Here is a 57671-nt window from a genome sequence, read left to right on the forward strand (position 1 = left end):
GGTCAGTCTGACGAAGACATCACCTTTGCCCAGATCGCCCAGAACAGGCAAGTCACGATCTCCTCATTCTACATGGATGACACCGAAATATCCAACAGCGAGTACAGGCAGTTTGTCAACTGGGTGCGCGATTCCATCATGATCTATAACTACCTGCAAGACGACAGTTACTTCGTTCAGGTCGAGGGCACCAATGAGCGGTATATCGACTGGTCCAAGGTAAATAACGGCAAACGCTCGCTGTGGAACTCGAAAGACCAGGCGGTACGCGAGCGCACACGGCAGATGTACTACCAGGGAGAAGACCGGATCTTCGGCAAGGATGAGCTTGATGTCCGCCTGCTGCGCTACCATTACGAGTGGTATGACCTGCGCGCGGCCACCGCTGCCAAGAGCGACCCTACCAAGACGCGGTCAGACTTTATCCGGCGCGACACCATTTTAGCCTATCCGGATACCACCGTGTGGCTCAATGACTTCAGCTATGCCCAAAACGAACCCATGGTAGAGGGGTATTTCTCGCATCCGTCTTTTGATGAATATCCCGTGGTGGGTGTGACGTGGCGGCAGGCGCAAGCATTTAATACCTGGCGTTCGCGGCTTTTTGAAAACCACCAGAAGAGCCGTAAGGGCGGAGGCCGTGAAATCCGGCAGCCCTATATGCTGCCCTCCGAAGCGGAATGGGAGTATGCTGCCCGCGGCGGACGGATCGGCTCACAATACCCTTGGGGAGGCCCCTCTGCCCGCAATGCCAAGGGTTGCCTGATGGCCAACTTCAAGCCCGGACGAGGAAATTATATTGACGACGGCGCGGCCTACACCGCCCCCGTCTATTCGTACTTCCCCAACGATTTCGGCCTGTACAACATGGCGGGCAATGTCTCCGAGTGGACATCGTCTTCCTTCAACGAATCGGCATCGTCATTTGTACATGACATGAACCCGACCTATCGGTATGATGCGAAACCCGGCGATCCGCAATCCCTGCAACGCAAGGTAGTGCGGGGCGGTTCATGGAAAGATATCGGATATTTCCTCCAAAATTCTGCACGTGCCTACGAATACCAGGATACGTCCAAATCGTATATCGGGTTTAGAAGCGTATCCGCCTTCCCGGGCGTCGATCCTATGAACAACTAACAAGAACATCATAATCAACATTGAACATTCATCTTATTTAACACAATGGCAGCTAAACGTAAATTTAAGGTAGGGATTAACAACATCGTCTCATGGGGCGCAACCGTGGTCATTATCGGGCTGATGGCTAAACTGCAGCACTGGCCCGCCGGCGATTGGTTAATTATAGCGGGGCTTGGAACGGAAGCCATTTTGTTTTTCCTCCTCGGCTTTCAATCGGAGGAGCAAGATGTAGACTGGACACGTGTGTACCCCGAATTGGCGGAGGATTATCAGGGCGAACTGCCCCAGGCATCGGCACGGCCGGTGGCCAACGTGGGCACCACCGCTGCGCTCGACAAGATGCTGCAAGACGCCCAGATCAGCCCTAACCTGATCGGGACGCTGGGCGATGGACTGCGTTCGTTCGGTGACAAGGTAGCGGCCATATCCAATGTGTCAGACGCTTCACTGGCCACTTCGCAATTTACAGACAAGTTGAAAAATGCCACAGTGGGCTTCGACAGGCTGAATGTCGCCTTCGAAAAAGCTTCGGCTGACCTGGCCAACATTGGCAACGCCAGCACCGATGCCAAGACCTACCAGGAGCAGGTCGGCAAACTGGCCAACAACCTGCAGCAGCTCAACACAGTATACGAACTGGAGCTCAAGGAATCCGGCGAGAAGCTGAGAAGCATTACCCAGCATTATGACAGTATTGCGAAAACCCTGCAAAATTTTGGCGAATCTGCCTCCGATACCCAACAGCTTAAAGAACATGTAAGCCACCTGAATAAGAGCCTGGCTTCGCTCAATGCTATTTACGGCAATATGCTGGCGGCGATGAACCAACCCCGCGTGTAATTTATTGATGAACTAGAAATCCCAACCTTAAGCAAGTAAATTACACAATGGCAGGAGGAAAACAGACACCAAGGCAACGAATGATGGGTATCCTATACCTGGTTTTGTTGGGATTGGTCGCATTGAACGTCAGTGACTCAGTGCTTGACGCTTTTAAAAATCTCGCAACCAGTTTAGGCACATCCACCCAGAATACCCAGGAAGGAATAGACAACATGTTCAACGCTTTCCGTGCTACCAAATTAAAAGATGAGCCCGAACGGGCTAAACCGATATTGAGCAGGGCCGAACAGGCAAGCCAGCTGGCCAGCAACCTTTCTACGCATATTGATTCGCTCAAGACGCTGCTCGAACAGGAAGGCGGCGGTCAGAATGAAGCCACCGGCGATATCCGCAAGCGCGACAACCTCAGCATCAGTCCGCGTATCATGATCAAGCAACAGGAAAAACGGGCCCAACGGCTACGCGACCTGATCAACGAAACCCGCCAGCAATTAATGCAGCTATCCAACAATGAGGTATCCTTTTCGCTCGATGCACAGGATCCCCCAGCACGGGGCGGCATCAAGAAGACTTGGGAGCAAGCCAACTTCGGTGATGGGATACCGCTCACTGCTGCCATTACGGCATTGGAGAAAATAAAAGCCGATGTCAAAAACGCCGAAGCCACCGTGGTGAAACATATCTTCGGCGAGATGGACATGGCCGTGGTAAACCTCGATCGGTTTGCTGCCGTAGCCGTGGCACCCTCTTCTTATGTTATCCAGGGGCAGCCTTACACGGCGCAGGTATTCCTCACGGCATATGACTCCAAGGCAAACCCCGAGGTATCCGTCGGCGGCAGTGTCTTACCCGTGACCGATGGGCAGGCCACCTATTCTGTCAACACGGCGAAAGAAGGGGTCTTCAATTGGACGGGCACCATACGGGTCAAACAGACCGATGGCACCGTCAAGGAATACCAAACCGCTCCGCAGAGCTACCAAGTAGCACGGCCCTCGGCTGTGGTCTCACCAGACGCGATGAACGTACTGTATATTGGCGTAGACAACCCCATCTCGGTGTCTGCTCCAGGTATTCCCAAGGAAAGCCTGGCCGTGAGCGGCCAGGGCGTCTCCGTCTCGGGCTCTGCCGGCAAATACGTAGCCCGCGTCACGCAGCCCGGCACGGCCAGCATCAGCGTATCCGCCAAGATCGGCGACAAAACGCAGTCCCTCGGTTCGACCAACTTCCGCGTAAAACGTATCCCCAAACCCCAAGCCAAGGTGGCCGGGCGGTCGGGTGGAGCTGTTGCTGCCGCGCAGATCAAGGGGCAGAACCGGATCTTCGCCGGGCTGGATGACTTTGAGTTTGACGCCAAGTTCAACATTTCACGGTTTTCGATGTTGATCCAGAAACCGCGGGTAGACCCGATGGGTCCATACCAAGGCACTAACGGCACCTTTTCGGGTCCCATGCAAAATGCAATGGGTTCGGTGGCTCCCGGATCCTTCGTGTTCTTTTATAACATCATTGCCGTCGGGCCGGATGGCATACAGCAAGAATTAGATCCCATATCATTCAGGGTCAATTGATTTTTTTAATAACACGCGCAAATGCCAAGCATTTTATCTAAGTTTGTACAAGGAGGTCAGCTATGAAAGTGTATGGTTTCTTCGTTTCAATGGTTGTTGGGCTTACTGCGTCTGCCCAGCAGGGCAACCTTTCCAATAGCACCAGCCCTACCCAGGCCGAAGAGCCGCCGGTAGACGGTTACTATGTCAAGTCGGACATCCTGGACCGCGAGGTTATCCCTTATTCTACGATACGGCCTACGGATGTCGCCTATATCAAACGCGTTTGGCGGGAGTTCGATGTGCGCGAAAAGATGAACACCCTATATGCCTCTCCCAAGTCGCGGCTCATCGATGTCATCATGGATGCCGTATTAGCAGGGGAACTCACCGCCTATGACCCTACGCCGACGGAGGAAGACCCTACGGGTGATAGCTTCAAGACTCGGCTGGCACCCGACCAGGTGCTGGGTCGATTCGGCGCGGACAGCACATTGGTGGAAGAGTATGACGAAAACGGCAATGTGGTGGCCTCCCATTTCGAAGCGGCGGCGTTCAACCCCGACGATGTCGTACGCTACCGTATCAAGGAAGACTGGATATTCGACAAGCAGCGCTCGGTATTCGAGCCCCGTATCATCGGCATTGCCCCGTTGGTCACGCCTAAGCTTGATGAAATCACGGGCGGCACAGGCGATTTCGGCGGGGAGGTAGCGCCCGAAGACATCCCGGCAGATGTCACCGGCCTAGATACCGGCAATGGGGCTCCCGACATCAGTGCAGACGCCTATCCGGCGTTTTGGATTTACTTTCCCGAAGCGCGGCACATCTTCGTCAATAAAGAAGTCACCTCCCGGCACAACGATGCCACAGGCCTGAGCTACGATGATGTGTTTATCAAACGCCTTTTTTCAAGCTATATCGTCAAACAGTCCAATCCGGAAGACCTGCGGATACGTGATTATGTCGACAACGGTTTGGAGCGTCTGTATGAGGCAGAGCGCATCAAAAAGAGTTTGGTTGATTTCGAAGAGGATCTCTGGTCGTACTGACAGCGACAATTCAACGCAAAAAAGGCACTTTTATTTTTTGGCACGTAAATAGTGATGCCCTCTTTATAATGCAAATGTAAAATTGATGTAAAGAAGGGTAGTGGATTTGAAGAATTCATAAGTTTGCAGTTAACGTTAACAATTAATTTACAAACAGATATTAAGTCGTGCAACTCAAAAAAGTAGAAAAGATCTCCGGGATTAGTTCGGCTGACTTCATTAAAAACCACCTTAACAAAGGTATACCCGTCATCATGGATGACTTTGTCAGCAAAGACAGTCCGGCATGGACCAAGTGGAATTATGACTATTTCAAGGAAATAGCCGGAGATACGGTGATTTCGTTGCATGGGAGGGAAGATGCGTCCAATGATCGAGCCGCTAGCGCTCCCGTTGCCAAGATGAAATTCAGTGAATACCTCGACATGATCGAGCGCGAACCGACAGATTTGCGCATTTTCCTGTTCAACCTCATGAAACTGAAGCCCGAGCTCAATCATGATTTGGTTTACAACGACGTGACCGGCGGAAAAGTACTGCAGTGGCTGCCTTATCTCTTTTTCGGAGGCGAGGGGTCCAGCACCCGCAACCACTTTGACATCGACATGTCACACGTGTTTATCACGCAATATAAGGGTGTCAAGCGCATCTGGCTGTTTCCGCTGGAACAATCGGATCTGCTGTACAAGTTGCCTTACAATTTCCACAGCATTGCCAACATCAAAAACCCGGACTACAACAAGTTTCCGGCGCTGAAGTACCTCGACGGATACGAGGCCGAGATCCATCCCGGCGAAACGCTGTTTATGCCTTCCGGGCACTGGCATTACATCCAGTATGTCACCGAAGGCTATTCCATCAGCGTGCGGGCGCTGCCCTCCAGGGTATACGATAAGTGGCGTGGATTCCGCAATTTGGTCATCACGCGTAACTTTGACAACACGATGCGGAAGATTTTCAAGGACCGGTGGTTCAACTACAAAATCACCGCCGCCAACAAACGTGCCGAGCGGGCGTTGAAACGAGTGCGATAGTACCTATCAAGCCCATCAAAATTTTCAACCACCCGGGGAAGTCTCCAGGGTGGTTGTTTTTTTCCGCAGACAACCGTAACTTCGTATCGTGATGTACTTTTTCAGGAAAAAAGATCCCAACAGGCCCAGCAGCTTCAATCTGCGGGTCATGCATGTGATAAACGCAACGGCCATCATCATGTTCCTGGCGGCTATTCTGTACAAAGTGATATCGCTCCTTTTTTTCGAATGAAAACGAACTGACGCATCCGTACGTACCTTTTCACCATCATTGCAATGTCCACGACCAACGAAATCATCAACACCACGCAAGCACCCGCCCCCATCGGCCCCTACAATCAAGCCATCAAAGCGGGCAACACCCTCTATGTATCCGGCCAAATCGCCCTGTCGCCTGAAACCGGACAACTCGTCCAAGGCACCGTGGCAGACGAAGCCCATCAGGTACTCCGCAACGTGAGAGCCGTATTGGACGCCGCGGGCTACCGCTTCACAGACGTAGTCAAGACGACCATCTTCCTCCGGGACATGGATGACTTCGCCGCCGTCAACGCCGTCTACGCGGAGTACTTCACCGAGCAGGCCCCTGCACGGGAGACCGTGGCTGTGGCCGGTTTGCCGAAAAACGTCAACGTCGAAATTTCCGTCATCGCCTATCAAGCATAAATGCACGGTCGTTTAAAATATTTCTCCGCTGCCTTCTTCGCCGCTGCCCTGTGGGGCTTTATGTCCATTCCCCTCCGCGCGATCAAGGCCTGGCCGGCAGAAGACATCCTGTATTACCGCATCTTCGCTTCGGTGATCCTGATCTGGTTATTTATTTTCATCTTCCGCCGGCGTCAGCTGCGGGCCGATGTGCAGCATATCGTGCAGCTGCCGCACCGCGAGCAGAAACGGCTGGGAGGACTCACGCTGATCGCTTCCTTGCTCATCATGGGCAATTGGTTTTCGTTTATCTACGCCGTCAACCACGTCAGCATCCAGTCCGCCGCCTTCGCCTACCTCGTCTGTCCGCTGCTGACCACCTTGGCCGGATTTCTCATCCTCAAGGAAGACCTATCGACCATCAAGAAGATCAGCATTGGTATCGCATTGGTCAGCGTCATCATGCTGGCGCGCGGCTCCCTGCTAGACGTATGCTGGTCGGTGGGCATTGCCTCCTTCTATGCCCTGTACCTCGTGACGCAGCGCGTCATCCAAGCCATTGATAAGCTCACCGTGCTGGCCGTGCAACTGCTGATATGCAGCCTGATGATCCTGCCCTTCCTCTTATGGCAGCAGCATCCCTTGCCCGTAGCCCCCCAATTCTGGCTGAACATTGTCATCATCGCGGTCATTTTCACGATCATCCCACTATACATGAGTATGTATGCCCTCAACGGCATATCATCATCCACCGTGGGCATCCTCATTTACATCAACCCCATCATCGCCTTTATGGTAGCCGTGGTGCATTTCCACGAACGCATCACTGCCCATCAGCTCGTGGCCTACGCCGTGCTGCTAGTAGCCGTTTTCCTATTCAATTGGGGCACATTCCGAAAAGTTATGCATAAATTCGCGTAAACCGTTGAACGAAACAGTTGTGGCCCCATTCAGCACCATAACCCCGATCGAATACCTCAAAGGTGTGGGTCCGAGCCGTGCCGAGGTGCTCAAAAGCGAGCTGGGCATCCACACGTTCGGCGACCTGCTGCGGCATTACCCATTCCGCTACATCGACCGCACGCAATACCACAAAATCCAACAGCTGCACCCCGATATGCCCGCGGCGCAGGTGATCGGGCGCCTCGTCCACCTCGAGGAGGCGGGCGAGCGCAAGGGCAAGCGCCTCATCGGCCATTTCAAAGACGACACCGGCATGATGGAGCTGGTATGGTTCCAAAGCATCACCTGGTTGAAGAAATCCCTGCAAGTGGGTGCCGCCTACATCATCTACGGCAAGCCCAACCTGTTCAACAATCAGCTGTCGATGACGCACCCCGAGATGGAGATATACCATCCCGGCGCCAAGCAGACCGGCAACCTCAGCCTGCAGCCCGTATACAGCGCTACCGAGAAGCTCAAGAAATACACCCTTGACACCCGCGGCCTGCAGCGCCTGCAAGCCGCCGCATTGGAAAGCATTGCTCCGCAGCTCGAGGAGACCCTGCCCGATTACCTGCTGCACACGCACCGGCTCATGCCGCTGCCCCAGGCCTTGGCGACCATCCATTTCCCGCGTGACCAGCAGGCACTTGCGCAAGCGCTCCGGCGGCTCAAGTTTGATGAGCTCTTTTTCATCCAGCTGAAGCTCCTGAAAAATAAATTGCTCAACACCCACAAATTCCGCGGCCACCGGTTCAATGTGGTGGGCGAGCGGTTCAACCGCTTTTACCACGAGCACCTCCCCTTTGCGCTTACCGGCGCCCAAAAACGGGTCATCAAGGAAATCCGCAAGGATACCGCTTCAGGAGCCCAGCTCAACCGCCTCGTGCAGGGTGATGTGGGCAGCGGCAAGACCGTCGTGGCGCTGATGAGCATGCTGCTGGCCGCAGACAACGGCTTCCAGAGCTGTCTGATGGCGCCCACGGAAATCCTCGCCCAGCAGCATTACCAAAGCATCCGGAAATTACTGGGCGGCGAGATCGCCACTGTGCAGCTGCTCACCGGCTCGACGCCCAAGAAGGACCGGCGTATCATCCATGCCCAACTGGAAGACGGCACGCTGCACATCCTCGTGGGCACCCATGCCCTCATTGAAGATGCTGTACGCTTCAAAAACCTGGGCTTCGTGGTCATCGACGAGCAGCACCGTTTCGGCGTGGAGCAGCGCGCCCGGCTATGGCGCAAAAACAGCATCCCCCCGCACATGCTGGTGATGACCGCCACGCCTATCCCCCGTACGCTGGCGATGACCCTCTATGGCGACCTCGATATCTCCGTCATCGATGAGCTGCCCGCAGGCCGCAAGCCCATCAAGACCCTACACCTCTATGAAAGCAGCCGCCTGCGCATGTTCGGCTTCATGAAAGAAGAGATTGCCAAGGGCCGACAGGTGTACATCGTCTATCCGCTCATCAAGGAAAGCGAAAAGATGGACCTGCTACACCTCGAAGCGGGACTGGAGACGCTGATGAAGGAGTTTCCGCTGCCCCAATACCACATCAGCATCGTACATGGCCAAATGCCCGTAAAAGACAAGGAGTTTGAGATGCAGCGGTTTGTCAAAGGAGCGACCCAGATCATGGTGGCCACCACGGTCATCGAAGTCGGTGTGGACGTACCCAACGCTTCGGTAATGGTCATCGAAAACGCCGAACGCTTCGGTCTGTCACAACTCCATCAGCTGCGCGGGCGCGTGGGGCGCGGAGCCGAACAATCCTACTGCATCCTCATGTCGGCCGCCAAGCTCGGCAAGGATAGCAAGCTGCGCCTGGAAACCATGGTGCGCATCCACGATGGCTTCGAGATCGCCGAGGTAGACCTGCAATTGCGCGGTCCCGGCGACATTGCCGGCACCCAGCAAAGCGGTGTACTGGACCTCAAGCTGGCCGACCTCACCACCGACCAGGCCCTGCTCACCGAGGCGCGTAACAGCGTCATCGGCATCTTCGACGATGACCCCTCGCTCGCCCGGCCCGAAAATGCTGTGCTGCGCGAATACCTCACCCGCAGTGAACCCGGCATCGCCTGGGAAAAGATATCGTAGTCCCATGATGAGCCACCCGCTAGACAACCCCGCATGGCACGCCCTGCACTCCGGCAACCGATCGCTTGCGCACGGCAACGGCAGCATCGCCTACTTCTGGCCCGATGTCTCCCCCTTCGCCGCCATGCAGGAAAACACAGTAGACAACCTCCACGTCCTGTACGAATCGGTTCCTTTTGACAGTCGCCTAGCTGTGCTCTCCCCCGCCGAAATCATGTTTCCGCCGCAGTGGAATGTGGTCGTGCGCATGAACATCTTGCAGATGGTCTGCACCCGGCCGGTCCAGCTGTCGGCAATATCAACAGGCGCAATCCCGCTGGAAGACGCCCATGTGCCCGATATGCTGGCGCTGACGAAGCTGACCAAACCCGGACCTTTTGCGCAGCACACCATCCGGTTTGGGCATTACGAAGGCATCTATGACGGAGGGCAGCTGGCTGCCATGGCCGGACAGCGCCTCCACCCCAAACCCTATGCCGAGATCAGTGCCGTATGTACCCATCCCGACCACACGGGCAGGGGCCTGGCCACCCAACTCCTGATGAGGCAGGTCCACCGTATCCAATCCGCAGGGGAGATTCCGTTCCTCCACGTCAAATCGGACAATACCCGGGCCATCCGCATCTACTCGGAGCTGGGCTTCGAAAAAAGAGCAACCATCCTCATCTACTTCATCAAGAAAAACACCGTTTCTCGATCCCGCTTCGTCTAGGGAAACCCGCCTTTCGTCTAATCGCCTTTCCTTTCGTCGACAATTAATGCCCGTTTGTCTATTATCGCCTTTTATGCGTGCAACGTTTTTCGGTGCCTGTCGTCTTATTTACAGAACGTCGAAAAAAAAACAAAATTCAATAGTCATGAAATCATTCGTAATGAGCGCCATTTTGTGCGCAGCAACAGTAGGCAGCAGCGTAGCGAGTACGTACACCGCCAACCACACCACGGAACACCGCACTGAGCGGACCATCGATCAGAAGACCGTCGCCGCCTTTAAAGAACTGATCGGCTTCCATCGGCGCAATGTCACCGTCCTTTGGAACCAGTATGGACTAGCCGAGGCACGCATCCGGGAAACCCGCGGTAACCATGCCGAGCTCGACCGAGACAAGGCATTCTTCATCGGTGTCTATCAGCAAGACATCGACAAGGGCATCCGCGTAGAGCAAAGCAAGAAGGCCATCGCCGAAATTGAGGCCATGTACGTCGAAAAGCATGCCCAGCGGGATGCTTACGAACAGAAAGAAATCGCCAAATTGCAGGCCATGCTGCAAGCAGAACTCCAAAAGGAGAAGAAAAAATTTGACAAGGCCAAGAAAAAGTATGCTGCCCTCGTCAACGATGAGACCCTGCCCCTCCTGCGCGAAGCAGAAGCCCAATTTTCAAAAGCCATAGCCCGCGCCAATAGCCTTGACACCCTGAATGCGGCCGTCGCGGCACGATAAGCAAGCCCTCCGCGGAGTATATATAGATCAGGCAGCCCCCTTTATGCAGGGAGGCTGCCTTTGTTTTGGGAGAATTCCCGATCAATTCCCGATCCGCTGCTGCTCGTCTTCGGCGCTTTGTTCGATTTTCTTATTGCTGAATTTCTTGCCCGAGGTGAAGGTATAGCTGAAGGATAGGCCAACCGTGCGCGTAGGCCTTTTCTGATAAAAGTAGATCGTGGTGCCGTTATCCTCCGTGACGTTTTTTTCTCGAGCGGTATTCAGCACGTCGGTGATCGACAGCCGCAGGCGGCCCCGATCTTGGAGCAGCCGCTTGGTATACCCGATATCCACGGCAAACTGGTTGGCCATCCGGGAGTTTGCAGTGATATAGGGCGACCGGTAATAGGCAAAGATGTCCGCATCGCCGATCTTCTTGATGTTGAAGACCTGAAACGTGGTAGCGTTGAAAGACGCCCGGCGGTAATCGACATCTTGTAGACGATAGCGCGTGGTAAACGCATGCAGGTTGTTGGTCATAGACCACCAGCTTTTCACCTTGATGGGGGCAAACAAGCTCGCCCCATAGGTGTAGCTATTGTCAAAATTGCGGATCTGGTATTCGATTATCTTGTCCACCGACTCCGCATACTGAACCATCATGTTGCTTGTCGTCGCGAAATACACATCAAACGATAGGCCACTGCCCCACGTGATGCCCGTTTCCACCTTATTCGTGTATTCCGGCAGGAGGTCCGGATTGCCGATCTGCGCCAGGTAATCATAAAATTGCAGGCGATACGGATTGAGCGCGGCAAACGATGGCCTGCTCAGCCTACGGGTATAATTGAGCAGCAAGGACGTCTTCTTGGCGCTATCCAGCTCATGCATGATGAACACTGAAGGAAACAGGTTGAGGTATGATCGCCGAAATGCGATGTCAGCCGTCACCGAATTGCCATCCATGATCGTTTGCTCGGCCCGCAGTCCCAACTGCGCGCTGGTACGCTTATATTTATGTTCCAGTGATGTATAGCCCATCACCAGCTGCTCGTTGTAAAGAAAGCGGTTGCTGCGCCCCGGATCCAGCACCCAGTCATCGGCGATGAAGTTTTCGTGGAGGACCTCATTGTCGCGATTAGTCGATGTATACTTGACCCCCACCTTCAGCTGCATCCGGTTGCTGAACAGCTGCGTGAAATCCGTTTGAGCGCTGTATAGCCGTGTCGTACTCGGCGTCGCATTGCGAAAGGTGGCATCCTGCTGCGGGTCGTCATACTGCGACCTGAACAAGTTGGTATTCGGATTTTCACTGTACATATAATCCGCTATGAATTTCAGTCCCGATCCCAAGCTATCCGTTTTCAACGAATAATTCAGCGTGGAGCTGCCAAACAGCGGCGTCCTCGTCCACTCCGAATTGGCTAGGCCGCCCACCACCTCCTGCTCATCCGTCAATGCAATGTCGGTATCGAAATATTGGAGCATCCAACCCTTATTAATGTTAGTCTGAAGGCCGATGGATTGATTTGCACGGAAGTCATACACCGCCCCTAAGCGTAGCATGGCCCGGTCGTTGTTGTTGTACCGCGCGGTGAAACTATTGTATACGCTCTGATCCGGATAATGAATATCATTCGTGGCGATATATTCACTCTGGTCCTTGCCATAGCTCGCCGACCCGAAAGCGTAAAAATCCTTGATTTTATAATTCACGGTGGTCGCTATCCCATAGAGCGGGCGCTCCACCTGCTGCCGATACTGGGTATTCACCGAGCCCATAAACCCTTCGTTGCGCCCTTTTTTCAGGATGATATGCACAATTCCACCGGAGCTTTCCGCCTCAAACTCAGCCGGAGGATTCGGTAGGATCTCAATTTTCGAAATATCTTCCGACCGCAGCGCCCGCAAGTACTCCGCCAGGTCGGTAGCCGACATGCGCTGCACCACATCGTTCACCATCACCAATACCGATTGGCCGCGCAGGCTGATCGCACCGTTGGGATCCACCCACAGGCCGGGTGATTTCTGCAGGATTTCCAGGCCGTTGCTTCCATTTTCAAGTACACTACCCTCGACATTGACAATAAAGCGGTCGGCCCGCCGCTCAACAGCCGGTTTCTGCGCATTCACCTGCACCTCGTTGAGCGTATAGTGTTCGCGTACCAAACGCAGGTCGGCCACCGACGCCGTATCCGGATAGATAAACCGCATTTCGGCAGGTTTATACCCGATGGCCGAGAGCCGCAGGGCATACGTCTGACCCGTTTTGAAAGCATGGTGGAGCCGGAATTGTCCCTGTTTATCTGTATTCGTACCCGTCAGAAACCGGTTGTCGGCGAACAAACGCACCGATACATAAGGTGCTCCCCCGCTATCGGCATCGAAGACACGACCCGTCAGTGCCGGTAGCATCATATCCTTCGGTTCATCCATGCCCTGCATGCTCCGGGCGCCCACCACTAACAAGTTACCCGATAGTTCGCGATAAAACAAGCCATGTGGTGGCAATATCTTATCGAGCAGGACCGTAATCGTGTATTCACCCGCCGGAAGTGAAACCGCCAGGTCTTCTTTCACCACATCATCGCTGAAGACCACCCGGTACGTCGACCGCTTGGTGATCTGGTCCAATACGGACACTACCGACTGCTTCCCCGATCTGATGCTAATGGTGCCCTCCTGTGCCGCACACCAGGGGCAGCACCAGCCGAAGAGGAGTAAACTGATGAAAATCTTCAATGTCATGGCCTATTCGATGATTACCAGCTTATCTCCTTCCATCCGGTACTGAAATGGGTACGACAGCCGAAGCGCCTCCAACACCTGTTTCAGGTCTACATCATCGAACGTGCCGCTAAAGCGTTTATCTTTCAATGCCTCCTTCCGTATCTCAATCTTTACTGCGTATTTTTCCTCCATTTGCACCACGAGGTCTTTCAATTTCTGCTTCCGGAAGACCAGCGAATCGAGGTCCCGCGACCATTTCACCTCTGCCAGCAGCGAATCCATGGGTAGCGACAGCAGGCGGATGTGTGACTGTCGCTGCGTATCCCAGCCGACCTCCAGTTTCTGGAGCGGCTTGAGTAACATCTTTTTGCCCGAGCCATCGGTTGTGGTCACTTCCACTACCCCCTCAATCAACGACACGGATGCCCTGGGCGTACCCTCATAAGCGTGTACATGAAACGTGGTACCCTTTACCGCTACCCTCAGCTGGCCGGCCCGCACCACCAGCGGTACCCGCTCATTTTTGGCCACCTCAAAATAGGCCTCACCTTTCAAGATGATCTCCCGCTTATCGGCCCCGAAATCCCCATTGTATCGGATGCTTGAAGCATGATTGAGCACTACGGTGGTGCCGTCATCTAGGGTAACCCACTGTTTTTCGTTTGCCGTGGCGATTTCCGCCCATGCCGGGCGCGCCGATCGGTCCGTATATTGGTAGACCGCCCACCCGATGCTACAGCATAGGAACACGGCCGCCGCAACCCGCCGCCAGCGGACCGGTTTTGTACCGGCGACCGGCCGGCCGCTTAGGGTATCGGCTGTGATTGCCGGCGCATCTGCCGCTTCGATCGTATCCCATATATTGGTCAGTTTGATCCGGTTGGCCATGCTGGGCCGGGATGCTGTGCGGAAATACCGCGTCAGCACATCAGCTTGGCGCCGGTATGCCGCGTTGGCCGCCAACATCTCCCTGAATTTCTGTTCTTCCGCGGCCGGTAGCCCATCGGTGAGCCTGCGCGATAGTGATCGTATGAAGTCTTCTTGGTTCATGACATTAGATGAGCAATAACAATAGCTGCCGCAGCGATCCGCCCGCGCTACCCGAATTGAAATAACGTTCGACCTCCTCATTGAGCTGCTTCACAGCCAGGTAGACCTGATTTTCTACCGTGCGTACTGACAAGCCGAGCAGTTCAGCCACCTCCCGGCATTTCAGCCGATCTTCTTTGACCATCCTGAAAATCGCCTTCCGCTGGTCGGGCAAGTTATCCACCACTTGATCGAGGTAGGCCAGCAGTTCCTTATACTCCAGCACCTGTTCCGGATCTGCCGAGGCAGTCACCTGTGCCTCGGCAGCCCCCAACTCCTCTATCGGCACCTGGGGGTACTTGGCTTCACGCTTCAGGTACGTCAGGCAAGCATTCTTTACCGAACGATACAGGTAAAATACCGGACTATGGATATCGGCCAGGGTCGCCCGCCGCAACCAGAGCTGCACGAAGCGTTCCGACACGATCTCCTCGGCCTCGGCCTCGTTTTTGAGGTATTGCAGCGCAAACCGCTTGAGGTTATCGAAGTGCTGCAGGTATACCTGGTCAAACGCCTTCTTCTCTCCGGCCTGTATTTGCCTGAATAATTCGTTGATATTGGATCCGTTGATCGCCATGTTTATCGCTCGGGGGTTAGGCATTCACCAGTTCTATTGCCTTGCGTACACTGCCATGCGCGACGATCAACCGCTCGGCCGTGGCTTCATCCATCCCGGTTTCCTCCATTAGCATTGCGATGCCGCGTTTTTTCAATTTAATATTGGACACTTGCATATCCACCATCTTATTGCCTTTTATCCTGCCCAGTTGAATCATTACGGACGTGCTAATCATGTTGAGCACCATCTTCTGCGCCGTACCCGCCTTCATGCGGGTAGAACCCGTGACGAACTCCGGGCCGGTGCGTACCACGATGGGGTACGTCGCCTCCCCGGCCATGGGGCTTCCGCCATTGCACACCAAACATCCCGTCAGCAAGCCGTGCCGGTTGCACTGCTCCAGTGCGGCCAGCGCATAGGGTGTTGACCCCGAGGCCGAGATGGCCAATACCACGTCATCTGCCTCGATTCCGACCGCCTCCAGGTCATGCCAAGCCTGCCGCGTATCATCCTCGGCAAATTCCACCGCCTTTCTGATTGCGCGGTCGCCGCCAGCCATCAGCCCCATCACCCGATCCGCCGGTACCCCAAAAGTAGGCGGACATTCCGAAGCATCCAAAATACCTAGGCGACCGCTAGTGCCCGCTCCGATGTAAATCAGGCGGCCACCTTGCTTCATCTGTGCGCTTACGGCGGCGACAAACGCCTCGATCTGCGGGATGGCTTCGCGGACAGCAAGCGCCACCCGCTGGTCTTCCCGGTTGATGTTGGTCAGCAGTGAAGCAATGCTTTGGTGCTCCAGGTCGGTGTAGGGCGACGCCTGCTCGGTCAGTTCTTCCATCTATACTATATTATCGTTACTGGTATGTTCATCATCCTATACCAATAAGACCGCAAAATCGGATAAACTACTCAAATGAAAAACGAAAAAATTTCAGCTGGTGGAAACATAGGGGTTAAACAACCTGATGAATCACATATTCAAGGTTATTGAATACGACGTGATCGCCCGCTTCGACGCCGATCAGCTGATGGCCCATTGGGGAGGCAGTGGAGACCGCCCAGAACGCTTGGCCGCCGATGTCCAGGCGGCCCGCACTGATCGCCAGAAAAAACGTTCCCCGACTGGTTTCCACGAGGCTGCCCAGTTTGGCTGGTCCAGTTTGCGGGCGCGCATTCAGCGCCGCCAATACCTGCGCCATCCGCTGCGCTTCCGCCAGCAGCTGCTGATGCCTGCCGATTTCCTGCTGCATCATTTCGCGGGTGGTCTCAAATTTATCTCCCGCACTGCTTTTGGTATCATCTGCGGCCGCATCGCTTGCCGATGCGATGGCCTGCTGGGCGTTGGCGAGGCGTTGGGCTACATACTGCTTACAGGCAGCCAATAAGGCTGCTTTGATGGTGCTATATTCGTTATCCATGTGTTATCAATCGGTCTGCTGCTACCGCCGGGTTGCGCACGCCCTCCGTGGTAGCGGTGCCCAATGTACGGATAAATTTTTTTCGCCGCCGCTTTCCGGCTCCTCGCTATAGCTACACTTATTTTTATCCGACAACCTAACTTTCTCACCGATTTATTGTTTTACTTCAAAACAACGCAGGGGTTATGAACAAATTATTCAGGGCATTGATTGCCGGATGGGGAGCCAAGAAACTCGGGTTTGGCTGCTTCGGCACCATTATCATCTTCATTATTCTTTACTACCTGCTGGGGTATCTCTTTGGTTAACGGCAAACAATTTTTCTGCTTGTTTGTATATTCTCAAATCGTTTTAGTTCACTTGACCAAGTAGACTACTACGAACGAACCAATGGCATGGCGGTTGGGCGGTCCAAACGCTTCATGTACACTAACAACACACACCAATTATTGATTTAAAATGATGCATCATTATCTTAATTTTCTGGCTAACGTGATGAAATCAGGTTTGCGCAGTTGCTGTGCAATGATGATTTGTCTGGTTCCTTTTGTCGGCTTTGGCCAATCCGGGTTTACCGTTACGGGTACGGTGAGGTCGGCGGGCGGTACCGGGGACAATCCGCCGCTTTCGGGGGTAAGTGTGACGGTGAAGGGCGCAACCGGAGGTACTACCACCAATGAATCCGGCCAATTCAGCATTGAAGTGCCCTCGGCGGATGCGGTGTTGGTATTCACCTACCTGGGGTATCAGCCGCAGGAGATCCGCGTGGGCGACAGCCGCACGTTCGATGTACAGCTGACGGCCACCGACCAGCAAATCGACGAAGTGGTGGTGGTCGGCTACGGTACACAGCGCAAATCAGACCTGACCGGTTCTGTAGGGGTATTATCAGGAGACGACCTGCTACAGGCCCCCGTAACCAATGCATTGCAGGGGATGAAAGGCCGCGTGGCGGGCGTAAACGTATTCCTCAACTCCGGATCCCCCTCCGGCAGTCCCCGTATCCTGATCAGGGGGTTGGGTACCATCAACTCCTCTTCCAATCCACTGTTTGTGGTTGATGGCGTGGCGATGGAAAACATCCAATTCCTCAATCCCAATGACATCGAGCGCATGGAGGTGCTGAAAGATGCATCATCCACAGCCATCTACGGTGCCCGTGGAGCCAACGGCGTGATCCTGATCACCACCCGGCGGGGTGCCAGCGTGACCGGCACGATCGTCGGCTATGAAGGGTTTGTGAATGTGGGTACGCTGCCGCGCAAGATCGACGTGCTCAATTCGGCCGAATTTCTGGAAGTCGTCGAGCGTGGGTTTGCCAACCACTCCAAATACAGCACAGCCAATATCCCCACGCTCACCCGCACGGATCCGCGGCTGTTCGATGCGCAGGGCAATCCGCTGTATGATACCGACTGGCAGGAAGAGGCCACCCGCACGGCCGTATCTCATAATCACCAGTTTTCGGTGCAGACCAAGGCCGAGAATTCGTCATTCGGCGCATTTATCAACTACGCTGATATGCAGGGCATCATGCTCAACAATTGGCTGGAACGCGTCAACGGCAAAATTGCCTATGATGCCCAGCCCAAAGAGTGGCTTTCGCTGGGCATCAACCTGCTGGCCAACTACACCAAGGAAAACGAATTCGAGGAAGGCGGCGGCCACCAGATGCCACGCCGGTCCATGCTCGAAATGGCTCCCATCTTTCCGGTCAAGTTTCCGGATGGCACCTGGGCCAACAGTAGCATGATCAGCGATCCGTTCGGTCTGGAGGCCATCCCCAATCCGGTGCATGTGCTCGAAACACAGGACAGGATTCGCAAGCGGCAGCAGCTGTTCGGTAACGCCTTCCTCACGTTCCACATCCTACCGGGGCTCGACCTGCGCACGCAGTTCGGTTTTGACAAGCACGATACCAACATCCAGGAGTACAGTCCCACGGACTTGATCAACATCTCGTCGCCGCTGGGCCGCGCTTACCTGGAAAACCAGCGTTCGTTTTACTGGCAGGAAGAAACCTACCTCAACTACAACAAGGACATCGGGGATCACCGCATCAACGCGGTATTGGGGCTCAGCTGGCAGCAGCGTGTCTATGAGAATAACTCCATCTCGGCAGAAGGGTTTGCGGACGATTTCTTCCGGTTCAACGCCATCCAGTCGGCCAGCCAGCCGGGCGCACCGAACTCCTCGTATGACAAGTGGGCGATGAACTCCTATTTCCTGCGCGGCAGCTACAGCTTCAAGAACAAGTACCTGCTGACCGTGACCGGGCGGATGGACGGCTCATCGCGGTTTGGCGAAAACAACAAATATGGCATCTTCCCCTCGGCGGGCGTGGGCTGGGTACTCTCCGAGGAACCGTTCCTGGCCGATATGGAGGGGCTGGATGAATTGAAGGTCCGATCGAGCTACGGCGTGACGGGCAATACCGAGATCCCCACCTACCAGTCACTCGGCACCATCTCCACGGGTACCACCCTGCTCAATGGTGCGCGGGTATCGCAGAGCTTTGTCAACCGCCTGCCCAACCCCAACCTGGAATGGGAAAAGACCAACCAGTTTGACGTCGGCTTCGATCTTGCCTTATTCAACAGGCGCCTGACGGTGGCGTTCGACTATTATTACAAACTGACCACTGACCTGCTGCTGGACAAGCCCGTACCCACCACCACCGGGTTCACGGGTGTACGGGACAACATCGGCTCGGTATCCAACCGGGGTATCGAAGTGCTGGTCAGCGGCTCCCCGGTAGCGAATGACGTGCTGACCTGGCAGTCTACCATTAATTTCAGCTACAACAAAAACCGCATTGAGGCCCTTGGCGAAAATGACGAGGACATCTTCCCCGGTCCCAACTGGGTATCGGGCAGCCAGACCATCCTGCGCGTGGGTGAGCCCCTCAGTTCATTCTGGGGATACCAGCGCCTGGGCACCTGGGGTACCGACGAAGCCGAAGAAGCGGCCGCCGTGGGTGCAGTACCGGGCGTGGCCAAGCGCAGCGCCGAACGCACGATCATCGGCAACGGACTGCCCGAATGGGTGGGGAGTTTCGTCAATAACGTGACCTACAAAAATTTTGACCTCACTGTAGACCTACAATTTGTATATGGTGCGGATATCTTGCAGCAATTTACACACTCCATGGAAGACCGCACCGGCCTGTCCAACGGGCTGGCCACCACCCTGTATGACAGCTGGACGGAGAACAACCAGAATACCATGGTGCAGCAGATCCGCAATGGCCCTTATTCGGGACAGAACAGCGAGGTAGATGACCATTGGGTCGCCGATGGGTCATACCTGCGCGGCAATCTGATTTCGCTTGGTTATAACTTCGGTGACCTGACGCTGAAAACGCTCAACCTGCGGGGATTCCGCATTTATGCAAGCGTGCAGAATGCATTTCTGGTCAAGTCAGACGACTTCAAAGGATACGATCCAGAGGCCACATCCTGGGGCGGCGACCAATGGGGGCAGAATATTTTCTTCTTCCAATACCCCAATCCGCGGACGTTTACCTTAGGTACTAGTTTTCAATTCTAACCCACACAATTTCGAGAAGATGAAAAAGTTTATCGCAATCATATTTTCAGCGGGGATGTTGGCCACCTCTTGTTCAGAATTCCTCACCGAGGTACCCAAGGACGAGATTGCCCCCGACCAGTTTTTCCAGAATCCGGAGCATGCCTACAACTCCGTGAATGCCCTATACCGATCGGGTGTACCGTCTTTATTCGGTGCCAGCGTCTACGGTGGCTCGCGGCTGATGTTTGGACCTTATCTATCGGGGTTGGTAGACAACGACTACAAAGGGCAAGAAATACACGTGCAGCACGCCCAGCAACTCACGCTGAATAGCGTCAACATGTCGGGCTACCTCGGCGGGTTCTGGCGTGATATGTACCTCGGTATCTCACGGGCGAACAATGCCATCAAATACATCCCCACTACGCCGGGACTGCCTGAAGCCGACGCCAATCGGCTGCTGGCCGAGGCCCGCTTCTTCCGGGCGATGAATTACTATTACCTGGTCCGTTATTTCGGCGGCGTGCCGCTGATCACCGAACCCTACGAAAACCTGGAAAACCTGTATGTCGCACGTGCGTCGGTGGCCGAGGTATATGCCCTCATCACGGAGGACCTCACCTTCGCCGCCGGGGAAGGCCGACTTGCGGGCACCACCATGAGCAGCAACGAAAACCGCATCACGCAGGGCGCCGCACAATCGCTTTTGGCTGAGGTATACCTCACGATGAGCGGCTATCCGCTGCAGGCAGACCACTATGCCGATGCCGCCCGGGAAGCCCGCGCGGTCATCAATGGCGGTACATACAGCCTCACCCAGCATGGACGCAATGCAGGGGGCGCCGTGGATGCCGCCAACAGTGCCTACAACAAGGCACGGATGGCAGACAACCTGCCCAACGAGCATATTTACTATTTTGAATACGCTGTCGGTATCGAAAACTCTGGCTACACCCAATACGCCTTCCCCGTGAGCATGGCACCCGAACTGGCCTATGCCATTTTTAACAATGCCTACCGTCCCACCGCCGGGCTATTGCGGGCGTATGACCCCGATGAGGACCTGCGTATACAAGAAAAGCAGTATTTTCATTCGTCGCGCACCCGTGAAAACGGTACTGTGGCCAACTTCGACACGGCACCCCACCTCTGGTTTGACGAGCAAGCATCGGTGGAAACCGCCACCTCTGGCAAAGACCTGCCCATTATCACCTACGCCAACGTCTTGCTTATCGCCGCCGAAGCCATTGCGCGCTCCGAAGGCGTCACAGCCGAAGCCATCGATTACCTTGCCCAAGTGCGGGGGCGTGCATACTGGCAGCAGACTGATGCGCAGGTGAAGGCCCAGTTGAGCGGCCTCAGCCCCGAGAGGTTCGTACAGGAAGTATGGAAGGAACGGCTTAGGGAACTGCTTTTTGAATTTCAGGTCTGGTCCGATATCCAACGTACGCGGCAGTACCCGGTCACCGCGGCGGGCGGTCAGATCAGTTTCGTCAACGTCATCGGTCACCGCAACAGCTTTGGGGCTACTTATGCCGAGACGCACCTGCTGTTTCCGCTGCCCGACGACGAATTGCAGCGCAATCCTTCATTGGAGCAGAACCCGGGGTACGAATAATTCGGAATCCGGCTACCGGAGCTATACCGCCCCCTGATTTCGGGGGCGGTTACGACCGTCCCGATAGTGCTCGGGGATGTTATAAGTCGGCAGCCGATCCATACTCGGTTTGATGACGTGCCATGCGTTTCCGCCCAGTAGTTTGGTTTTCGTTTCCACAGGCAACCGGGTAAATACCGCCCAGCCCAGTTGTTGGCGGGGGTCGCGCATCGGAAGGTCCGATCCATAGAGGATCCGGTCTTCTCCCGCACCCTCCATGAGGTATTCGATGATACCGAGGTGGACAGGCGTCAGTGTGATCTCCGCATAGATGTTCGGATACTTCCGCATGGCTGCTATGGCCCTATCTGCCATGGCAAAACTCCCTCCGGCATGCGCAATGACCCAACGCACGTTGGGGTATTTCGGTGCCAAGGTCTCCACTTCCTGCAAGTCCGAGCGCGTGCTATGCAACAGGCCGTACAAACCATGCTCGTTGCCATATTTCCACCAGACATCATAGGCCGGGTCGTGATACGGGATGCCATAAAACGGATAGGGCTTCATGCCGATGAAGCGTTTGTCTTTATATACCTCGGGAATCATCACCGCCAGCTCTTCCTGCGAGTAATGCGACGGATCAAAATTTGCCAGTCCCCAATATCCCGGAGGCGCCACGTCCAACGCCTGCGTAGCCGTAACATTACCTCCGGCCGAATCCACGCTTACCACGCCGTTCCAGCTCATGATCCCCCCGCCGGCATATCCCAGCCGTTTCACTAGGGCAAATACGCCCTTAGGACCACCATTGTGCATACGGTAATGCCATCCAGCCCCATGCAACCCTTCGTGAAGGATGTGCATATGCATGTCAACGACGGGTACCGGCACGGGCCTGCCGTGGCGCACGGCACGCATCAAGGAATCTTCTGACTTATTTTCCCGCCATTCGGGAGGACGTTTGCCGTGCAGCAGCCTGGTGAGATTACCCCCCGCGATCTTCTCCCTGTCTTCCCGGGGCACAGCCGCATAGTCGACATAAGCACGATGCGCTCCCATGGACATGGTAGGCGCATTGGAAGCAAACACCAACCGATCGACGTAGCCGTCTTGGCACAGGGTTTCCAGTCCTTCATTGATCTGGAAATTATCGAAACTGATATGGAGATTATCATACGTTGCAAGCATGGGCAGCAGCATCCGCTGGGCAGACCAGACCACGCCGGTCAGCAACACAGGTAAGCTGCGATAGCGGTTAAGCAATGCTTTGATGCCTCCCAACCCCCCGAACTCCTCGACGCGGACTACCGTGAGCACCCGGTTCTCCGTTAACCAGCTCAACAAATCAGTTGCCCCGGCGGCTTCCCAATCCCAGTTGTTCGTAGAAGGATGCAACGTCACCGCCCGTACGTCGTGCTGCTTCATCAGCGCACCCAACGCTTCAGGAGCCGGAAACTCTTCGGTATCTGCTGGCAACAGGTTCCACACCGGAAATAAATACGGATAGGGCTTCAGCAACTCGCAAAGCTCGAGGTTGGAGTACATGGGGTCATAGTTTACTGAAAGCGTATACCCCACCAACGCGCCCGATATCGAACAGTGTTCCATTTCATCGACCAGATGCTTCAAGCTCCATCGCTCAGCGGGGTGCTTATTGCGCTTGGGTCCAATACAGGTGAACCCATCAAAAAACAACAACGGCCGCTCCGCTGTCTCCTGACCCGAAACAGGGAGGGAATGGCCGACGGCAACGGCCATTCCCCCCACGGCACACTGCCGAATGAAATCCCTTCTTGACCGGTCCATCAGTGATATCCTTCATTTTGTTGCAGTACCTCACTCCCGACCAAGTCGATCTGGCTACGCGGAATCGGCATGTACCGATGGTGTTCTTCCGGATGGAGCGTTACGACCTGAACAGACCCATCGGAGGGATTGTAGTATCGCTCTACCGTTGTCAGTTCAGTCAGGTAGCGGCCTGTCCGGACCAGATCAAACCAACGCTCATTTTCAAAGGCAAATTCCAAGCGCCGCTCCAACAGGAGTTTATCCATAAACGCCTCTTCAGTAGCGATATCGGCCATCGTATAATCGTGGCTATCGTTGCCAAAAGCCCGCTGACGCACGCGATTGATCTCGGTTAGGGCCAGCTCCGGCTGACCTAGGTTGTACAGGACCTCCGCCCTGAGCAGCACCAGATCAGCATATCGAAGCACAGGCAGGTCCAGCCCGCTGGCATTCGGCGTATGCTGGACGGCAAACTTGCTCACAAACGGGTACCAAACCGGGGGGTCGGCCGGGGGGCTGTTGGGCGATTTCCAATACGGCGTAATGGTTTCATCTTTGCGCGCATCGTCATCAGTATATCGTTTATACAGGCTCCAGGTCGGGAAGATGTTTTCATTGCCACGGGCTGATATGCCTGACACCCCGAAATACGGCAGGAAATCCGTAGAAAGCGCGTGTCCGTTCTCGCCGTCCAGGTATTTCATGGCAAAAATGATCTCGCTGTTGTTTTCAGTACCGAGGGACCAAAGCGATCCGAAGTCAGCCTCCAAGCTGAAGCCAAAACCCGCCGCCATATCCAAGTAGTTTTTGGCACCCGCCCAATCTTTCAGGTACACGTGTACCTTGGCCAATAAGGAAACGGCCGCTTCTTTACTCGTCCGTCCGGCAGGCATATCCGCTTTTGCCGGGAGATACGCCATGGCCTGCTCCAGGTCCTGCACGATTTGGGCATACACTTCACTTTCAGCAGCGCGCGGTATATCATACGTCTCTTCTACCGAGAGTTTGGATGTCACTAGGGGCACACCGCCAAACAGCTTCACGAGGTCGAAGTACAGCAGCGCCCGCATAAACAGCGCCTCTCCGGTAAGTTGCTCTTTTTGGCTTTCCGCATAATCGGCCGGATTGTCTATATAAAAAAGGACTGAATTAGCCCGGAAGATCCCCTCGTAGCACGTTTGCCAGAAGCTCGCAAAAAGCGGATTCTCAGAAGTAATAGAAAGATTATTCAGTTCGTCGATGCCACCGATGTTGAAATAACCCGTGCGGTAGGTATTATCTGAAAGCATTTCCGAAATCGTCCAGTCCCGCGGAAACCGCCGTTGGTAATTGTTGTAGATACCCAACACCGCACCATCCATATCGGACGCCGTTTTGAAAAAATTCACTTCCGTCAGTTCTGAATCCGGTGTCAGTTCCAATATGTGGTTGCAGCCACTGAAGAAGCACAAGAAAAAAACCAGCGACACAGCCTTGGTCAACTGATTGATGAGATTACATATCATCGTGCGATTGCTTATGGTTAGAAATTTGCATTGACTCCAAACGTATACACCCTATTGATGGGTTCCGAGCCATTGTTGAACCCGGGCATGCTATTTATCCCGTCGACCTCCCCGCCGGTAAAACCTTCCGGATTGTATCCGTGGAATCCCTTCTTGGTAATCATCAGCAGGTTGCTGATAGAGGCAAACACGCGCAGGTTATTGATCTTTATTTTTTCCAAAAACGACTGCGGTATACGGTAGCCCAGATTCAGATTGCGGATCGCGACAAACGAGGCATCTTCCAGGTAATAATCACTGTTGGACACCCAAGCCAGCTGGCTCAGCGCCGTTGCGGGCTCCTTGCCATTGCCTGGTTCGTTTTCAGACCACCACTGGTTTTCCACCAACGACCGCCTGATGGCGCTGACCGTGGCACCCTGGTAATACAGGTTTTCCAGGTTGTACAGCTTGGCTCCGATGGATGACTGCATGGCAATACTGAGGTCGAAATTTTTCCACGAAAAGTCATTGACCATGCCCAGCGTCGCTTTGGGCAAGTAGCTGCCCAGTATCACCCGGTCGTCCGGCGTGATCTGCCCATCGGGCACCCCATCCGGACCGCCCACATCGGCATACTTGGTGTTCCCCGGCTTTGAACCGGCCATGATGGGCGAATGATCGACATCTTCCTGGTCGACGAGCACCCCCAGCGACCGATACCCATAGTATGAAAACATCGGCTCACCCACCCGCAGGATCCACGACATCCCCCGCGAATGCGTATTAATCACTTCGTCTACCCCTCCCAGATCGACCACCTCGTTCCTGTTTCTCGAAAAGTTAAAGGCCGTTTCCCACCGAAAAGCACCGGTCAGGTTCCGAGAATTCAATTCCACTTCAAAACCGGTATTGCGGATGTCCCCGACGTTGACAATCGCTGTCGGGAATCCGGAAATAGCGGGCACCGATACATCGTATAGCAGGTTGCTGGTCTTTTTGCGGTAATAGTCAGCCGCTATCGTGATGCGGTTATCAAACAAACCCAAATCAAGCCCCGCGTTGTAGCTCTCCGTTCGTTCCCACTGCAATCCGGCGTTGCCTATGGCATTTTGCGCCCATCCTTTTGTCAAGACATCATCTGGCGAGTAATATACCGCCGAAACCGTACCCAAATAGCTGAAATCACCGATATTGAAGTTGCCTACCACGCCGTAGCTGAGTCTCGGCTTCAGTTCGCTGATCACCCGGTTGCCCCGCAGGAATTCCTCCTGCGAAATGCGCCACGCGATGGAAGCCGAGGGAAAATTGCCCCATCGGTTGTCCGGGCCGAACCGGGAGCTGCCATCCGTACGGAAGGAGGCCGCCAGCAGGTACCGGCCTTTATAGGCATAATTGACCCGCCCGAAATACGAGACCAACCCCCATTTCGACTTGGTCGTATACGAACGTGACGGATCGATGATCGCATTGTTCAGCGTGCGGATCGTCTCGTTGTTGAAACTGCCCGCCACGGCGGTCTGCAGCGCCGTGCGTGACGTAGCTTTTTGGAAAGAAGCGCCCAGAATCGCGTTGAAGTCATGATCCCCGCCAAAATCATTGCTGTACCGCAGTACATTCTCATTTAACAGGTTGATGGATCGCGTGTCTCTGGCCGACCCCGAGTTAAGTCCGTTGGAAGTAGCCATAGCAGCCTGGAAATTTTCGGCGATGCCGTAGGTAATATTGGCCCCAAAAGAAGAACGGATGGATAGTCCTTTCAACAAGTCGGCCTCGACATACATTTCGCCCACATTATTCATGGACGAAGAGGTGTTAAACGTGCCGTACAACGTGGCCAGCGGGCTTACCTGCCCGGACACCGAATTGCCCCAATAATCCAGCGGGCGGGGGTATGTCCCATCCGGATATGGGTCAGGCGACACAAACGGCGATGTTTTGACAATGGCCTCCATGGTGACAGGCGATGTCTGCCGATCGGCCCAATTCGGGCTGACCATCAAACCGGCACGGACGCGGGACGTTAGCTTGGCATCCAAGTTTGCCCGGAAAGCATAATTCTTGTAACCTGTGTTCAGCAGCGTGCCCTTTTCATCCCGATACGTGCCGGAGATATAATACGTGATGTTCTCTGTCCCACCCCGCACCGAAAGGCTATAGTTTTGCATCGGCGCTGGGCGAAGCAAGATATCTTCCCACACATAGTCCCCCTCACGGATCACCGGGTTGACACGGAAGTTGGGCGGGCGGCGTTCATCGCCCCACAGCGGCACCGAGATGTCGCCACCCTGCCAGGCATATTCCCTGTTCATGTACTTAGCCACATAGTCGTGAAATTCATCGCCCGTGATCCAATCATCGTGGCCAAGCGCCTCGCTAACACCTGCGTAAGCGTTTACTTCAAGCTGCGGCTTACCCATCGTGCCCTTTTTGGTCGTGATGATGATGACCCCGCCCGATCCACGCGAACCATAGATCGCTGCGGAAGATGCATCCTTCAGCACCTCAATGGATTCCACGTCGTTCATATTGACACTGCTCATACTCGCGCCAGGGAATCCATCGATCACGACCAACGGGTCGTTGCTTGCCGAAATAGATCCAGACCCCCGCACGCGGATAATGGGGGCAGACCCCGGATTGCTCCGCGTATTCGAGATGTTTACACCCGCCAACCGGCCTACCAATGCCAATTCAGGACGCCCCACGGGAACCTGATCCAGTATTTTATTTTCCACTTTGGCGATAGCGGCCGTGACCGAGCTTTTCTTTTGTGTCCCATAGCCAACCACGATTACTTCGTCGAGCCCTGCCACATCTTCCTCCATGACCACGTCCAGACTAGTCTTGCCAGACACCTCCACCTCCAGCTCCTTATAGCCCATGCGTTTGAACACCAGCATGTCGGTGGGCTCAACTTGTTCAATGGTAAACTTGCCTTCCGTGCTGGTTGCTGTACCCGACCCGGTCCGTTTTACCGTGACACTTACGCCATCCAGCGGTACACCGGTGGCATCCCTCACCGTGCCCGATACACCCTGCTGCATCCGAACACCGGTCGCCGGCAACGGACTGCCCGCTCGCGCGACCGGAACGGCCAGCGTACCCCAAGCTGTTAAGCTTAAAAGCCAAAGAAAATAACGCGTTTTTTTCATGCCTATATCAATTAGTTGTTTCTTGTCCTATAAGCACATTGCGCAAATGGCGTCCGTTGGTCGTTTTACATATCGGGTACGTACCCGTAATCAAGCAATACGAACTGCCGCCAAATTCCTGCACACAACATGCATAAGCGCTCCCTTAAAATTGAGTATTAAGGATTATAATCGGTAACGTACCCGCTAAGTACAGAAATATATTTTAAACTTCCAAATTTTTGAAAAATACATGCTATTTCGGAGGTTCAGTCGATCGGTTCGCAGCGGCAAGTTTAAAATCCCTCTGTCAAAAAACAACGGTTTTGCACTGTCCCGAAACATCCGCGATCACCGCCCTCACCTTCACCGTGCCCGTGCGGGCAAAGGAATAGTGCCATCTGCGATCCTCGGCGAAGTTTTCGTTGGCATCCTGCTGGGTCTGTATCTTCTCAGGCACATCCGCATCTCCCACATAAAATGCCACATGTATGATTGATAAATTGCTTACTACCCAGAGGTGTCGGCCATCCCAACCTGCCCGGATATCGCTTTTGGCCAAATCACCGTCTTTGCAGGGGCACACCCGGCTATCCACAAAATTATGCGGGGTGGCATTATCGGTCGGCCCGCCGTCTGCACCTTGGTGGATCTTGCTGTTCGGTCCACAGATTACATTCATGGTGATCAATCCGCCGAAAAGCCGGTCGGTGCCAATGGACGCTCCCCAACCAAAGCCGTTATTGACCGTTGATGAACTGATGCCGACCACATTTCCCTGCGCCAGCACCGCATAGCCGCTCACCTCGATGCCATAGCCCAGGTGGCTATCCGGATCCATGCAGCAAGGCTCGGTCTGTATAACCGTATTGTTCATGTACACGCCGTTGACGTTCTGGTCGATCGGCCAACTCATCCCGAAGGTCACTTTGTTAGGGTACCAAAAGTCATACGCAAAATTATTCGCCATGTAGGGTGCCACGACCGAGCTCCCCGCGCCGCCCTTGGTCAAGCAGCCGTTTTCGTTATTGCTGCAATGCTGAAATTCAGACGCGATGCGGTGGATAAAGCGGAATTCATTGTTGGTCGACCGGAAATCATGCGACACATCCGGACCGTTGAAAAATCCTTTCAGGCCATTATAACCAATGTGTTCAAAATAGTTGAAGCTCAGATCGATGTGGTCGCCGAACCCAAACGCCCAGAAACCGCTCCCATCGGGGTTCCATGGCCTCCCCCTGTACTGCTCCCAACCTCCGGGGATACCGATGATGTCTATGAATTTATTGCCTCTGAGCACGAGGTCGGAGACGTACTTGGCCGTTATTCCATTTGATCCATCCCAGATATGCTCAAAAGTATTGCCGATGAAGGTCAGACGCCGGTCGTACCCATCGGCACCTCCGGTAAATTGGATCCCCTTACCTCGATACACGATACCGAAAGAACCGACATCATGGACACCCTGCGCGGTCAACCCAGTTTCGGACACGATGTGCAATACGGGATTATCGACGCCATACAACTGCAACCCGCTCGTGAACTCAAATGGCGTATTGATCAGGTAGGTGCCCGGGGGAATCACAATGGCGCTCCCGGTCTTTGCGGCCTTCATGAACGCCGGGCTATCATCGGTTTTGCCGTCACCTTTGGCCCCAAAATCTTTTTTTATGTTTTTGGCATGCGCCGGTGGTAGAGGCACCGCAATGTCGCGCCAGGTAAGTGGCATCTGCTGTTGCGCAAACAGCGTATAAGTCGCAAATAACAATGCAACGACGGTCAGCTTCCGGGTTAGATTGTCAAAAATAGTCTTCATCCGTTGTCAAGGAAAAAATGATTTCTACAACAAACTAGATTTTACCGATAGCCCGTGGTATCGGCTGGTTTTCCCACATCCTGCACCTCTACGAGGTAACGCCAGCAGTCAGGTTGCGATCCATCCACGTCCCTTACATCATAGTGAATGGCCAGTTCCCCGCTCGAGACGGATTGACCTGTCCACCGCAACTTATTATCATCGGCGGCGAGGGCCGCCAATGCTCGGCCGATATACCGCGGTGATTCGGAAATGGCAAAGTGCGGCTGCTGCTTAATTGCCTCCTCCCAGTTGGGCTCCGATACGCCATAATGCTCGAGCATGATCTCGGAGCGCAACCATCCCGGTGTCACGGCCACTGACGTGGCTTTATAGGCAGCTAAATCCTTGGCATGCGCCCATGCCATGCGTATCGGCGCATTTTTAGCCAAATCGTAGAATACCGATAACCGATAGTTGTCTTTGTTATACGCGGCCGTACCATCGGTGACCTCTACCAGCAGTCCGCCTTCGCGCTCAATGAGCAGCGGCAACGCATGGTGAGCAGTGATCAGGTGCGTATCTACCGCCAGGTGAAGCAGGCGCAGTCCTTTTTGCAGCGAATGCTCCCACACAGGTTTGTTCCATTCGGTGAGGTACTCACCACCCCAAATGTCGTTGACGAGGATATCCAGCCGACCATGATCTGTCCGAATCCGGTCTACAAGCGCTTTTACTTCGGCATCCACCAGGTGGTCTACCACCAACGGTATTGCCACACCGCCTGTGTCGGTAATCAGCTTGGCCGTCTCTTCAATGGTCTCCGGCCGGCCATATTCAGACTGTCGGTTGGCCGTGGTGCGGCCCGTCACATATACCGTGGCTCCCGCCATCCCCAATTCCAGTGCGATGCCTCTACCGGCACCCCGGGTAGCGCCCGCCACCAGCGCTACTTTTCCATTCAGTTTCTTATCGGTCGTCATGAGTTGCTATTGGTTCTTTTCTCTTAAACGAAGAAACGAGTTTAATTGATACAACATCCATCGGATGTGCATCTAAATGAAATATTGCTATTTTTGGAAAATCCGAACATGAAACTACCCATTCAATTGTTTACCGATAGATAATGAGCGCCACCCCTTCGACAACACTGAACACCAAACAGCATTTTAGTATATTAGATGGCCTCCGCGGTATTGCGGCTATCGGGATCGTGATCTTCCATTTTATGGAATGGATGTATACTGATTTCAGCTTGAATTTCATTGGACATGGTTTTCTGGCGGTAGACTTTTTCTTCTGTCTCTCGGGCTTTGTCATCGCCTATGCCTATGACGATCGGCTGGCGAAAATGGGAATACTCGAGTTTTTTAAACGCCGGTTGATCCGGTTGCATCCACTGGTGATCCTGGGGTCTGTTTTGGGATTGTTGGGGTTTCTGCTGGACCCATATGTGGATAACCTCGCCTCATATAACCTCCCGCAGATCGCACTGCTGTTCGTGACATCGATTTTGCTGATCCCGAATCCAACCATGGCTGATAGGAGCTTCAATGTCTTTGGTCTGAATGCGCCTTCGTGGTCCTTATTCTGGGAATACATGGCTAACATCTGCTATGCGTTGGTCCTGGTTCGGCTGAATAAGCGGGTTATTTATGTATTGACGCTGCTGGCGGCTATTGTACTCGGAAAAATCGCATACCAAACGGGTAACCTGCTGGGTGGGTGGAGCGCGGATAACTTTTGGCACGGCGGGGCCCGTATCTCGTATTCGTTTCTGATGGGGATGCTGATTTTCAGGAATCGGTGGATCATCCGAAACAAACTGGGCTTCGTGGGCCTCACTATCCTGCTGTTAGCGGCGCTGATGATGCCTTATTTTGCTGAAAACTGGCTGGTGGAGCTATTGATTGTGCTCTGCTATTTCCCATTGCTGGTTTCGTTGGGCGCCGGTGCAACGCTATCGCCAAGATTAGCAAAGGTATGTGATTTATCAGGACGGATTTCGTACCCGCTGTATATGACGCATTACTTCGCCATTTGGATTTTTGGAAATTTCTTCTTGGCAAACAAACCGGAACCCCGCGATTTAACAGGCGTGATTATACTAGCCACTATTGGATTATTGTTCATCGCGTATCTGGCAATGCGGTTTTACGATGAACCGATCCGTAAATATTTGTCTAAACGCACGGTCAAAAAATGAAGCGAATCATCATATTGGACTGAGCTAAATATACACTAAATCAGGTATTGCATACCCTTTCTGTATTAGAGAGCTTTGGATAAGTTATAACCAAATTAAGCTTATCATGAGAATTTGTACAGAAATACAAACCTGGATAACGGAGACCATCTCACGGCCGATAGAAAACTGGATAAACCAAGAAGAGCGCCGCTGCCGCGAACAACCCTGCAACTGGTGGTGCCTGTGTTGTAACAAATGGTTTTGTTGGATCGTCGTGATCGTAGTAAAGGTAATCACCTGGGTGGTCGAAACCATAACGCGGCTGGTAACACAAGTGGTGTGTACGATCGTCGGATTGGTACTTGATCTGATCGCATTCGTCATCAACCTCATCCTGAGCATCCCCATATTGGGAGGCATCATCCGAACGGTCATCAACTGGGTCACCGAAATCGTGTGGCGAATCATTGGTCTCCCTGATTTTCTGTTGTCGTTGGCGGGGGTAAGACTGCGAAAAAAGATGTATGTCAAACTGATTATCCTGAATAATAACGGGGCGCCCCATACTACCGAAGCGGTGGCCATAAGGGGTATCCAGACCGCTCAAGAGATTTTTGACACCCAGTGCAATGTCAATCTGATCTATACCGGGGTTTGTGTGCCCCAGTTGGTCACCAACAATATGGCTAATAACGTTGAATGCGGCGCAGGAGGCTTTTTTAGTGACTGGTGGATCGGTGGCTCCTATTATGAACTGGTATCGGCAGATTGTGCCTTTGAAGATGGGTGGAAACGGATCGTGGGGTACGGTTCTGAGATGATTGTCTTTGTGATCAACGACATCACGCCCCGTTCGACGGTTGGCTGCAGCTTTTCGGCAACGCATAACTATGTCGTTGTCGAACCCAACATTGCCGGAATACAGTCCATCGCCCATGAAATTGGGCATGGCTGCCTCTTGCCGCATTTGGAAGATGCGGCAGACCGGGATAATCTTATGTTCCCCAATATCCGGACGGATGCCGCAGGAGAATTGGTGAACAGGGATATGACGAATTTTCAGATTGCGTCTCTCCGGGGGAGCAGGCATTGTACATTTATTTAAAAAATTTCAATCATGGAAAAGAATCCAAATAATAGCCAACAAGATGGCGCCAATTGCAATGCTAAGATTTCAACCGGTTTCTACGCATTTCTGGCTATCGTGGCTATCGCTGCGGTTATCTGGTTAATTTTGAAGTAATCATGAAAACGCTGAGCAACATCGTCACCGTCACCAACGTTGAACAACTCCGTTCGTTATTGCGTGTGCGAGTCTTTGAGCGGCCGCCCATGCAGGTAACGATACAGTTGGACAGCCAGGATGACGTCGAAAACGAACTGCTGGAATCTAAGATAAACCGCTACTACAATGCCTGTGGGTGTGGCGAAGGGAAGTTTTTCGTTGTCCTGGCATTGGCGGCGTTTTTTATCAAGGGAGCCGCGCAAGCCCATTTTTCGTGGAGCTGGTATCATGCGGGAGTCGCGTTTTTGTATTGCCTTGGCGGCGCGTTTATCGGTAAGGCGTGGGGGCAGGTAAATGCATACCTCAAACTGCGGAAAAGCATTCGCGAGGCCCTGTCAAAAAAAAGTAAAACAAGTCGGCCGCTGGCACAGGCCTAAAGAGGGCCAACTAATAATTGCTAAATTTGCTGTCATGCAGGTTCTATGGGACCAACAAAGGAAAATTACGTACGAATGAATATGCCCATGCAAAACGTAGAAGCAATTAATCAGTATATCGATGCCGAACGCAACAAGCTAGTATCCCATGCCCTTTATTCAAGAATTAAAACCATCGCCGATTTACAACGATTCACAGCGTACCATGTCTATGCTGTGTGGGATTTTATGTCCCTATTGAAAGCCTTACAAATAAAGCTAACCTGCACGACTATTCCTTGGTTTGCAACGCCATCTCCCAATACCCGGTATTTGATTAATGAAATCGTCCTTGCAGAGGAGTCTGACGAGTATGTCGATGGCCGCCGCCTCAGCCATTATGAAATGTACCTGGATGCCATGCGGACGCTTGGTGCCGATACCAAGCCGATTGAAGGGTTGGTGGATACGATCCGCTCAGGCAAAACCATCACCGAGGCTATTGACGGCCTGGAGGTCGATCATCGGATAAAGGCTTTCTTACAGTTTTCTTTTGACATCATCGAGGAGGGTGAACCGCATAAGATAGCCAGTGCCTTTACCTTCGGTCGTGAAAACTTGATTCCCGACATGTTCACCTCAATATTGCATGAGTTTCAGCAACATTTTCCGCATGCTGACCTCACTAAACTGATCTATTATTTCAAACGCCACATAGAACTTGATAGCGATGAGCACGGCCCGTTGGCGATGATGATGATTCAGGAATTGGGCGGTGAAGATGGACAGAAATGGAAAGAAATGGGAGATGTGGCTAAAGTTGCCTTGACGAAGCGGTTGGCGCTGTGGGATGCGATATTGGACGCCGTCGACAATTTAACATAACTTAACAATTGGCCGCTAACTCGGGCATAGTTATTGGAACTATCTGGTTAATTGTAGAATTGTCTTTTCATAGTTTAGGTTTATAATTGGTTAGTTTCGAAAGCCCTGATTCTCCCCGTTTCAGGGCTTTCTTTTTGCATAAAAACCGTTACCTTTGTATGTTGTTAATGAATAAAGCCATGTAATACCCCACTACAACACCACATTTGTAGCTGGCGCTTGTAAGGAGCGCCAATGGATTTTTACTTTTCTTTTATTTTTTACTTTTTTATACATGGCAAGACCAAAGATTTTTGATACCGCTATATTACCGGAAACCGCTGTTTTGGTGGGCATTATCCTGCCCGATGACAGCGACGAAAAAGAACAGGAATACCTGGAAGAGCTGGCTTTTTTGGTAGATACCGCCGGGGGCGTCGTAAAGGGCGTATTTACGCAGCGGCTGAACCACCCTGACCGAGCGACCTTCGTGGGTAGTGGGAAATTGGACGAAATAAAAGCGTTTGTAGAGGCAGAAGAGATAGACATCGTGGTGTTCGATGACGAGCTCTCGCCCTCCCAGCTACGCAACATCGAACGGGAGCTGAAGGTAAAGATACTCGACCGCAGCAACCTGATCTTGGATATATTTGCCCGTAGGGCCAAGTCGGCGCAGGCAAAAACACAGGTAGAACTTGCTCAGCTGCAATACCTGCTGCCTCGCCTGACCCGCATGTGGACTCACTTGGAGCGCCAGCGGGGGGGCATCGGTATGCGTGGCCCGGGGGAAAGCCAGATTGAAAGCGACCGCCGGATGATCCTCAACAAGATTGCCCTGCTCAAAGAACGGCTCAAGGCCATCGACCGGCAGGCCGAGACCCAGCGGAAGAACCGGGGGCAGCTGATACGTGTGGCGCTCGTGGGCTATACCAACGTGGGCAAATCGACCATCATGAACCTGATTTCAAAGTCGGACGTATTTGCTGAGAATAAGCTGTTTGCGACGTTGGATACGACTGTGCGCAAGGTGGTGATCGATAACCTGCCTTTCCTCCTCTCCGATACAGTTGGTTTCATCCGGAAGCTGCCTCACCACTTGGTAGAGTGCTTCAAATCGACGCTGGATGAGGTGCGGGAGGCGGACGTATTGGTGCATGTGGTAGACATTTCGCATGCGAGCTTCGAAGACCATATCCGGGCGGTAAACGAGACACTCAAGGAACTCGGTGCGTTGGACAAGCCCACCATCACGGTATTTAACAAAATCGATGCTTACCGCCCCGAGCGGGAACCGCAGGATGACGAAGAGCAAGATGAGCGCGGGCCGGTATCGTTGGAAGATTTTAAAAGCAGCTGGATGGCCCGGCATAACAGTCCGGCGGTATTCATCTCGGCTACGGATAAGACCAACGTGGAGGCATTTAGAAAGCTGCTGTATGATACGGTGGTGAAAATGCATACCGAACGGTATCCGTATGATAACTTATTATATTAAGATCAAGGAACAAGGATATAAAGAGTAAGGACTAGTGAGCAAGGACTGGGGAACAACGCGCAAGATTAAGGAGCAAGGATGAATAAAGCAGTAATCTTTGAGGATTGGGGTCTACTGGACTATCAACAGGCTTGGGACAGGCAGGAGGCGCTATTTGCCCGCGTGGTGGAACAGAAGACTGCCAATCGGCTGGAAGGGACGGCATCGCCAACGGCAAACTACCTGATTTTTACGGAGCACCCGCATGTGTACACGCTGGGCAAAAGTGGCAATGCCGAGAATTTGCTGTTGGACGAAGACGGACTCTCGGAAAAACAGGCCGCGTTTTACAACATAAATCGGGGTGGCGACATCACGTATCACGGTCCGGGGCAGATTGTAGGCTATCCGATCCTGGATCTTGATAATTTCTTTACCGACATACACCGGTACCTCCGTACGCTGGAGGAGGCGGTCATCCGCACCCTGGGTGATTATGGGATTGCCGCAGGGCGCTACCCGGGATATACGGGCGTGTGGCTGGACGCTGACAATGCACGGGCGCGCAAGATCTGCGCGCTGGGCGTGCGCGCCAGCCGCTGGGTGACGATGCACGGATTTGCTTTCAATGTGAATACAGACCTGGCTTATTTCGGCAACATCATCCCCTGCAACATCGACGACAAGGGCGTGACGTCCATGCAGCGGGAGCTGGGCGCTCCCCAAGACATCGCCGCGGTAAAGACCCGCCTAAAAGGTCATATTGCGGACTTGTTTGGGATGGAGATGATTATGGATTAATCCTTCCTTTGGGTGTTCCGATATCAACGGGAACGGGCTTATTGAGTTTATCTTCAAATCCGGATACCTTCTTCGCACGCAATCCTCTCGCTGTTTGCGCTCTTACACTCATTGATTTCGATGCGATTGGCTGGATACTCGGGTCAATAAGCGCGAGTGTCCGCGATAACAGCGGATCATCTAATGAACCAATCGGAGCCCAGGGCAGGTAGTCCCATTCGTCTACTTCGTATTGTGGGTCCAGGCCATTGGGATAGTCTCCAAACCCGTTTCTGTTGGCCAGCTTGACGACGATGGGTTGGATCCCCCACTCAATTTGCCGTGGCTCCCGTTCGTCCACGATGGTAAAGGAACCCTCATTCTTGCCAACGGTAGTTTCTCCGACATGGATCACATTAGCATCCGACAAAAATGGCCTGAGATTATTAATGACCAACTCACTGGCTGATGCTGAATTGTCGGTAGCAATAATATAAACACGAGGCAAGTTGAGGTTCAATGTGTTGATAGCGTCGACCACTGCATCGGCAGATTGCACTTCTTCAGGATCGTCCGAGTCGCCTCCAAATAGCTGGTAGTACGTGTAGGTTTCATCATTATAATTGCTATTGTAGTTGTATTGGATAAAGGGTTCGCTCTCGTCGAAATTTGCCTGAATCAACCCCGACAGGATGGCCGCTATCCAGATTCCCCCGCCCCCATTATACCGCAAATCCAACACCAAATCGCTCACGCCGGCCGACTTGAATTTATCGAACGCCGCCAACAATTCGTTGGGCTGTTCATTGAGGAAGCGGTTATAAAACAAATACCCCACTTTTTTGCCCCCGGGTGTGGTGATAACCTCATCCAAATGGATCGCCTGTTCTTGGAATCGCTCCACAGGAGTAAGCTCAATCGCTTGGTCGTCAACGATGGAGCTCTCTTCAATATGTGCCAGTTGCACCGTAAAAGGATCGGACCCATAATAGGCGTTGAGCACGCTGTTATAATTGTTGATGGTCATCGCTTGACCATTGATTTCGGTAATGATATCCCCTCGCTCTATGCCTGCAATATCTGCCGGAGAACCCTCCAATGCATACCTGACGGAGATGATTACATCCCCCGCCTCATTGATCTGGAGCAGCCCGATACCCAAGCCAACTGTCGTAGAAACGCCCGATAGGTCGTCTTCAAGTTCGTCAGCCAATTGAATCCACGAAAACCGATCATCCGTGTGCAAGATAGTTTCAAAGAAAGGTTCCGGTTCAAGGTTAAAATCCAGATTTCGGTCCTGAGGGATCGAGGTATTCCAGTAATACACATCGCGCATCTGCTCAACCACCCATCGGTTAGTTGCCTCGTCTAATCCTCCCACCTGCGGATCGGGGTCGTTCTTCTTACAGGAGGAAACTAAAATCAGCGAAATAAACAGCGCTACCGGCAGAAAGCCGGTCACCGGACGGAAAAAGCGATTGAAAGTCATATGTACAAAGCCTGATAGTCAAATGTAGCGAAGTATTCGAACACTTCAAATACCTACAACCAAGTATTTTATTGGACAAGGGCCGGACTAACCGGATACACGGCCGGAAACCGGATACGGAAGGCGGATATCTTCCGGCTCAAACAAGGTGTAGGATATTGCCTTGGCATCGCCCAACGCATACACCGGTGTCTCTGCATCGCGGCCGGCGACAATGATTTCGGTGTCGCCCCGGTGGGCATCAAACAGGTTGTATACCAACTCGGGGTGATTGTTGTCTCGCGAAAGGTGCGACAGGAATAGGTGGCGCAGCTGTGATGAACGGCGGTTGACAAACAATTCCAACGCTTCGGCATTGGATAAGTGGCCGTAGCCGCCGCGAATGCGGTTTTTGAGGAAAAAGGGGTAACGCCCCTGCATGAGCATGTCGGCGTCATAGTTGGCTTCTAAGAAGGCGGCATCGCATTGCTCGAAAAACGCTGCTACCCGCTCGCATACTCTGCCGATGTCGGTAAAGATGCCTACCGTATACCCTTCACTCTGTACCAGGAAACTATGGGGATCGGCGGCATCATGGTATTTGCGGAAAGAAGTCACCACCAGGCGGCCAACCGCGATGGTCTGCAGATCGGCCAGCGGGTGCAGCAACCGCTCGGGGATGGCCAGCCGGCACGACTGCCGCGTACCTTCGGTGAGGAATACCGGCAGCTGGTATTTGTTGGCTAACACGCTTAGGCCCTTTACGTGGTCGGTATGTTCGTGGGAAACGAAGATGGCTTTTACATGCCGCATGGACAATCCCTGCCGTGCCATGCGTTTTTCTGTCTCCCGGCAGGAGATGCCTGCATCGACCAGGATGGCCTCGTGGCCATTGCCCACGTAATAGCAATTGCCATTGCTACCCGAAGCGATCGAACTGATGAAAAGCGGCACCATACAAAGTACGGAAAAATCTAACACTCTGGCAAGCTCAATGGGATATTGATGGCCAGGCCACCGTCGGCTGTTTCTTTGTATTTGACATTCATATCTTGCGCGGTCTCCCACATCGTCTTGACCACGGCATCAAGGCTTACCTTGGCCTTATCGGGGTTGGATTGCAGGGCCAACTGGGCCGCTGTGATGGCTTTGATAGCGCCCATGGTGTTGCGCTCAATGCAGGGGATCTGCACCAGTCCGCCGATGGGGTCGCAGGTAAGCCCGAGGTGATGCTCCATCGCGATCTCGGCCGCCATCAACACTTGGCGCTGCGATCCGCCGAGGCGCTCGGTAAGCGCCCCCGCGGCCATGGCCGAGGAGACGCCGATCTCTGCCTGGCAGCCGCCCATGGCGGCCGAAATGGTGGCCCCTTTCTTGAAGATGCTGCCGATCTCCGATGCGGTGGCGATAAACCGGATGATCTGCTCTTCGTCAAACCCGTCATGAAATACGATGTAATATTGCAGCACCGCAGGTATCACCCCAGCGGCACCGTTGGTGGGCGCCGTGACGACGCGACCAAAGGAGGCATTCTCCTCGTTGACTGCCAAGGCGAAACAGCTCACCCAATCCAGGGTGTACTGGAAACTGTCTCCTCCGGCACGGATAGCGGCCACCCAGCTCATATAGTCGGTATAAGACCGCCCACCGATGAGCCGTTTATTGAGCTTGTGGGCCCGGCGTTCTACGTGCAATCCTCCGGGCAGCAGTCCCGCAGTATGGCACCCCCGATAGATGCACTCGCGGATGGCGTCAAAGATACGAAGGATGCCGTGCCGTGTCTCTTCTTCGGGCCGCCAGGCCTGTTCATTTTCGAGCACGAGCTCGGAGATTTTGAGGCCGGTATGCATACACCACATGAGCAGGTCTTTGGCATGATGAACCGGAAATGGGAGGTCAAATTCTTGCCGCTCCGTGTCGCGGTCCTCCGCCTGCACCACAAACCCGCCACCGATGGAATAGTAGGTTTCGCTGATGGCACGACCATCAGCCAATAGGGCCTGAAAGGTCAGCGCATTGGGGTGGAAGGGGAGGCTTTCTTTGGATAGAAACAAGAGGTCTTCTGCATATGAAAATGGTATTTCGTGTGTGCCAGCCAGTGCTAACCGCTGCTGGAGCTTGATGTGGGCGACTTTCGGCACCACCTCATCGACTGCAAACGTCACCGGATCATCGCCGCTAAGTCCCAGCAATACCGCGACATCGGTGCCATGCCCCATGCCGGTCTTGGCCAGCGAGCCGTAGAGCAAGATCTTGACCGCCTCCGTCCGCCGGAGCGCATCTTTCCGAACAAGCTCTTGGATAAAGCGCTGGGCGGCTCGCCACGGACCGAGCGTATGCGAACTTGACGGACCGATGCCGATCTTAAACATGTCAAAAACCGAAATCTGCTCTTTCATGATGCCTCGGATAAACCCTTGGGCGCAAAGTTATGGCTTTATCTGCGATTCAGCTCATTTCATGTAATGCAATTGTTGCAAGTTTCGGTTTTTCACTTATCTTTGATCTGAACAACACACAGCCATTATATATTAACCTGTTTATTAACCCTTTAAACACCAAAAATTATGGACAATTATGAAAATTACAACGTTGGGGACGGCTTCGCCTGGGGCATGAGTGCCGGGGCAATGGTTTTCTGCTTGGCACTCGCGGTGCTGACGATTGCCGGGCTTTGGAAGATGTTTCAAAAAGCTGGGAAGCCGGGCTGGGCGGCCATTGTGCCCATCTACAATTACATCATCATTGCCGAAATCGTGGGCAAACCGGTCTGGTGGGGTGTGGTGGCCACATTGGTGCCCTGCGTAAACATCGTGTTTTCCATTTGGCTCACCAACCTGCTGATGAAGAGCTTTGGCAAGGAGGTGCCGCTGTGGACGATCCTCAGTATATTCTTTGCGTTTATTACCTATCCCATCATCGGGTTTGGCGATGCCAAGTACATCGGCCCCACGGCTGCGGAAGCAACTGGAGGCAATTCGTTTGAGAACCTCAAGAATGACGTTGGAGACCTGAAAGACTCCTTTGGCGACGAGGATAAACCAAAAGATTCTTAAGCCATCGCCATGGTATACGCCAGATGCCTCGCGTGGGCGTTTTGCAGCCTGGAGGGCCTCTCCTGGCTGCAAAATTTTTTGCTGCCCTGCCCGTTCAAACTGATTACGGGCATCGACTGTCCGGGCTGCGGATTCCAGCGCTCGCTGATCGCCCTCGCACAGGGTCACTGGGCCGAGAGTTATCGCCTCTACCCGCCTACCGTGCCGCTGCTGCTCGTATTGCTGTACATGCTGCTCAATTGGAAATTGGGTTTTGACGCGCGGCATCGGGTGACCAAGCTCCTCGCTGTGGCCTGTGGTTGGTTTATCCTCATCGTGTATGTGCTGAAATGGTGGAATGGACCTGATCATCATCATTGGCCCATATAAATTTTCATATCTTTGTCGCGGATGATGACATTGGAGATGAGTTTTATTCGCACCTATCTTGGCTATTTCACGACGATTTTCTTATTATTTGCCTGTACTGTTGGCTATGCGCTCCCCGACCCGCCGATGGATGTGCTTCCGAAGCGCGAACTGCGGGGGGTGTGGATTGCCACGGTGGTCAATATTGATTGGCCTTCGGCCGCGGGCTTGGATGCAAAAAAGCAACAGGAGGAACTCATCCAGCAATTGGACAATCACCAGCGAGCGGGCATCAATGCGATTATGCTGCAGATACGCCCGACAGCTGATGCGTTTTATGCCAAAAGCAGGGAACCGTGGAGTCGTTTTCTCACCGGAAAACCTGGACAACAGCCGATTCCCTTTTATGACCCGCTTGAATTTGCCATCACGGAGGCCCATAAGCGCGGCATCGAATTGCATGCCTGGATCAATCCCTACCGGGCTACGTTTGACTTGATCGCCGCCAATACGGCAAATGATCACATCACGCGGCAAAAGCCCAACTGGTTTTTCGTATACGGGGGAAAAAAGCTGTTCAATCCGGGTATTCCCGAGGTGCGGGAATATATTATCGGCGTGGTGATGGACATCGTCCGCAACTACGACATCGATGGCATCCATTTCGACGATTATTTTTATCCCTACCCCGAAGGAGGCAAACCCATCCCCGATGCGGAGACCTTCAGGCAATACCCCAATGGATTTCGCAATGTGGCGGATTGGCGGAGAAACAATGTGAACCTGCTAGTCAACATGGTGTCTGACAGCATACACCGTGAAAAGAAATATGTCAAATTCGGGATCAGTCCGTTCGGCATCTGGGACAATAAAAAAGACCACCCCAACGGATCTGCTTCGTCGGGGCTCAGTGGCTACCGGCAGCTTTATGCCGATGCACTGAAGTGGCTGGAAGAAGGGTGGGTAGATTACATCAACCCGCAGATCTATTTCCCCTTCGGCAACCCCAGTGCGCCTTATGAGGTGTTGGTAGACTGGTGGAGCCAGCATGCCAACGGAAGGCACTTTTATGTCGGTCATGCGGCCTATCGCGTCAATGACAAGGGGGCTGGCTGGCGCGACCGCAGTCAAATACCCAACCAAGTACGCTACGCGCGGCAATCGGGCCATGCGCAGGGCAGCATCTACTACAGCTCCAAATACATCGCCAACAATACTGGCGGTCTGCGGGATTCGCTGCAATACAGCCTGTATCGTTATAAGTCACTTCCGCCGAGTATGCCCTGGCTGGATAGTGTCGCCGCCGAACCGCCGTTTGGCTTGCTGGCACGGGTGACAGACAACCAAGCATCCGTCATGCTGCATTGGCTGCCGTCGCCTCCGGCAGCGGACGGAGAGGAGGCCTATGGCTATGTCATATACCGTTTTAACGAAGGAGAAGAGCTGAACCTCAATAATCCGCAAAATATCCTGCATGTCACGTATGATCATACACAACTGTCTTACACCGATAACCTGGTGCGCAAACAGGGTCATTACCGCTATGTGGTCACCGCCATCGATCGGCTGAAAAACGAAAGCGCACCATCTAACGTGCGCGAGCTGTATATTGAATGACACCGGGCAGGGGCAAGTACCGAACCTATTCCCCATCGCCGTAGCGGAAGAACGAATTGATCGTCACGGGCAGCCTGCCCGTGGGGGAAAGCCGTTTGAGGATGACCTTTGCTGCCGCCCGTTGCATGATGCGGTCATTTTGATAGCATACCAGAATGGATTTTGCCTGTTCGACACCGGGCAACCCCGCTAGGCTATATGGATTGGCAAAAACGCAAAAAACACTATTCATATGGGCTAATTCGTTGATGAATAGCCGTACTGTTGTGTTGTAGTCCAATGTGCTTCGTGGGCGGGCGCGATTGTCATGAAGTGCCACGATCACTTGGCTGTATCGGCTGAGTTCGTTGGCAACGGCAGCGACGTCATCCGCCGTGGCGTTTGCAGACAAGACATAACGCATCTGATTATCGAAGCGCCAATCAAGCATCTTCTGGAATTCGGAAATCTCGGCGCCACCAATACTAATGATCGCTGTGCGTTTGGTGTAATCGATGGCCTTGATCAAACTGTCGCTTTTCAGCAGCGTGACCGATGCATCGGCCAAGCGCTGGTTGAGCGCTTCGGCACGGGGCCTATTGACCTCGCGGTAAAGATTGGTGAGCGCTACCGGCCGCAGCTGGTCTAAGCTGAGCCAATATTTGGCGGCCAGCACTTTCTTGACACGGGTATCGATATCCTGCTGCGTAAGCCTCCCCTGCTTAACTGCTTGCAGCACCATGTTGATGGCCCGTGCACTGTTTTCAGATAGCTCAAGTAAGTCAACGCCGGCAATAATAGCCCGCACATCGGCTTCGCCACCGGGGAAATGCTTCACCACGCCGCTCATATCCATGGCATCGGTAAACGTAAGCCCTTGGAAGCCGAGGCGTTTCTTGAGCACATTGGTAACGATATGCTGGGATAGTGAAGAAGGCAGATTGGGTGTATTATCCAAGCTGGGGATATTCATGTGCGCAATCATGACACCGGAGGCTCCTGCCTTGATGAGTTCGCGGAAGGGGTACATCTCCAGCGAATCCAGCCGTCCCGCGGTGAAGGTAAGCTGGGGCAGATCATGGTGCGAGTCTACATCGGTATCACCGTGGCCCGGAAAGTGTTTCAACGACGTGATCAGTCCCCCATCCATCATCCCCCGCATATAGGCAAGCCCCTTGCGCGTCACATTTTTTTTGTCTTCTCCAAACGAGCGGAAATTGATCACCGGATTGCGGGGATTGTTGTTGATATCCACCACGGGTGCAAAATTGATACCCATGCCCAAGCGCTTGAAATCTTTTGCAATCTCCAGCCCCATTTGATAAATCAGTGCCTCATTTTGGACGGCCCCAAGGGCCATTTGGTAAGGATAGGAGATGGTAGAGTCGGCGAGCCGCATACCGAGGCCCCACTCGCCGTCGAAAGCCACCAGCAAGGGCACCTTGGATAGGCGCTGGTAACGGTTGATCACCTGTGCGTGGCGTACCGGTCCCCCTTGAAACATCACGATTCCGCCCAGCTGCTCTTGCTGGATCACCTCCGCCACCGAATCGATATACTGTTGCCCTAAATTGCTATGGGCACGCACCATGAATAACTGGGCGACTTTATCCCTCGGGCTTAAGCTATTGAATACGGAATCAACCCATGTATGCTGCGAATTGATAAACGGAATAAAAGTGTCCCGTTGCTGGGCGAGGACAGCAAACTGCCCCATTAATGTAAAACCAAGTGCAATAACTGCTTTCTTGAACATATCGCTAAGTATACAAAAACAATACCGATGGCTGTCGGGCCAGATTAACGCCCAATATTAAACATAATTCTGCGCGTTTATGCATGTTTAGTGGATATTGTTGCATTTTTTTGCGCCATTAGGCTATATCCCGTACTTAGCGTCTAGCAGTTCGGCTAATTGATTGGCATTGGTCAGCTCCCCGTTAGCCTCCTTTTTCCAAAGTATTTCGATAACCAACAATAGAAATTGGGTTTCGAGCTCCGGATTTTCATAGCCCAGCTCTGAAAATGCACGCTTGATCGTCGGATAAACGGGTTTCATGAACAGCTCGTGCTGCTGCTTGGAAAACTCATGATGGGATAGGCGTTCTTGCAATTTCCAGAACAGCGGCTCTTCACTGACCAATTCTCTGGGAAGGCTGATCATGCTACGAAGGAAGCTTTTGGCATCCTTATACGTAAGCATACCGCGATGATGCTGCAACACACGCCGATAGCCTGACTTGATCAAATGAAAGAGCAGGTTATCTTTATTGCTGAAATGCTTGAAAATAAGCGCTTCGGATACCCCGGCCCGTTGGGCGATGATCTTGGTGGAGGTATCGACATATCCTTTTTCAGCAAACAATACGAGTGCCTCCCTCAATATTTTTTCCTTTCTGCTCTCTGCTTGTTGCTTGATCATGTCGCTGTGCAAACGAATTGCAAATATATTATCAAAATAGGCTCAAACGATGCTCCGCGCCAAAAAAGATAAAAACATATTCAAATTTGGCTTGAAAAACGCGGTAATAATACGTTTATGATTAAACGATTTGCCTCGCATGCCGTCTAAATCACCAAATTGCTTACCCAGATACTAAAACAAGCATGAGCAACATCAGTAGGGGCGTTTACCTGTCCTGGCCGCTGCTTTTTTTCTCCATTGCTGCCTTTGCACAGCAGGGAATCCGCGGCAAGGTGGTGGATAGCGCTGACAACCTGGGCCTTCAAGGGGCCAATCTCAGGCTACTGACGGCCGGAGATACGGTATTGGACCAACGCGCAGCCGATGCGGAAGGTTATTTTCAGTTGAAACAGTTGCCACCGGGCAACTACCGGCTTCAGGTGAATTACCTGGGGTACCAGTCTAAGTATATATCCATACAGCTAACGGCTGGAAATACGCCCAAGCCGCTCGTGATCCGAATGCTTCCGGAATACCGGGCCTTGGAGGAAGTGGCCGTCATTGCCACCCCGCCCGCAGCGGTGCTGAAAGGCGACACCACGGAATTTGATGCCTCGGCGTTCAGCACGGAGCCTTATGCAGATGCGGACGCCCTGATCATGCAGATCCCCGGGGTGGAAATCGACGAAGAAGGACAAATTAAAGCGCAGGGGGAGGATGTGCAGCGCATCATGGTAGACGGAAAGGAATTTTTCAGCACGGACCCACGGATTGCATTGAAGACACTTCCGGCCGATATTATCGCCAAGATACAGCTCATCGACGAGAAGAGCGAACAAGCGCAATTTACGGGGTTTGATGACGGTGAACGCCGTAAGATAATCAATATCGTGACCCGCACCGACCGCCGACAGGGGTATTTCGGGCGCGCAGCCGGCGGATATGGCGCCAGTGAACGGTACAACACGGGCGGAAACCTGAACATATTTAATGGCGATAGGCGACTGACTATTTTTGCGGTATCAAACAACATCAACCAATCGGATTTTTCCATGGCTGGCATCGCTGGCGGAGCGGAGGAAAGCCGCAACACTAGCGGAGGAAGAAACCGCGGCAACGCCGGAAGTGGCAGGGGCATCAATAAGACCAACAACGTATCAGCAAATTTCAATGACGAGTGGTGGGATGACCAATTGGACCTCAATGCCAATTATGCCTTCAGCTCAACGGACAATACGACCAATAGTCTCACCAACCGGGAATATCTTGTCGGCGCCAATGCCAACCAATTCCGTACGCAAAACCAAGAATCGGGCGGCGTCAATTACAGCCACCGGATCAATATGCGGGTGCGTTTTGACATTGATTCCAACCAACGGCTGGATTTCAGACCCACGCTATCGTTTCAGCAGCACGACCGAAATTCATTTTCTACGAATAGCACCGTATTTGCCAACAGCGACCCGGTGAATGCTTCGGTACGCAACAACAATAATGAAAACGCCAACTTCAACGTGGGCGGGAGCCTCGACTACCAGTTCCGCCTCAGCAAACCCGGCAGAACCGTTTCGTTGCATGCAGACGGCAATGCCAATACCAATAAAGGATTGGCACATACCTATTCGCTCAATGAGTTCTTCCGGGATCAAGCATTGGACCGCGTGGATACGGTGAGTAACCAAAGCTTAATGGATGGATATGGCAATGGCGTCACCGGCAGGGTGGCCTACACGGAGCCATTGGGCCGACGAAGCCGGTTACAGGGCAATTACTCCATCCGAAACACGGGGAGTTACTCCAATCGGGAAACATTTGAATTTCTGGCCGAAACGGGTCAGCTGGGGGAGCTGGACCGCCAATTATCGAATGCGTTCAGGAACGATTATACCTACCACAGCGGGGGCGTGTCTTACCAGATCGCTAAACGGGATTCGTTTCAGTTTGAAGCCGGGGTGGATTTCCAAGATGCGCGAATCAACAATAACCGCACGTTTCCGGATACCGTCACTACGGACAGCCGTTTTAGCAGTTACCTGCCCAGCGCGGAGCTGTCTTATCGCTTTTCAGAAGACAAAGAACTGGATGTCAGCTATAGCGCCGCCACAAATGCTCCTTCTATCAACGATCTGCAGGACGTGATCGACAATCAAAATCCATTGAACATCCGCACCGGAAATGCTAACTTAAAGCAGGAATATGGTCACCGGTTCAGTCTTCGGTATAACAGCGTAAAACGGGAGTCGGGCAGCAATTTCTCCGCCAATGTCCGCGCGGAGTTTGCTAACAACCGCATCGTCAATTCGACCTACATCGCCAGCGCCGACACCCTGATTGCTCCCGATATCCTACTGGGTGCCGGTGGGCAATTCACCCGGCCGGAAAACATCGACGGCTATTACAGCCTACGGGCCAATACGACCTACGGTACGCCGATCAAACCGTGGAAGATCAACATCAACCTCAGTACCAATGTATATCATAATCACGATATCGGCTTGATCAACAACGAGGAGACGTATTCCAACTCATATGGCCTCAACCAGCGTGTGGGTCTGAATAGCCGCTTTGGACCGCACCTGGTCATCGGACTCAGCTACGTGGGCAACTACAGCATCGTGCGGAATAATGGCAATACCGGCTTGAGCGACAATTACTACAACCAGATCATCCGCAACGACGTTGCTTACACGTTTTGGAAAGGTATCCGCATGGCTTCTTCGCTGTATTATAATTATAACCGGGGCTTGGCCGATGGTTATAATCAGCATTTCACGCTGTGGAATGCATCCATCGGCAAGAAGCTCTTCCGGCGGGAAGAGGCCGAGATTGCGTTGACCGCATTCGATCTGCTCGATAAAAACACCACTATAAACCGTAGTTTTAATGAACGGTATATCCAAGATACCCAAAACAACGCCTTACAACGCTACTTCCTGCTCAGCTTTACGTATAATTTAAGGCGGTTCGGAGGAAAGGGAGTCGGCGGCCCACCGGGTGGCCGCCGATTTGACCATTAAACAGTAAGCAAAGCTCCCCCTCGTTGGAGGAAAGCCGCCCGCTTGACTACATAAGCAGTATTGTCAATCGCGCGCGCGGCACCTTCGACAATGCCGGTGTCGAAACCCAGCTGTAGCGCGTCCATCGCTGTAAAATATACGCAATAGTCTGCGGCTAGGCCGCAGACGTCTACAGCGGCCACCCCTCGGTCTCGCAGATAGCCGGCCAAGCCTGTATTCTTTCGTTGGCCATTGTCAAAAAAACCGCTGTAGCTATCGATGGACGTGTCCGTCCCCTTACGGAAAATGGCTTCAACACGGCGGGTATCTAACGCATCGCTCAATCGGGCACCTGCTGTATCCTGCACGCAATGGTCAGGCCACAGGACCTGCTGGAGCCCCTCAAGATCAATGACATCAAAAGGCTTGCTCCCCACATGTGCCGAGGCAAAGCTCTTATGGCCCACGGGGTGCCAGTCTTGCGTGGCGACCACCAGATCGTAATTCGGCTGTATCTGGTTGACCACGGGTATGATCTCGTCGCCACGGGGCACAGCCAATGCTCCGCCCGGCAGAAAATCATATTGGATATCGACGATGATCAGCGCACGCATCGGTGAAAATTTCAGTAATAGCAAACAACCTGTTTACAACAATCCCATTTCCAGAAGTTTTTCTGCGATCTGCACCGCATTGGTCGCCGCGCCCTTGCGCAGGTTGTCTGCCACCACCCAAAGATTGAGGGTGTTGGGCTGGCTTTCATCCCGGCGGATACGACCTACAAATACTTCATCTTTGCCATGCGCATCTTTAGGCATGGGGTATTCCAGCTTGGCCGGATTATCGACCACCACGACACCCGGTTGCCCAGCCAATAGTGCACGCACCTCATCAATATCAAAGTCATCGGCAAATTCGATATTCACCGATTCGGAATGCCCTCCGATAACGGGGATACGCACCGTCGTAGCGGTCACACGGATACGGTCATCGCCCATGATCTTATTGGTCTCCTTGATCATTTTCATTTCTTCCTTGGTGTACCCGTTGTCTTGGAAGACATCGATCTGCGGGATGACGTTGAGGTCTATTGGGTAAGGATAGGCTTTTTCGCCATCGATACCTGCACGCTCATCATTCAATTGTTTCACGGCTTTTACACCGGTGCCCGTGACGGACTGATAAGTAGACACCACCACCCGCTCGATCGAATACCGCTCATGCAGGGGTTTCAACACGACCACCATTTGAATGGTCGAACAGTTGGGATTGGCGATGATCTTATCTTCAGCCGACAATACATGTCCGTTGACTTCGGGTACCACCAGTTTCTTGGTGGGGTCCATTCGCCAAGCCGACGAGTTGTCGATCACCGTGACGCCTGCGGCGGCAAATTTAGGGGCATATTCCAATGAGGTGCTGCCGCCCGCCGAAAACAACGCTACGTCGGGCTTGAGGGCTATGGCTTCGTCGGGTGTAACCACCTTATATTGTTTTCCCTTGAATTCGATTTCCTTGCCCTTGCTCCGCTCGGAGGCTACCGGAATCAATTCTGTTACGGGAAAATTGCGCGCTGCTAACACGGTTAACATTTCCGAACCCACAAGTCCGGTCGCGCCGACTACTGCCACTTTCATTTTTACGTTGTTGTTTTTTGTGAACTTATTTAATATTGTTTATTTTTAGCTTTTGAAGCTGCCAAACATACGAAATATTCATGTTTTCTGTACATAAACACACGTGAATATTCCATGTTGCTACCGAAACCGTTGATATCAGTCCTCAACCCATGAAACTGACATGAAAAACAATTTATTCCTATGGTGCGGGCTCTTGCCCTTATTAGTCGATATGCAAGCCCTTCAAGCCCATAGCCTTTCTCTTCCTATAACCCGCCCCGGGCACCAGGAGACAAAGCTGGTGCCGGACGACACCGCGGGGGCGGTATTTTTTGATGATTTCAACAATGGTCTGCGTCACTGGGTCGGTGATGTCCGCTCGTTTGCCATCTCGGACACGCGGCTATGCCTCTCCGAGCAGGCCCAGCTGCCTGCGGCCATAGCGGTGCCCTCCGCACGGGTGTATAACACCGTGTGGGAGGCCGGTATACAGGTAGACGGCACGCTCTCCACCAGCAATTACGTGAGGCTTTACCTGGTTGCCACTAACGAATCGCTGCGCGGTCCGCAACAAGGGTATCACCTCCAAATCGATGGTACTGATGAGGGGCACACCTATCGCCTATGGCGACAAAACGGCAATACGCGCGCGATCATCTTCGAAAGCCAAAACATCCCCAATACCGGCAATGGGTTCCGCGCACGTGTCCGGATCGTCTGCACGGCCGAAGGCCGATGGCAGCTATTTGCAGATGAATATGATAGCGGAGCCTTTGCGGCCATCACCGGCAAAGACGGGACACCCCATGTGTTGGATACCACTTACACCCTCGGTGGATATGCGGGGTACTTGGTCAACTGTTCGCCAGCGAGGCGCGCCGGGTATAAGCTCGATTACTTGCTGATCAAGGTATTGGACCCCACAGCCGACTCCACGCCGCCGGATGCGGCCGGACCTAATGATATCCTAATCAACGAGATATTGTCACACCCAACATCAGGCGGAGTGGATTTCGTTGAGCTCTATAACCCTTCGAATAAGGCGGTCAACCTGCAACAAATCGAGATCGCTAGCGTAAACACCAGTGGCGTCGCCGGTAGCCGGAGAGCAATCGGCGAACAGCCGATCATCCTCTATCCGTGGGAATATCGGGTGTTGACGACCAATCCCGAGGCCGTGAAGCGAGACTACCCTGATGGTGATTTCAACACGTTTATCGAGATGCGCAATCTTCCTGATTTTAACAACGAAACTGGGGGCGCCGTATTGTACGGCGGTAGCATGACGATTGATAGCCTGTTTTACACTCCCGCGATGCAATCGCCGCTCATTGCCGATCACCGCGGTGTCTCCCTGGAACGGCAGCATTTCTCGGTACCGACCAACGCGCCGGGAAACTTTCGGTCGGCGGCAACGTCGACAGGTGGTGCCACCCCGGGCTATCAAAACTCCGTGCAGGAAATCGAAGCGGATGCCGACGAGATTTTTCTTACCGCCAAGACCTTCTCGCCAGATAACGATGGGTTTGAAGACCGGTTGGAAATCAATTACCGCTTCGGTGCTGATGGCTTCATGGCCAACATGGACATTTATAACGACAATGGCCTATTGACGAGGCGGCTATTGCGCAACCAAAGCCTGGCCACTCAAGGTTCCGTCACGTGGGATGGATTATCAGACAACCACCAACGCCTGCCTCCGGGAATTTATATTGCAGTAATCGAACTTTATAAGACGAGCGGAATAGTGAAAATATACCGCAAGAGCTTCGTATTGGCTGCCAGGCAATGATTGCGAGTGAAATTTTTGCTAAGTTTGCACGCAATGGAAGAACGGATAATTATCATCGGCTCAAATGGTCAGATTGGGACCGAGTTGGCCATTGCCCTGCGCACAAGGTATGGGACGCAGCAGGTCATTTGTTCCGATATACGCCCCCCGCAAATACCGGATGCAGATGCACCGTTCGAAACCATTGACGTGTTGGACCGGAAAGCCTTGCATGTGCTGTTTACCCGATACCGCCCCACGCAAGTATACCTGTTGGCGGCCATGCTTTCGGCCACGGGCGAAAAATACCCCCGGCAAGCGTGGGACTTGAATGTCAATGGTTTATTGAACGTGCTGGACCTTTCGCTTGAATATGGTGTCCAAAAAGTATTTTGGCCCAGCTCGATTGCCGTATTCGGACCCCATTCACCTAAGATCGATACGCCGCAGTATACCACTATGGACCCCAATACGGTCTATGGCATCAGCAAATTGTCTGGTGAGCGTATATGTGAATACTATCATAACCGCTATGGGCTGGATGTTCGGAGTATTCGGTATCCGGGTATCATCAGCTGGAAAGCGGCCCCGGGGGGAGGGACCACGGACTATGCGATACACATTTTCTACGAGGCCTTAAAGCACCATACCTATACCTGTTTCTTATCTGCCGATACCGCCTTGCCAATGCTGTATATGGACGATGCCATCCAGGGTACGCTCGCGTTGATGGACGCGCCGGCCGATGCCCTCCGCATACGCTCAAGCTATAATATCACGGGCGTCAGTTTTACACCTGCCATGCTGGCTGCCGAAATCAGCAAGCGACTGCCGGGGTTTACCATCGCCTATGAAGACCATGACCCCCGCCAAGCCATTGCCGATGGTTGGCCCAATAGCATTGACGATACGGAAGCGAGGCAAGACTGGGGATGGGCACCTCGATTTGATTTAACCGATATCACCGCAGACATGATCGCAAACCTTAAAGACAATATACAAATAGAAGATGGGAAGAGCATTTGAATTCAGGAAAGAGCGCAAATTCAAGCGTTGGGCAAAAATGGCCGTGCAATTCACCCGTTTGGGCAAGGAAATCGCGATATCGGTCAAAGAAGGCGGACCTAATCCGGAGGGAAACTCGCGGCTCCGCACCGCCATTCAGAACGCCAAGGCCGTAAACATGCCCAAGGACCGCATCGAAGCGGCGATCAAAAGGGCATCAGACAAGGACGCCAAAGGATATGAAGAGCACGTATACGAAGGATATGGTCCGCATGGTGTACCCATCCTGATCGAAACTGCCACCGACAATACCAACCGGACAGTAGCCAATATCCGCAGTTATTTCAGCAAATCAGGCGGCACACTGGGCAAAACCGGTTCCCTTGACTTCATTTTTCAACGCAAATCGATTTTCCGTTTTAACGCGGCCGAAGAGGTGGATTTGGAAGAACTGGAACTCGAGCTCATTGATGGTGGCTTGGAAGAGCTCTACGTAGAAGCCGATGAAGAAGGAAACGATATCGTCGTTGCACAAACGTCTTTCGAGGACTTCGGCAATATGCAGCGGCTACTCGAGGAAAAGGGTATCGAAGTGAAGAGTGCTAATTTGGAACGCATTGCCCTATCAAGCACCGATGTGTCCGAGGAAGACGCCGCTGACGTGCTGAAGCTCATCGACAAGATCGAGGAAGATGACGATGTGCAGGCGGTATACCACAACATGGCCTAATGACGTTTGAGGAATTTTTTGCTAAAAAGCGAATCGATCTGGCGCAACTGCAACGCGCCAAACCCGATTTGTACGAAGAATTCCGCAGCCATTACAGCCAAATGGGTGAAAAAAGTTTTGACCATACCAAAAAATACTGGTTCAACCGGCTACGCAAAGACTACCTATTGGAGGAAGTAGAACCGCCTGTGGTTACGAAGACGGCACCTGACCCCGCACCGAAAAGTGATACCCCTATGCCTACCACGACGACGGCAAAACCGACGGGATTATCTTCGATGAGCCCTTCGGGGTTCAAACCACGGTTTAAGGCCGCGACAACCAAACCTGCTCAGGCATCCGACCTACCTGGGGAACGTCCGGCCGAGGCCAACGCATCCTTGGAAGAAACGGCGAAGAAAGCAGCTCCTCCACCCACAGGTTTCAAACCACGGTTTAAGGCAGGCGTGACGCCACCGGCGAAAGCTGATGAGGAAAAACCGGCTGACGAGCAAAAGCCAGCAACCAACGATGGCGAGATATCGGCATCCAACGAGCCCTCGGTACCAGATGAAACCACGGAAAAAGCCGCCCCACCTGCCAAGCCCATGGGTTTCAAACCCCGGTTCAAACCCGGCACCACGGGCGTCAAGAAAGATAAACCCGAAGAATAAGCCTATTTGAACACCCGATCTTCCTTGTCAAATTCCCTGCGGATACCCCCGAGGATGTCTTCCTTATCCATGCCGCCATTTTGACGGGAAAACGCTTTCAGCGAAGCATAATGCACCGCCTGCACGATGGATGAACCGCTCAGCTCATACCTTTCGGCCATTTCCCGGAGCAAGGCACCATTGCCCAACCCTGCTTTTGCAGGCAGGATGGTTTGCCAGAGTTTGAGGCGCTCAGCGACCGTTGGCACGGGGAAATGAATGATGGCATTGAACCGGCGGACGAATGCTTTATCGATGTTGTTCTTGAAATTGGACGCCAGGATGACCAACCCAGGGAAATCTTCCACCCGCTGCAACAGATAGGAGACCTCTTGATTGGCATACCGGTCATGCGCACTCTGCACATTGGAGCGCTTGCCGAATAAGGCATCGGCTTCATCGAAAAACAATATCCTATCACGGTTTTCGGCACGCTGAAAAACCTTCTCGAGATTCTTTTCCGTCTCGCCGATGTATTTAGATACCACCTGTGACAGGTCGATGCGGAAGACCTCGCGATCAAACTCCTTGCCCAGCAAGGTGGCCGTCAGTGTTTTCCCCGTGCCCGGAGGCCCATAGAACAACGCCCGGTATCCGGGTTTGATGACCTTCTGCAGCGCCCACTGGTTAATCAGTGCCGTATTAAACCGGAGCCAAGTTTTGATATCATCCAGTTGATCACGCGTTTTATCGGCAATCACCAGGTGCTCCCAATCGAGCAACGTGCTTACCCGCTTGGCCGGAAAATCCGGCCCAAAAGCCGGCGGCTGCTCTTTGCCCAGCAGCAATTTGAACAGCCACTCCTGCGCAATAACCAATCGACCGCTCATGGGCGGTTCGCCTTCTTTCACCGGCTCCAGGTATAAAATACCATCCCTCACCAGTCTGCTTTCGCCCATCAGCAAGCGCTGGATTTCCAGCCGTTTTTCCAAGTCGTCTCCGGCGATGATAAATAATGCCGTTTCACCCGTAGGCAGGAAACCCCGGTGGTTGCCTGCATTTTTTACTCCACCCAATTCGATGATGTCGCCACCATTGGGCAGAAATTCCTGGATGATGCGATCATAGAAGGCGGGCTGGAGATAAGGCATAATAACTGACAGCAATAAAAGTTCTTCTGATGCCGAGATACCGGGATAAATAATAAAATCAGGCTCCTCCTCCATGTCCTCTCCAGGGGCATGTGGTGTATGGCCGCTTAGAAGCAACACACCGAGTCTTTCCCAAAGCAGTTTTTCGAGCTTTTTTGACCTGTTACAGATTGCACGTATATCGGTTTTCATATCCATTAAGTCAACTTATTGGTCCTTATTCTTTATATTTAACAAACGCCTTAGGAATACCCCGTTCTTCCATGGTCTTATAAACGATTGCCTTAATCTCCTCAACGTCAAGCAATGCAGATGGCTTTTTGAGCTTAGCTTTCTTCGCTGCTTCGGCATCTTTTAGCCGTTTGACGATCAGCTTATTGTATTCATCCGCCCATTGCTTCCTTGCCAATTTCCAATCCCCGCCGCCGTGTTGAGCCTGATGTTCAGCTTTGTCAAGTTTTACGGTAAAATTATCAATATCGTTATTCCCCTTCATTCCCCGTTTCTCGAACCATGCACGCATTTCCTGTGGGAATACATGGTGTTTATCCAAGTTAAACATCCCGGCTCCCTGAGCGTTCCGGTCGTTGATCCCCTTATTTTCCGCATTTAGATCATCCAAGGTCTCGCCCTTTGCTCCTGGCACATTGCTGTCATTCGCAAAGCCTTCATGAAAGTCGGGGTCGTTCTCAAATGGTGTCTTCTTCGCGTTAGCGGCTTTAGCCGGTCCGCCGCCGGGCGCATCGACAGCCAAGCCGTCATACTCTTTTCGAAGCAGTTCTATTTTTCTATCTAAGTCTTTTGAATCCGTGGCCTGATGAAAATAGTTTCGCAGCTTGTCATAGTCAATATTAATGTGATTTGCCTCCGCTTTACTTAGCAGGCCTTCCACCTCATTAATTTGCTTAGATGACAAAAAATCCTTATAACAAGGTGATGCACATTTTTTCAGCGCCTTTGCCGCGCGCTTACTATCCGTCAGCGAATCCAGCACAGGTGCCTTTGCCGGATCCCGCAGCATCTTCCGGGTTTCGCCTGTCATTTCTCCCAAGTCGTCTATTTTTTTCTCCACCTTGCCTAATTTGGGCAAATCGATCTTGCCTTTAGCGGGCACATTATCCAACTTTGGTCCTACTTTGGTCATGATCTTTTTCAGTGCGGGCAGCGCGTCCAATACCTTATTTACTTTTCCCACATGCCTTGCCGCACCTGCGCCAGCGGTGAAGAACATAATCACGATTTCGAATACCAGCATGCCCACGATTTCACCAAAGAATTTCCATTTCTGGTAGGGATTGGGATTATTCCAGGCCGCCTTGAAATCCTTAACGATACCTTCAGCAAAGCCTTTGATCATCTCCCAGATCACGGACCACCCATTTTCTTTGATTTGCTTGTATAACTCATATGCCTGATTGAGCAGTTCGCCGGTAACAATGCTTTTGATGAGATCCCACAGCCCTTTAATGGTATCCCATGCGGCCTTGAAGAATCCAGTAACAATTCCTTCCAGAAACCCTTCAATACTGCGGGCAAACGTGATTGCCGTATTTTTCCATTCTGGGCGCACACCCACTTGACCCTCGGCACGCAAATAATCGATGTAAGCCACCGTGGGGAAGCGGATTTCGCGGCCGGCATATAACTTGATGGTTTTATAGATGTCCCTTGATTTAGCAAAATCCGAATCAAATATATCTTTCCACGATCCGGTGTCTCCCTCGAAATAAATAGCCGGATTCCCTTCATTTAAAATGGAAAACGCGTGTACAATGGTGCGCCTGTCATTGCCCGTAGTGTAGGGGTATTCCTTGTAAATCTCCTTCACCAATGGCTCCAGCATGTCTCCAGGCTTTGTCGTATAGGTTAATAAGGTTACCGCATCCTTTGTCTTATCCTTTTCTGATACCCGCTTGACAAATTGTTCCTGTATCCACCCTTCATACTGATCGCTGCCGATCTGAATTTTGACCCAACCAACGTTATCGACATTGCCCCTGGCAATCATAACCAGTTCGGTACCCTTCTTAAAAACCTTGGCTGCTATGCCGATTTTACCCACATAGTCACAATCGGCCACGTCTGG

Annotated in this window: 48 protein-coding genes and 1 pseudogene (2 of these 49 cut by a window edge); 30 read left to right on the top strand and 19 right to left on the bottom strand. The window is 52.9% G+C overall.

The window, feature by feature from the left end; all coding sequences use genetic code 11:
* The 11 genes from porK to ACMGDE_RS12155 form a co-directional block, all read left to right on the top strand.
* A protein-coding gene (porK, locus tag ACMGDE_RS12105) for a T9SS ring complex lipoprotein PorK/GldK (RefSeq protein ID WP_436833047.1) crosses the window boundary here: on the top strand, positions 1-1140 show its 3' portion. 168 nt of this gene lie to the left of the window's left edge; the window shows 1140 of its 1308 coding nt (coding positions 169-1308); its start codon lies off the left edge, out of view; it ends in the stop codon at positions 1138-1140.
* Between the two features lie 45 nt (positions 1141-1185).
* Positions 1186-1983, top strand: coding sequence for a type IX secretion system motor protein PorL/GldL (gene porL, locus ACMGDE_RS12110; RefSeq protein ID WP_436833048.1), 798 nt, complete (start codon positions 1186-1188; stop codon positions 1981-1983).
* 47 nt (positions 1984-2030) lie between these two features.
* A complete protein-coding gene (gene porM, locus ACMGDE_RS12115) occupies positions 2031-3557 on the top strand; it encodes a type IX secretion system motor protein PorM/GldM (protein ID WP_436833049.1) in 1527 nt (508 codons plus the stop codon).
* Positions 3558-3619: 62 nt separating this feature from the next.
* The gene (porN, locus tag ACMGDE_RS12120) at positions 3620-4588 is read left to right on the top strand and encodes a type IX secretion system ring subunit PorN/GldN (protein WP_436833050.1); all 969 of its coding nucleotides are present in this window, start codon (positions 3620-3622) and stop codon (positions 4586-4588) included.
* Positions 4589-4755: 167 nt separating this feature from the next.
* On the top strand, positions 4756-5622 hold the full coding sequence (locus ACMGDE_RS12125; protein ID WP_436833051.1) for a cupin-like domain-containing protein: 867 nt from the start codon (positions 4756-4758) through the stop codon (positions 5620-5622).
* A gap of 91 nt (positions 5623-5713) precedes the next feature.
* Positions 5714-5854: a DUF6728 family protein gene (locus ACMGDE_RS12130; RefSeq protein ID WP_436833052.1), complete on the top strand. Its 141-nt coding sequence runs from the start codon at positions 5714-5716 to the stop codon at positions 5852-5854.
* A gap of 44 nt (positions 5855-5898) precedes the next feature.
* Positions 5899-6288: a RidA family protein gene (locus ACMGDE_RS12135; RefSeq protein ID WP_436833053.1), complete on the top strand. Its 390-nt coding sequence runs from the start codon at positions 5899-5901 to the stop codon at positions 6286-6288.
* The gene (locus ACMGDE_RS12140) at positions 6289-7188 is read left to right on the top strand and encodes an EamA family transporter (protein WP_436833054.1); all 900 of its coding nucleotides are present in this window, start codon (positions 6289-6291) and stop codon (positions 7186-7188) included. It abuts the gene before it with no gap.
* 19 nt (positions 7189-7207) lie between these two features.
* Entirely contained in the window at positions 7208-9313 is a 2106-nt protein-coding gene (gene recG / locus ACMGDE_RS12145) for an ATP-dependent DNA helicase RecG (protein ID WP_436833124.1), read from the top strand.
* 7 nt (positions 9314-9320) lie between these two features.
* Positions 9321-10025 carry a GNAT family N-acetyltransferase gene (locus ACMGDE_RS12150; RefSeq protein ID WP_436833055.1) on the top strand — a complete coding sequence of 235 codons (705 nt, stop codon included), beginning with the start codon at positions 9321-9323 and terminating at the stop codon, positions 10023-10025.
* A gap of 145 nt (positions 10026-10170) precedes the next feature.
* Positions 10171-10755 (top strand): hypothetical protein, encoded by a 585-nt coding sequence (locus ACMGDE_RS12155; RefSeq protein WP_436833056.1) that lies wholly within the window; start codon positions 10171-10173, stop codon positions 10753-10755.
* A gap of 81 nt (positions 10756-10836) precedes the next feature.
* Here ACMGDE_RS12155 and ACMGDE_RS12160 read toward each other — a convergent pair whose 3' ends face one another.
* From ACMGDE_RS12160 to ACMGDE_RS12180, 5 genes are all read right to left on the bottom strand, one after another.
* On the bottom strand, positions 10837-13482 hold the full coding sequence (locus ACMGDE_RS12160; protein ID WP_436833057.1) for an outer membrane beta-barrel protein: 2646 nt from the start codon (positions 13480-13482) through the stop codon (positions 10837-10839).
* A gap of 3 nt (positions 13483-13485) precedes the next feature.
* Positions 13486-14514 (bottom strand): FecR family protein, encoded by a 1029-nt coding sequence (locus ACMGDE_RS12165; protein ID WP_436833058.1) that lies wholly within the window; start codon positions 14512-14514, stop codon positions 13486-13488.
* Between the two features lie 4 nt (positions 14515-14518).
* On the bottom strand, positions 14519-15130 hold the full coding sequence (locus ACMGDE_RS12170) for an RNA polymerase sigma-70 factor (protein WP_436833059.1): 612 nt from the start codon (positions 15128-15130) through the stop codon (positions 14519-14521).
* 16 nt (positions 15131-15146) lie between these two features.
* Positions 15147-15953, bottom strand: a complete 807-nt coding sequence (gene murQ, locus ACMGDE_RS12175) for an N-acetylmuramic acid 6-phosphate etherase (RefSeq protein WP_436833060.1) — start codon at positions 15951-15953, stop codon at positions 15147-15149.
* A 115-nt stretch (positions 15954-16068) separates the two neighbouring features.
* Entirely contained in the window at positions 16069-16533 is a 465-nt protein-coding gene (locus ACMGDE_RS12180; RefSeq protein ID WP_436833061.1) for a 3-oxoacyl-ACP synthase, read from the bottom strand.
* A 185-nt stretch (positions 16534-16718) separates the two neighbouring features.
* Here ACMGDE_RS12180 and ACMGDE_RS12185 point away from each other — a divergent pair, with 185 nt between their 5' ends.
* From ACMGDE_RS12185 to ACMGDE_RS12195, 3 genes are all read left to right on the top strand, one after another.
* Positions 16719-16841: a hypothetical protein gene (locus ACMGDE_RS12185; RefSeq protein ID WP_436833062.1), complete on the top strand. Its 123-nt coding sequence runs from the start codon at positions 16719-16721 to the stop codon at positions 16839-16841.
* Positions 16842-17058: 217 nt separating this feature from the next.
* Positions 17059-20082, top strand: coding sequence for a SusC/RagA family TonB-linked outer membrane protein (locus tag ACMGDE_RS12190; RefSeq protein ID WP_436833063.1), 3024 nt, complete (start codon positions 17059-17061; stop codon positions 20080-20082).
* A 19-nt stretch (positions 20083-20101) separates the two neighbouring features.
* Complete coding sequence (locus tag ACMGDE_RS12195) at positions 20102-21682, top strand: RagB/SusD family nutrient uptake outer membrane protein (protein ID WP_436833064.1); 1581 nt, start codon at positions 20102-20104, stop codon at positions 21680-21682.
* Between the two features lie 21 nt (positions 21683-21703).
* Here the strand turns inward: ACMGDE_RS12195 and ACMGDE_RS12200 are convergent, their stop codons facing one another.
* The 5 genes from ACMGDE_RS12200 to ACMGDE_RS12220 all read right to left on the bottom strand — a co-directional run bounded on the left by ACMGDE_RS12200 (position 21704) and on the right by ACMGDE_RS12220 (position 30845).
* Positions 21704-23467, bottom strand: a complete 1764-nt coding sequence (locus ACMGDE_RS12200; protein WP_436833065.1) for an amidohydrolase family protein — start codon at positions 23465-23467, stop codon at positions 21704-21706.
* Entirely contained in the window at positions 23467-24954 is a 1488-nt protein-coding gene (locus ACMGDE_RS12205) for a RagB/SusD family nutrient uptake outer membrane protein (protein WP_436833066.1), read from the bottom strand. Before ACMGDE_RS12205 ends, ACMGDE_RS12200 begins: the two co-directional genes overlap by 1 nt.
* 17 nt (positions 24955-24971) lie before the next feature.
* Positions 24972-28088 carry a SusC/RagA family TonB-linked outer membrane protein gene (locus ACMGDE_RS12210; RefSeq protein WP_436833067.1) on the bottom strand — a complete coding sequence of 1039 codons (3117 nt, stop codon included), beginning with the start codon at positions 28086-28088 and terminating at the stop codon, positions 24972-24974.
* Positions 28089-28377: 289 nt separating this feature from the next.
* Positions 28378-29883, bottom strand: a complete 1506-nt coding sequence (locus ACMGDE_RS12215; protein ID WP_436833068.1) for a glycosyl hydrolase family 28-related protein — start codon at positions 29881-29883, stop codon at positions 28378-28380.
* 41 nt (positions 29884-29924) lie between these two features.
* Positions 29925-30845 (bottom strand): SDR family oxidoreductase, encoded by a 921-nt coding sequence (locus tag ACMGDE_RS12220; RefSeq protein ID WP_436833069.1) that lies wholly within the window; start codon positions 30843-30845, stop codon positions 29925-29927.
* Between the two features lie 143 nt (positions 30846-30988).
* Between ACMGDE_RS12220 and ACMGDE_RS12225 the strand changes: the two genes are divergently transcribed.
* From ACMGDE_RS12225 to lipB, 7 genes are all read left to right on the top strand, one after another.
* A complete protein-coding gene (locus ACMGDE_RS12225; RefSeq protein WP_436833070.1) occupies positions 30989-32068 on the top strand; it encodes an acyltransferase family protein in 1080 nt (359 codons plus the stop codon).
* 106 nt (positions 32069-32174) lie between these two features.
* Positions 32175-33155 (top strand): hypothetical protein, encoded by a 981-nt coding sequence (locus ACMGDE_RS12230; RefSeq protein WP_436833071.1) that lies wholly within the window; start codon positions 32175-32177, stop codon positions 33153-33155.
* 12 nt (positions 33156-33167) lie between these two features.
* Positions 33168-33293 (top strand): hypothetical protein, encoded by a 126-nt coding sequence (locus ACMGDE_RS12235; RefSeq protein ID WP_436833072.1) that lies wholly within the window; start codon positions 33168-33170, stop codon positions 33291-33293.
* Positions 33294-33295: 2 nt separating this feature from the next.
* Positions 33296-33712, top strand: coding sequence for a hypothetical protein (locus tag ACMGDE_RS12240; protein WP_436833073.1), 417 nt, complete (start codon positions 33296-33298; stop codon positions 33710-33712).
* An 87-nt stretch (positions 33713-33799) separates the two neighbouring features.
* Positions 33800-34576: a DUF3050 domain-containing protein gene (locus tag ACMGDE_RS12245; protein ID WP_436833074.1), complete on the top strand. Its 777-nt coding sequence runs from the start codon at positions 33800-33802 to the stop codon at positions 34574-34576.
* Between the two features lie 274 nt (positions 34577-34850).
* A complete protein-coding gene (gene hflX / locus ACMGDE_RS12250; protein ID WP_436833075.1) occupies positions 34851-36050 on the top strand; it encodes a GTPase HflX in 1200 nt (399 codons plus the stop codon).
* 78 nt (positions 36051-36128) lie between these two features.
* A complete protein-coding gene (gene lipB, locus ACMGDE_RS12255) occupies positions 36129-36830 on the top strand; it encodes a lipoyl(octanoyl) transferase LipB (RefSeq protein WP_436833076.1) in 702 nt (233 codons plus the stop codon).
* Here the strand turns inward: lipB and ACMGDE_RS12260 are convergent.
* The 3 genes from ACMGDE_RS12260 to ACMGDE_RS12270 all read right to left on the bottom strand — a co-directional run bounded on the left by ACMGDE_RS12260 (position 36820) and on the right by ACMGDE_RS12270 (position 40679).
* Positions 36820-38298, bottom strand: coding sequence for a S41 family peptidase (locus ACMGDE_RS12260; protein ID WP_436833077.1), 1479 nt, complete (start codon positions 38296-38298; stop codon positions 36820-36822). The genes lipB and ACMGDE_RS12260 overlap by 11 nt on opposite strands.
* A gap of 87 nt (positions 38299-38385) precedes the next feature.
* Complete coding sequence (locus ACMGDE_RS12265; protein ID WP_436833078.1) at positions 38386-39234, bottom strand: MBL fold metallo-hydrolase; 849 nt, start codon at positions 39232-39234, stop codon at positions 38386-38388.
* Between the two features lie 17 nt (positions 39235-39251).
* Positions 39252-40679: an L-serine ammonia-lyase gene (locus ACMGDE_RS12270; RefSeq protein WP_436833125.1), complete on the bottom strand. Its 1428-nt coding sequence runs from the start codon at positions 40677-40679 to the stop codon at positions 39252-39254.
* A 165-nt stretch (positions 40680-40844) separates the two neighbouring features.
* Here ACMGDE_RS12270 and ACMGDE_RS12275 point away from each other — a divergent pair, with 165 nt between their 5' ends.
* Genes ACMGDE_RS12275 through ACMGDE_RS12285 form a run of 3 tightly spaced genes read left to right on the top strand, consistent with a single transcriptional unit; the run spans position 40845 to position 43298 of the window.
* Entirely contained in the window at positions 40845-41333 is a 489-nt protein-coding gene (locus ACMGDE_RS12275) for a DUF5684 domain-containing protein (protein WP_436833079.1), read from the top strand.
* Between the two features lie 9 nt (positions 41334-41342).
* A complete protein-coding gene (locus ACMGDE_RS12280) occupies positions 41343-41702 on the top strand; it encodes a DUF2752 domain-containing protein (RefSeq protein ID WP_436833080.1) in 360 nt (119 codons plus the stop codon).
* A gap of 21 nt (positions 41703-41723) precedes the next feature.
* On the top strand, positions 41724-43298 hold the full coding sequence (locus tag ACMGDE_RS12285; protein WP_436833081.1) for a glycoside hydrolase family 10-like protein: 1575 nt from the start codon (positions 41724-41726) through the stop codon (positions 43296-43298).
* 25 nt (positions 43299-43323) lie between these two features.
* Here ACMGDE_RS12285 and ACMGDE_RS12290 read toward each other — a convergent pair whose 3' ends face one another.
* Entirely contained in the window at positions 43324-45033 is a 1710-nt protein-coding gene (locus ACMGDE_RS12290) for a glycoside hydrolase family 3 protein (RefSeq protein ID WP_436833082.1), read from the bottom strand.
* 123 nt (positions 45034-45156) lie between these two features.
* Positions 45157-45699, bottom strand: coding sequence for a TetR/AcrR family transcriptional regulator (locus ACMGDE_RS12295; RefSeq protein ID WP_436833083.1), 543 nt, complete (start codon positions 45697-45699; stop codon positions 45157-45159).
* Between the two features lie 185 nt (positions 45700-45884).
* Here ACMGDE_RS12295 and ACMGDE_RS12300 point away from each other — a divergent pair.
* A pseudogene (locus ACMGDE_RS12300) lies at positions 45885-46229 on the top strand (carboxypeptidase-like regulatory domain-containing protein); the annotation flags it as partial.
* A gap of 504 nt (positions 46230-46733) precedes the next feature.
* Positions 46734-48698: an outer membrane beta-barrel protein gene (locus ACMGDE_RS12305; protein ID WP_436833126.1), complete on the top strand. Its 1965-nt coding sequence runs from the start codon at positions 46734-46736 to the stop codon at positions 48696-48698.
* On the opposite strand, the gene pncA is transcribed toward ACMGDE_RS12305, so the two are convergent.
* Positions 48695-49291, bottom strand: coding sequence for a bifunctional nicotinamidase/pyrazinamidase (gene pncA, locus ACMGDE_RS12310; protein ID WP_436833084.1), 597 nt, complete (start codon positions 49289-49291; stop codon positions 48695-48697). The genes ACMGDE_RS12305 and pncA overlap by 4 nt on opposite strands.
* 33 nt (positions 49292-49324) lie before the next feature.
* Positions 49325-50314 (bottom strand): aspartate-semialdehyde dehydrogenase, encoded by a 990-nt coding sequence (locus ACMGDE_RS12315; RefSeq protein ID WP_436833085.1) that lies wholly within the window; start codon positions 50312-50314, stop codon positions 49325-49327.
* Between the two features lie 163 nt (positions 50315-50477).
* On the opposite strand from ACMGDE_RS12315, the gene ACMGDE_RS12320 reads away from it, so the two are divergent.
* Genes ACMGDE_RS12320 through ACMGDE_RS12335 form a run of 4 tightly spaced genes read left to right on the top strand, consistent with a single transcriptional unit; the run spans position 50478 to position 54455 of the window.
* Positions 50478-52088, top strand: a complete 1611-nt coding sequence (locus tag ACMGDE_RS12320) for a lamin tail domain-containing protein (RefSeq protein ID WP_436833086.1) — start codon at positions 50478-50480, stop codon at positions 52086-52088.
* A 33-nt stretch (positions 52089-52121) separates the two neighbouring features.
* Positions 52122-53093 carry an NAD-dependent epimerase/dehydratase family protein gene (locus ACMGDE_RS12325; protein ID WP_436833087.1) on the top strand — a complete coding sequence of 324 codons (972 nt, stop codon included), beginning with the start codon at positions 52122-52124 and terminating at the stop codon, positions 53091-53093.
* Entirely contained in the window at positions 53077-53802 is a 726-nt protein-coding gene (locus ACMGDE_RS12330; RefSeq protein ID WP_436833088.1) for a YebC/PmpR family DNA-binding transcriptional regulator, read from the top strand. Before ACMGDE_RS12325 ends, ACMGDE_RS12330 begins: the two co-directional genes overlap by 17 nt.
* Positions 53802-54455: a hypothetical protein gene (locus tag ACMGDE_RS12335; RefSeq protein WP_436833089.1), complete on the top strand. Its 654-nt coding sequence runs from the start codon at positions 53802-53804 to the stop codon at positions 54453-54455. Before ACMGDE_RS12330 ends, ACMGDE_RS12335 begins: the two co-directional genes overlap by 1 nt.
* Before the next feature lie 2 nt (positions 54456-54457).
* Here ACMGDE_RS12335 and ACMGDE_RS12340 read toward each other — a convergent pair whose 3' ends face one another.
* Positions 54458-55783, bottom strand: a complete 1326-nt coding sequence (locus ACMGDE_RS12340) for an ATP-binding protein (protein ID WP_436833090.1) — start codon at positions 55781-55783, stop codon at positions 54458-54460.
* A 19-nt stretch (positions 55784-55802) separates the two neighbouring features.
* Positions 55803-57671, bottom strand: partial view of a DUF2380 domain-containing protein gene (locus ACMGDE_RS12345; RefSeq protein WP_436833091.1) — the 3' portion only. 525 nt of this gene lie beyond the right edge of the window; only the last 1869 of its 2394 coding nucleotides appear in the window; the start codon falls outside the window, past its right edge — the gene reads right to left on this strand; its stop codon occupies positions 55803-55805.

It is taken from the genome of Parapedobacter brassicae (assembly GCF_051400755.1).
Classification (GTDB): domain Bacteria; phylum Bacteroidota; class Bacteroidia; order Sphingobacteriales; family Sphingobacteriaceae; genus Parapedobacter.

Coding starts and splice junctions, on each gene's coding strand:
- porL (WP_436833048.1), top strand. CDS start 1,186: ATGGCAGCTAAACGTAAATTTAAGGTAGGGATTAACAACATCGTCTCA.
- porM (WP_436833049.1), top strand. CDS start 2,031: ATGGCAGGAGGAAAACAGACACCAAGGCAACGAATGATGGGTATCCTA.
- porN (WP_436833050.1), top strand. CDS start 3,620: ATGAAAGTGTATGGTTTCTTCGTTTCAATGGTTGTTGGGCTTACTGCG.
- ACMGDE_RS12130 (WP_436833052.1), top strand. CDS start 5,714: ATGTACTTTTTCAGGAAAAAAGATCCCAACAGGCCCAGCAGCTTCAAT.
- ACMGDE_RS12135 (WP_436833053.1), top strand. CDS start 5,899: ATGTCCACGACCAACGAAATCATCAACACCACGCAAGCACCCGCCCCC.
- ACMGDE_RS12140 (WP_436833054.1), top strand. CDS start 6,289: ATGCACGGTCGTTTAAAATATTTCTCCGCTGCCTTCTTCGCCGCTGCC.
- ACMGDE_RS12150 (WP_436833055.1), top strand. CDS start 9,321: ATGAGCCACCCGCTAGACAACCCCGCATGGCACGCCCTGCACTCCGGC.
- ACMGDE_RS12155 (WP_436833056.1), top strand. CDS start 10,171: ATGAAATCATTCGTAATGAGCGCCATTTTGTGCGCAGCAACAGTAGGC.
- ACMGDE_RS12160 (WP_436833057.1), bottom strand. CDS start 13,482: ATGACATTGAAGATTTTCATCAGTTTACTCCTCTTCGGCTGGTGCTGC.
- ACMGDE_RS12165 (WP_436833058.1), bottom strand. CDS start 14,514: ATGAACCAAGAAGACTTCATACGATCACTATCGCGCAGGCTCACCGAT.
- ACMGDE_RS12170 (WP_436833059.1), bottom strand. CDS start 15,130: ATGGCGATCAACGGATCCAATATCAACGAATTATTCAGGCAAATACAG.
- murQ (WP_436833060.1), bottom strand. CDS start 15,953: ATGGAAGAACTGACCGAGCAGGCGTCGCCCTACACCGACCTGGAGCAC.
- ACMGDE_RS12180 (WP_436833061.1), bottom strand. CDS start 16,533: ATGGATAACGAATATAGCACCATCAAAGCAGCCTTATTGGCTGCCTGT.
- ACMGDE_RS12185 (WP_436833062.1), top strand. CDS start 16,719: ATGAACAAATTATTCAGGGCATTGATTGCCGGATGGGGAGCCAAGAAA.
- ACMGDE_RS12190 (WP_436833063.1), top strand. CDS start 17,059: ATGATGATTTGTCTGGTTCCTTTTGTCGGCTTTGGCCAATCCGGGTTT.
- ACMGDE_RS12195 (WP_436833064.1), top strand. CDS start 20,102: ATGAAAAAGTTTATCGCAATCATATTTTCAGCGGGGATGTTGGCCACC.
- ACMGDE_RS12200 (WP_436833065.1), bottom strand. CDS start 23,467: ATGGACCGGTCAAGAAGGGATTTCATTCGGCAGTGTGCCGTGGGGGGA.
- ACMGDE_RS12205 (WP_436833066.1), bottom strand. CDS start 24,954: ATGATATGTAATCTCATCAATCAGTTGACCAAGGCTGTGTCGCTGGTT.
- ACMGDE_RS12210 (WP_436833067.1), bottom strand. CDS start 28,088: ATGAAAAAAACGCGTTATTTTCTTTGGCTTTTAAGCTTAACAGCTTGG.
- ACMGDE_RS12215 (WP_436833068.1), bottom strand. CDS start 29,883: ATGAAGACTATTTTTGACAATCTAACCCGGAAGCTGACCGTCGTTGCA.
- ACMGDE_RS12220 (WP_436833069.1), bottom strand. CDS start 30,845: ATGACGACCGATAAGAAACTGAATGGAAAAGTAGCGCTGGTGGCGGGC.
- ACMGDE_RS12225 (WP_436833070.1), top strand. CDS start 30,989: ATGAGCGCCACCCCTTCGACAACACTGAACACCAAACAGCATTTTAGT.
- ACMGDE_RS12230 (WP_436833071.1), top strand. CDS start 32,175: ATGAGAATTTGTACAGAAATACAAACCTGGATAACGGAGACCATCTCA.
- ACMGDE_RS12235 (WP_436833072.1), top strand. CDS start 33,168: ATGGAAAAGAATCCAAATAATAGCCAACAAGATGGCGCCAATTGCAAT.
- ACMGDE_RS12240 (WP_436833073.1), top strand. CDS start 33,296: ATGAAAACGCTGAGCAACATCGTCACCGTCACCAACGTTGAACAACTC.
- ACMGDE_RS12245 (WP_436833074.1), top strand. CDS start 33,800: ATGCAAAACGTAGAAGCAATTAATCAGTATATCGATGCCGAACGCAAC.
- hflX (WP_436833075.1), top strand. CDS start 34,851: ATGGCAAGACCAAAGATTTTTGATACCGCTATATTACCGGAAACCGCT.
- lipB (WP_436833076.1), top strand. CDS start 36,129: ATGAATAAAGCAGTAATCTTTGAGGATTGGGGTCTACTGGACTATCAA.
- ACMGDE_RS12260 (WP_436833077.1), bottom strand. CDS start 38,298: ATGACTTTCAATCGCTTTTTCCGTCCGGTGACCGGCTTTCTGCCGGTA.
- ACMGDE_RS12265 (WP_436833078.1), bottom strand. CDS start 39,234: ATGGTGCCGCTTTTCATCAGTTCGATCGCTTCGGGTAGCAATGGCAAT.
- ACMGDE_RS12275 (WP_436833079.1), top strand. CDS start 40,845: ATGGACAATTATGAAAATTACAACGTTGGGGACGGCTTCGCCTGGGGC.
- ACMGDE_RS12280 (WP_436833080.1), top strand. CDS start 41,343: ATGGTATACGCCAGATGCCTCGCGTGGGCGTTTTGCAGCCTGGAGGGC.
- ACMGDE_RS12285 (WP_436833081.1), top strand. CDS start 41,724: ATGATGACATTGGAGATGAGTTTTATTCGCACCTATCTTGGCTATTTC.
- ACMGDE_RS12290 (WP_436833082.1), bottom strand. CDS start 45,033: ATGTTCAAGAAAGCAGTTATTGCACTTGGTTTTACATTAATGGGGCAG.
- ACMGDE_RS12295 (WP_436833083.1), bottom strand. CDS start 45,699: ATGATCAAGCAACAAGCAGAGAGCAGAAAGGAAAAAATATTGAGGGAG.
- ACMGDE_RS12305 (WP_436833126.1), top strand. CDS start 46,734: ATGGCTGGCATCGCTGGCGGAGCGGAGGAAAGCCGCAACACTAGCGGA.
- pncA (WP_436833084.1), bottom strand. CDS start 49,291: ATGCGTGCGCTGATCATCGTCGATATCCAATATGATTTTCTGCCGGGC.
- ACMGDE_RS12315 (WP_436833085.1), bottom strand. CDS start 50,314: ATGAAAGTGGCAGTAGTCGGCGCGACCGGACTTGTGGGTTCGGAAATG.
- ACMGDE_RS12320 (WP_436833086.1), top strand. CDS start 50,478: ATGAAAAACAATTTATTCCTATGGTGCGGGCTCTTGCCCTTATTAGTC.
- ACMGDE_RS12325 (WP_436833087.1), top strand. CDS start 52,122: ATGGAAGAACGGATAATTATCATCGGCTCAAATGGTCAGATTGGGACC.
- ACMGDE_RS12330 (WP_436833088.1), top strand. CDS start 53,077: ATGGGAAGAGCATTTGAATTCAGGAAAGAGCGCAAATTCAAGCGTTGG.
- ACMGDE_RS12335 (WP_436833089.1), top strand. CDS start 53,802: ATGACGTTTGAGGAATTTTTTGCTAAAAAGCGAATCGATCTGGCGCAA.
- ACMGDE_RS12340 (WP_436833090.1), bottom strand. CDS start 55,783: ATGGATATGAAAACCGATATACGTGCAATCTGTAACAGGTCAAAAAAG.